Source organism: Paenibacillus ottowii, from assembly GCF_050516475.1.
Lineage (GTDB): Bacteria > Bacillota > Bacilli > Paenibacillales > Paenibacillaceae > Paenibacillus > Paenibacillus ottowii.
In genome coordinates this window covers 1,510,603-1,568,273 of sequence record NZ_CP191577.1, presented here as the reverse complement: position 1 = coordinate 1,568,273, position 57,671 = coordinate 1,510,603, and the positions used below count along the sequence as shown (strand labels likewise).

Sequence of the window (57,671 nt, the reverse complement as noted above, 5' to 3'; positions counted from 1 at the left end):
GCCCATTAGCATATGGATGGACACAGCTACCATACCCAAGAAGGACAGAGCGTCCCCGAGCAGGGCTTGTCCTGAGGCCTGAAAATCTCCCGCGCCGATGGCCAGTGAGCCGACAAAAGCCATACCCATTCCGAAGAGCATAGCGCGATTTGTGCCTGTCCGGAAAAACAAAAAAGAACCGAGCATGACAAGGATCGGTTCCAATGTCATAATAACAGTAGAGCTTGCAACGGTGGTGAGTCGTAGCGAGCCCATCCACAGCAAGAAATGCAGCCCTAGCGCGATACCGGACCAGAGGATCATCATCCACTGCTTGCGAGTGAGGCTGAATAGCTCGGTACGGTATTTCCAGACCAATGGTAGCATAAGCAGATTGGTCAGGTATAAACGGTACATAGCGATGACGGACACCTCGGCTTCAGACCATCTGACGAAGATCGAGGAGAACGAAATAGCGATAATACCTATGATGTACAATAATTCAAAGGAAAAAGACGGTTTGTGTGCTTGATTCATGTGGCAGCTCCATCCGTAGGTAAGAAAATAAATACGTAAATGTTCCTTCTAACGGTATCTCGAAAATGAGGTTTAATACAGCCCATTATACCGTACCTGGCATCCCCATGGTATTAGGATTTTGCAAAATCCTGAGAATATCATGAACGGGAGTAAGAGGAAGGTTTTAAATGAGACGCTGCATGGAACTTTTGCCACAAAAGCTCGTCTATCAAAGTGGAGGTGGATTTTATGAAAAAACATAACACATTTTCAATCTTACTACTGACTGTCGTGGCAGTGCTGGCTCTGTCAGCCTGTGGCACGAAACCGCAAACCAACAACAACACACCTCAAGGAGCTAACCAACCGCAAACGCAACAGCCGCAAGCCACACCAGAGCAGGTCGCTGAGCCGCAGGTTAAAAAAGGCACAGGTGTATACAACGGAGCTGCTGACCCGCATACGGTAGAGATTGAGATCAATGGCGAAGCCCAATCCTTCCAATTGGGGGAGGGACTGGATACGGTAATTGCTGGACTTAAGGAAGGCGATCCAGTAGCGTTTGAATATAACGAAAAAGCAGTAGAGGGCGACGCGACAGCGAAGCAACTAACTTTAACGAAAATTCAAAAGACAGAGGCTGCAACAGATGGCAATCCAAACGGAAGTTCTGGTCAACAAGTAGGCGGGGAACGCGCAAAAACTCAAACTTTTGAGCTTAACCTTGAAGGGAATAAGGAAAAGCAGACTGCCACTTTGGCAAAGGGAGCGGGCTATTCGCTGTATGTGTTTGATCCGATGTCTCTGTTTCCCGATCAAAACCGTGTCGCTTTGGCGGTAGATGATAACTACTATGCCGAAATTACGAAGCTGCCCTCCGACTTTAATCTGGATGAGCTTCAAAAAGAAGGCGAAAAGGACCTTGCTTCCATAGGCAAGGTGCAAAAGCTGGACAAAGCAGCCGTGCCTCAAGCGCTGACCAGTAGCCGCCTGTTCTTGCAAGCGAACAGCTCGAAAATCACACGACAATATATTGTTGTGGAAAATACTACGGGCGCTTTTAGCGTGAAAGTGAACATTCCACAAGGGGAACCTGCGGAAGGATTTGAGTCCTTCATTTATACATCGCTGGAGAGCCTGCAAGCTAATAAATAAGCCTGATTTCAAGTCAGACAGTCACTAGCTGATAATCATGAATTTAAGGCACTCAAACGACCGAGACTTGTTATTATAGGTACTAGGTTAGCACTCTGAAGGTCTAATCTGTAATTGCGAGACCTGCACTTTTGTGCTATAAAGGATGAGAGAATAAGATCATTCCGGCTTGCGAAGTCGTATGAAGCGATGAAGGAGTTGTTAGATTTACTATGTCCATCGAAATGAATACACAAGAAGTCATCAACGTGATTAAAAACAGCAAGAAAAAGACGCCTGTTAAAGTATATGTAAAAGGAGCTTTGGCTTCCGCATCTTTTGGCGAGAATGTTCAAGCTTTTATTTCCGGAGACAGCGGTGTGGTATTTGGTGATTGGGCTGATATCAAGCCGGTACTGGATACCGTAAACGCAAAAGAAGAAGATTATGTGGTGGAAAATGACCGCCGTAACTCCGCTGTTCCTATGCTGGATCTGAAAGGCATCAATGCACGCATTGAGCCAGGCGCCTATATTCGCGATATGGTGGGCATCGGTAACAACGCCGTCATTATGATGGGCGCAGTAATTAACATCGGCGTTACGATTGGTGAAGGCACCATGATTGATATGAATGCTGTACTTGGCGGTCGTGTTAAGGTAGGCAACATGTGCCACATCGGTGCAGGCGTTGTCCTTGCTGGTGTCATTGAGCCACCGTCCGCACAGCCTGTTATCGTAGAAGACGAAGTATTGATCGGTGCGAACTCAGTTGTACTGGAAGGCGTACGCATTGGTAAAGGTGCAGTTGTTGCAGCCGGAGCGGTTGTAACTGAAGATGTGCCTCCATACTCTGTAGTAGCTGGTACACCTGCACGTGTAATCAAGCAGGTCGATGACAAGACTAAATCCAAAACTGAGATTCTGAAAGAACTGCGCGTTCTGTAAGAAAGCAAAGTTTTTTATGTACCAAAGGTGAACGATTCCTTGTCAGGAGCATGATGCACTGACAGCATAACTTAGGGACGAAGCACAACGGACAAGGCTCGGCGGCTGCGCCGGGCTTTTGTCCTTTTGTTCTTTTGCCAGCTAAGAACGGATGAGCTATAAAAGGAGGCGTAGCAGCAAATGAGTACGGTCGATTATCGTTCTTTTGTTCAAATACGAAGAGATTTGCATCAAATTCCCGAACCTGGGTTTGAGGAATATAAAACACAACGATATTTGCTGGACTACTTGGAAACGCTCCCTCAGGAGCGAATGAAGATTCGTACATGGCGAACGGGGGTGCTAGTATTTATTCACGGAACGGCTCCTAAACGCCGCTATGGATATCGTTGTGATATGGATGGCCTACCGATTGAAGAAGAGACGGGATACGATTTTCGTTCGACTCATCCTGGCTACATGCATGCATGTGGACACGATTTACATATGACAATTGGTTTGGGAATTGTGACTCACTTTGCAAGCCATCCAATCAAGGATGATCTGATCGTGTTGTTTCAACCAGCTGAGGAAGGGCCTGGTGGAGCCCTGCCTATGCGGGACAGCATAGAACTGTCTGACTGGATACCGGATGAAATTGTCGCATTGCATGTTGCTCCTGAATATCCTGTGGGCACCATCGCCACTCGCCCGGGTATCTTATTTGCCAATACGTCGGAGCTTTTCATCGACCTCAAGGGTACGGGCGGGCATGCTGCTTACCCGCACAAGGCGAATGATATGGTGGTAGCTGCTTGTCAGCTGGTAGGGCAACTACAGACGGTTGTAGCTCGTAATGTGAATCCACTGGATGCAGCGGTCATTACGGTTGGCAAGGTTAGCGGCGGCACGAAGCAAAATATTATCGCGGAAACCGCTCGTTTGGAAGGTACGATCCGCACGTTGTCTGCTGATACGATGACACTGGTTAAATCGCGGATTGAAGCGCTGGTGCGCGGTGTGGAAGCTGGATTTGAATGTCAAGCAGAGATTCATTATGGCTCCAATTATTTGCAAGTGTACAATGAGGCCAAGGTGACTGAGGAATTCATGAACTGGGTCAGGAATCGGCAGGATGTGCAGCTTGTTGAATGTGGAGAGGCGATGACCGGAGAAGACTTCGGGTATTTTCTGGAACGAATTCCGGGCCTGATGTTCTGGCTTGGTGTGGATACGCCTTATGGCTTGCACCATGCCAAGCTGGAGCCTGCGGAGGAAGCGATCGAAGTAGCCATCCGTGTGCTGACAGACTATTTTACATGGAAGTCTCAAGGGTAAATGATACGCCCTGAGTAATTTTGTTTAATGAACAGAATGAATTGAATGAAGTCGAATTTTTGAAGGAGGGTGTTATGGGAGAGCAAACCATCATCCGATTTGAACGGGTGACCAAACAATATGACAACGATCCCCCGGTGCTGGCGGATGTCAGCTTTGAGATTGAGCGTGGTAAATTTTATACACTGCTAGGTCCTTCCGGCTGCGGTAAAACGACGATTCTGCGTATGATTGCGGGCTTTGCAGAGCCGACAGAGGGCTCAATTTATTTGAATGGAAAACTCATTAATCGTGTTCCAGCTAATGAGCGGCAGGTCAATACGGTTTTTCAGGATTATGCATTATTTCCACATCTGAATGTGTTTGAAAATGTAGCCTTTGGTCTGCGGATCAAAAAGATGAACAAAAAGGACATCCAAGAGAAGGTGACACAGGCGTTGTCCTTTGTCAATCTGGAAGGCTATGGTGAACGGGAAATTTCCGAGATGTCGGGGGGACAGCGTCAGCGTGTAGCCATTGCACGGGCTATCGTCAATGAGCCTGACGTTCTTTTATTGGATGAACCGCTGTCTGCACTGGATTTAAAGCTGCGGACAGAGATGCAGTATATTTTGCGTGAGATGCAGCAGCGTCTTGGAATCACTTTTATATTCGTTACGCATGATCAGGAGGAAGCGCTGGCCATGTCAGACGAAATTTTTGTCATGAACAAAGGCAAGATCGAGCAAAGTGGTACGCCAAATGATATCTATGATGAGCCGATTAATCGGTTTGTAGCTGATTTTATCGGCGAATCAAATATTGTTCCTGGACGTATGATCGCGGATTACCAAGTGGAGTTTAACGGTCGACAGTTTGAATGTGTCGACGGAGGGTTGCGTCCGAACGAACCGATTGAAATTGTGATCCGGCCAGAGGACTTGGAGATTACTAGTGTTGCTGAAGGCAAGCTGCGTGTTAAGGTGGATACCCAATTGTTCCGTGGAGTTCACTATGAAATAAGCTGCTATGATGATTCAGGACAGGAATGGCTGGTGCATTCTACCAAAAAGGCGGAACTTGGCAGTGAAATCGGTCTGAAATTTGACCCGGAAGCTATTCATGTCATGCGGTTTGGGGAAACAGAGGAAGAATTTGATCGGCGTCTGGAAGCCTATGAAGAGGTGGAGCAGCATGTCCGGTAATACAAGAGCAGCGTATCTGCTGCCTTACTATTTATGGATTGTGCTGTTCGTGGCAGCTCCAGTAGTCCTTGTATTTTACTATTCACTATTTGATGTGGATGGTCATTTCACATTCAGCAACTACGCTCAGTTTTTGACGCCTGTTTATTTAAGCATGACGCTTAGCTCATTTTGGTATGCATTTCTGATTACTGTATGTTCACTGCTGGTGGCCTATCCGGCGGCATATTTGCTCACTCGCACCAAGCATAAGCAGTTGTGGCTGCTGCTCATTATTTTGCCGACCTGGATTAACCTGCTGCTCAAAACGTATGCTTTTATCGGCATATTCGGAACTTATGGTCCGGTGAATGCGGTGTTAGGCATGGTTGGGTTGGGTGGTCAGCAAATTTTGTTTACCAGCTCCAGCTTTGTGTTTGTATCTGTGTATATATTTGTGCCTTTTATGATTTTGCCCATCTATAATGCGTTGGAGGGTTTGAATCCTTCGCTGCTGGATGCAGCCCGTGATTTGGGAGCCTCCAAATGGACTGCGTTTCGCAGGGTTGTTTTCCCGTTAACACTTTCAGGTGTGCGGTCCGGTTGTATGGCTGTGTTTATTCCGGCGTTGTCACTGTTTATGATTACCCGTCTGATTGCAGGTAACCGTGTGATTACGCTGGGGACGGCGATAGAGCAGCATTTTCTAGTTACGCAGGACTGGGGTATGGGCTCTACTGTTGCTGTGTTTCTGATTTTGGCGATGGCCATCATTATGCTGCTCACCTCGGGAACGAAACGGAGGGTGCGGCATGGTAAATAAAAACCGGTTTGGAAATGTTTATTTGGTGCTTGTTTTTCTCGTGTTGTATGCGCCTATTTTGTATTTGATGTACTATTCCTTCAACAGCGGTGGGACCATGCACGAGTTTGAAGGCTTTACATTTCAATATTACAAAGAGGTGTTTGAGGACACTCGCCTGATCATTATTGTTATTAACACCTTGGTCATTGCTTTGCTCTCATCTGCGTTGGCTACGATTATTGGTATCATGGGTGCGCTGGCTATTCATCAGATGCAGAACCGCCGAGTCAAAAATACGCTGCTGTCGCTCAACAATGTACTGATCGTGAACCCGGACGTTATTATCGGCGCTTCCTTCCTCATTTTGTTCACGATGGTTGGGATTAAGCTGGGTTTTTACTCTGTTTTGTTATCCCATATTGCGTTTAGTGTGCCGATTGCGGTCATTATGATTTTGCCGCGGCTTCAGGAAATGAGTCCATCTCTGGTCGATGCTGCACGTGATTTGGGTGCCAGCCGGCTGGACGTATTGACCAAGGTGATTTTACCCTTTATCAAGCCAGGAATTTATGCGGGCTTTTTTATGGCGTTAACGTACTCGCTGGATGATTTTGCGGTGACCTTTTTTGTGACAGGAAGTGGCTATTCGACCTTATCGGTGGAAATATACTCACGAGCCCGTCAAGGGGTTTCCTTGTCGATCAATGCGCTGTCCACGCTCATTTTCCTGTTTACTGTGCTGCTCGTGGTGGGTTACTACTTTATTATGCGCAAGGCGAATCGTAATGGTAAAAAAGAGCCTGCGGCGGAAATGGGGGTGCCTAGATGAAGTCGCTTGTGCGCGTGTTTCTGTCCATTTTCATTATCTCGTTCGGCCTGATGGGCGTGGCAGCGTGGCTGAATTCCAGCCAAGGCTACTCCGGTGGGAACACACTGACGGTGTACAACTGGGGAGACTACATTGATCCGGAGCTGCTGGCACGGTTTCAGAAGGAGACGGGAATTACCGTTATTTATCAGACTTTTGATTCTAATGAGGCGATGTTGACGAAAATCGAGCAGGGAGGAACTTCGTTTGATGTGGCGGTTCCCTCGGAATACGCTTTGGCTAAAATGAAGCAGGAACATCTGTTGCTCCCGCTGGACCACAGCAAGCTGCCGAATCTGAAGCATGTAGATTCTCATTATCTAAACCTTTCGTTTGACCCCAATAACCAATATTCGGTTCCTTATTTTTGGGGTACAGTCGGGATCGTGTATAACCCGGAGCTGACGAAAGGTATTGATTTTCATAGCTGGGATGGCCTGTGGGACCCGAAGCTGCGTAATAACCTGTTGCTGGTTGATGGTGCTAGGGAGATTATGGGCATGTCGCTGAACAGTCTCCACTATTCCTTGAATGATACAAACCAGGCGCATTTGCAGCAAGCTTTGACGAAGCTGGAGAAGCTAGCACCTAATGTCAAGGCTGTGGTTGGCGACGAGATTAAAATGCTGTTGGCCAACGAGGAAGCTGCTGCTGGGGTTGTATGGTCTGGTGATGCGTCCGAAATCATGGATCAGAACGATAAGCTGGATTATATCGTGCCAGATGAAGGGTCCAACCTGTGGTTTGACAATATAGTTATTCCAAAAACGGCTACTCATGTGGATGCGGCCCATAAGTTCATTAATTTCATGTTACAGCCCGATGTAGCCGCTCAGAATGCTGAATTTGTAGGTTACTCCACGCCAAACAAGGATGCAAAGAAATTGCTGCCTGAAGATATCTCTGGCGATGAGCGCTTCTATCCTCCATCTGAAATTACAGATAAGCTGGAAGTATACGATAACCTGGGCAAGCGAATGCTCGCTCACTATAACGAATTGTTCCTGCAATTCAAAATGCATTTAAAATAGGAGAGTGGCGTGTGGATCAGGTTCGCGCTTTAAAGGTCGCTGCGGAGGCGGATGGTGCTTACCATCGCTGTTAAATTCCGATTTTTATGATTACCGCATAAAGGTGAAAATCGGAATTTAAAGGCGACCGCTTCGCTTGTCCAGCACCATTCCGCCCCCTTCGCTGCGCCGTGCTTAAAGCAACATACCTATGAATCCCATGCCGACGGTGTGAGGGAGTAGGAAGATCGAACAGGCCCTAGAACCAACCGTGTGGTGGTTCTAGGGCCTGTTTTTTTACCCACCGGGTGATACGGTGGGTATTTTTTTACCCTGCGTCTCCCACATATGTTAGCGGAATGAGGGACTTTAAGGCGGGCAGTGAGCGAAGCAGGCCATTTGAATCTGGAGAAGCGGCAGCGTTCGGAAGATCAAATGGCCTGCGTAGCGCCTCTCCCACCTTAACTCCTCACCATTCCTCTAACAAACCTCTCTATTTTATCCAACCCTTGCTCTAGCACATCCTGTCCATAAGCGTAAGATAAGCGAATGTAACCTTCACCATAGGAAGAAAAGGCATCTCCCGGCACGACGGCCACGCCTTGCTCTTCCAGCAGCTTCAAGGTGAAGTCCATCGAGCTTAATCCAAAATGGGCGATGGAAGGGAAAAGATAGAAGGCTCCCTCAGGCTTCTCCAATGGAATTCCCATGTCCGTCAGCCTTCTGTGTACATAGTCGCGACGTTTGCGGTACTCCTCACCCATCGGAAGTGCATCATCCACCCCGACGGTCAGGGCTTCCAGTGCTGCATATTGGCTAATTGAGCTAGCGCAGGTCACGTTGTACTGATGCACTTTGACCATGTGCTGTGTAATCTCGGCTGGTGCAAGTGTAAAACCAATACGCCATCCCGTCATAGAATGTGATTTGGACAGGCCGTTAATAACGATGGTACGCTCCCGCATGCCTGGAAGAGTTGCAATAGATACGTGCGATGTATCGTAAATCAGTTCACTGTATATTTCATCCGAGATGATAAACAAATCGCGTTCCTTGAGCAAATCCGCAACTGCTTGCAGTTCTTTGCGGCTCATCACTCGTCCGGTTGGATTCGAAGGATACCCAAGAATGACTGCCTTTGTCCGCTCGGTCAGATACGGTTTCAGCACCTCTACCGTTAGCTTAAAGCCGCTGTTACGGGTGTCCGCCAACACAGGAATGCCGCCTGACAAACGGATTAATGGCTCATATCCTGGATAGATGGGTACAGGTAGAATAACCTCGTCTCCAGGTGACAAAATCGTGCGGAGAGTAATATCCAGGGCTTCACTGGCTCCGTTCGTCACGATAACCTCATCCAGTCCACGGTAATTCAGACCGTATTTACGGGCTACAAACGCTGCCGCAGCTTCTCGTAATTCCGGCAGTCCCGGATTAGGTGTATAAGTGGTCCGGCCTTCATCAATCGCCCGATGGGCTGCCTCCATAATATGCGCAGGGGTAGGGAAATCCGGCTGTCCGATCGTTAATGACAAAGTTCCGGGTAATGCGGCAACTTTATTGGCGATTTTGCGAATGCCGCTGATTTGAATATTTTTGACCTGGTCGTTAAGCAAATGCTCCATAGCGTGTGTGCCACCTTTTTCTGTATTAGAACAAGTTTACAATAATATGATCGGATTATGCTACGGCAAGAAGAATTCATTTTTACATAATTAAGGTACTAAATTGGCTAATTTGTGGTATCTTAAATATAGGATATGTTTGTAAGCGTAATCATAGCTAAATTGGGGAGGGGGACAGCTTCTATATCCAAGAGTGGATGACCAAGTGATTCAGGATGGAGAAACATTTGAGGCCATTTTGGCGTACAAGCCTATTCTTGGTGAGGCTAGGGGAAAGGTAAGGGTTGTTAGTTCAATTATAAATGTCAGATTGATTGACTTTATAAGATAGTTAAGTTATCTTTTGTGGGGAAGTCGTATGATAAAATAGAAGGAAGAGGTGAAGCATCGTGGGAGTAACCGCTAAACAAATCTTTGTGAATTTACCAGTTAAAAACTTGCAACGCTCCATTGATTTTTTCACTACAATTGGATTTGAATTCAACGATCAATTCACTGATGAACATGCAACCTGCATGGTTGTTAGTGAGCATATTTTTGTCATGCTATTGGTTGAAGAACGTTTTAAAGCGTTCACTACAAAGGGAATTTCAGATGCCACGAAAAGCACAGAAGCGATTGTTGCTCTTTCGGTCGAGAGCCGAGAAAAGGTGGACGAGATCGTTCACAAAGCTTTGGAAGCAGGTGGCAAGCCCTCAAATGAGCCTCAAGATCATGGTTTTATGTATGGATGGAGCTTTCAAGATTTGGACGGTCACCTGTGGGAATTCTTTTATATGGCTGAGCAGCAATAGAAGCAAGAGTGATAAAGTAAATGATGTTATCATGGAAAGTAAGCTATCCTACAAAAGATAGTTTATTTTCTTTCTTGCGTGTTTTTCATCTTATCGGGAGGAACTGCAATGTCTAATGAAATAAGAGTCTACCCTGTTCAAGTGATTAGCGAAAAACTGTCAGATTCACTTAGCCGGCTATTGATCGACGTGGTTGCTGATGGTGCATCTATAGGCTTCTTACCGCCACTGGGGTATCAGGAAGCAGCAGCATATTGGAACAGTGTGCTTGAGGACGGTGTAGTTCTGTGGATTGCCGAGAAGGACGAAGTACCTGTTGGGACGGTTCAGCTTCAATTAGCACAAAAAGCAAACGCTACACATCGTGCGGAAATTGCAAAACTTATGGTGCATCCGTCCGGACGCAGGCTTGGGATCGCACGCCAGTTGATGAAGGCAGCCGAAGAAGAGGCAATGCGTCGGAATAGAACCTTACTGGTGCTGGATACGCGGGTAGGAGATCCTTCTAATAGATTATACGAGTCGATCGGGTTTGTGGAAGCTGGTGTTATACCGGGCTATGCTCAATCAGCTGATGGTCAACTGCATGCCACTCGATATTATTATAAGCCATTAAATCCGTATTCCAGTCATAGCTGAGCATTTACCGAATAACCGTGGTATATACGGGTAATCATAACTTGTCAAAGAGTTACATAACCTTTTTCCGCGTTTATTCGACTGGTAAAGTACGGGAATCGGAACGTATAATGAAGAGGAGATCCGAAAAGGTCTTTTTATGTCATTTGACTGTACTGAATTGAAGAATGTAGCAAATACAGCGGAGGAATCAAAGAATATGAGGCTGGAGCATGATTTTTTAGGAACCAAGGAAGTGCCGTCAGATGCCTATTACGGTGTACAAACTTTAAGGGCAAAAGAGAATTTTCCAATCACAGGCCAACGATTGCATCCTGAGTTGATTAAAGCCATGGCAATCGTAAAAAAAGGAGCAGCGACGGTAAACATGGAACTAACCCGTTTGCATCGCTCCAAGGCAGAGGCCATTATTCAGGCTGCTGACGAGATCATTCAAGGACAGTTGCATGATCATTTTATCGTCGATCCGATCCAGGGCGGCGCAGGCACGTCCATTAATATGAATACAAATGAAGTGATTGCGAACCGGGCACTAGAACTGATCGGCAAGCAGCGAGGAGACTATCAGGAGATCAGTCCTAATAATCACGTTAATATGGCGCAATCAACAAACGATGCTTTTCCTACGGCCGTACACTTGGCTGTATTAAGTATGATTGACAAGCTGTTAGCCACCATGAGCGAGCTTCAGGAAGCATTTTCCCGCAAGGCCATTGAGTTTGATAGTGTGATTAAAATGGGTAGAACCCACTTGCAGGATGCAGTGCCAATCCGACTAGGACAGGAGTTTCAGGCTTATGCGCGCGTACTGGGCCGTGACATCGGACGCGTCCGTGCAACCAAAGATCACCTGCTAACCATTAATATGGGTGCAACTGCGGTGGGTACGGGCTTGAACGCAGACCGCCGTTATATTCAGCGTGTCGCTGAGGTACTGACAGAGGTTAGTGGCTTTCCTCTGGAAGCAGATGAACATCTCGTAGATGCCACACAAAATACGGATGCCTATACCGAAGTGTCTGCTGCCTTGAAAATATGCATGATGAATATGTCTAAGGTGGCCAATGACATCCGCTTGATGGCTTCAGGACCTCGCGCTGGTCTAGGAGAATTGAGTCTGCCTGCTCGTCAGCCAGGATCATCCATTATGCCGGGCAAGGTAAATCCGGTGATGTGTGAGGTCATTAACCAAATTGCCTTTCAGGTCATTGGTAATGACCATACGATTTGCCTGGCTTCGGAGGCGGGTCAACTGGAACTGAACGTGATGGAGCCTGTACTTGTCTACAATCTGCTGCAATCGCTGGAAATTATGAAGCAGGGCTTCAATGTCTTCCGCATTCATTGCGTGGAAGGAATTGAAGCAAATGTGGAGCGGTGCCGTGAATATGTGGAGAACAGTGTAGGTATTATTACAGCCCTCAATCCGCATCTCGGATATGAGGTCGTGTCACGCATTGCCCGCGAAGCAATTACGACTGGCAAATCGGTACGTGAGCTGTGTCTGCTGTATAATGTACTAACCGAGGAAGAATTGGATATTATATTGGACCCGTACCAGATGACTCAGCCTGGGATTGCCGGAGAATCTTTGCTGAATCGCGAATAATATTGCAGAGTTTAGAATGCTGGCAACTTTGAGATAAAATGAAGGCAGCCCCGTCGAATTCGGCGGGGTTACTTTTGTGTAAAACTGTATCTGTGTGATAGGTGGTAACGGTAACTCTACTAAGGAATACACCGTATGCACGCCTGCTGTAGAAAAGGGGAAGAAGAATGCTGCTGGAGCAAATATCGGCATATAAGGAATTAGGAATAGGACTCATTGTATTACTATTATTACTTGTGCTCATCATCAGGGGAATGATGCGTGGTCGCCGGAATCGGATTTTACGAGAGCTTGACCCACGCAAAATCGGAATTCAGGATATTGATCGTATGGAGGATGGCTCGGAATTTGAGCTTTACTTGCAGCGTTTGTTATCCGCACTTGGCTATAAGGACATTTATAAAACGACCAGCAGTCGGGATTTTGGAGCGGATCTGGTATTTACAGACCGTGAAGGCGCCAGAGTCGTGATTCAAGCCAAGCGTTACGCTGTACAACATCCGGTCGGATTGGGCGCAGTGCAGGAAATTTACACCTCTATGCGTTATTATGCGGCCGACAAGTCTGTTGTTATCACCTCCGGTCGTTATACGGAATCCTGTAAAACACTTGCAGCTGTCAACGGAGTTAAATTATTGGACCGCAGTGACCTGGAAGACATGATAGATTTGTTCAAATCAAAGCGCCGGGAGGAGGTTATGGATGTAATAGAAAGTAGGGCAGAGGTGGTTGCTTCCAAATGGAGTAGAAAATAATTATAAAAGGGACTGAACTACTGGGGGCGAGCTTGAAGGCCAGTAATCAGTCCCTTTTATTTTTGAATATGATGCTGCTCTTATACTGGCATCATCAGATGCCTGTCCAGACATCCTTGGCATAGCGTTGTTCCTGTTGGAGACGATCCAACCATTGCTGTGCTTCTTCTTTACTGGTATGATGTGCTTCCGCATAAGCTGCACATAGGGTGTTTTCTACATCAGGAGCCATGCGGCTGCCATCACCACATACATACAGGTGAGCCCCTTCATCAAGCAAGTGAATCAGAGTGTCTGCATCTTCCTTCATGACATGCTGTACGTATCTTTTGGGTTGATCCGGCAGACGTGAAAAGGCTGTATGAAGCGTCACGATTCCTTCCTGCTCCCAGGCTTGCAACTCTTGCTTGTACAGATAGTCAAGCTTTGGATTACGGCAACCAAAGTATAGATGAGCCTCGCCGAGCTGTTCTCCTCTCTCCTTAAGTACATGGCGTGTTTGGAGAAAGCCGCGGAATGGTGCCACCCCGGTACCCGGACCGACCATGATGACAGGCACGGTCGGGTCTTCCGGCAAACGGAAGCCCGACTGAGGCTTACGCACAAAAATAACAATGGGATCATCTGGTTGGAGCTGTGCCAAATAATTGGAGGCCATTCCTAGGTATTCACCCTGTCCGCTACGGGCTGGTCCACGCACGACGCCCACGGTTATACTCGCTGAATGCTCCGATTCAAGCGGAGAACTGGAGATGGAGTAGTATCTAGGCTTGAGTGGGGGTAACAGCGAGATAAAGTTTTCAAATGGCAGCTCGCAGGCTGGATACTTTTCCAGAATATTCAGCATTGTGACGCGCTTCTGTCGTATTTCTTGATCAAAGGCAGTATCCTCCAGCAAAGCTTCGATTTCTTTCTTGTGCGGTGGACACACTGTAAAGGATGCCAGCTGCCGTAGCTGGGCTCTTGTCGCCGGTTCTTGCAGTTCCACACTGAGAGTGAGCAAATCTTCTACGCTGACAGGTCGATCTAAGGGGAGATGTGCCGCATCCCGGTCACTGCCTCTCAATACGATGTAGTCTTGATCCTGTAAATGAAATCGTTGCATCACCCTATTCACCAGTGAAGCGGGATTACGCGGCAAAACACCAAGATGATCACCCTCGCGATAGGATAATTCGGTTGGTAGTTTGATCTCCAGATGTCGTGTACTGCGTTCACTTTCAGCAGCAAGCAGTTCACGATTCACTGTAACAACGGCAGTAGCTGCCTCATAATTGGCCGCCAGAGGAGCGCTAAGTACGCCGCTTACAAACTCTATGCTCAGACTGTTGGTGTCCTGTGGCTCTGTATCACTGTGCTCTATCCCGAAAGCATTCAGCAATTCCGGCCATAAGCCGTGGTTCCAGACTTCCCAGTCCTTCTCGAAGTCACCACTGGCATCGCCCTCACCCCGATCATACAGTCGCTTTGCCCCTTTGGCAGCCATTAGATCATCGATCTTTCTTGGAATGCGCTGATATGTGCTGGCCCAATTACGATCGCCGCAACCAAAGACAGCGTACCTTACGCCTGCCAATTGTCCCTCGCCCGCCTGCTCTAACCATTTTACAAAGGCATCCGCATTATCCGGCGGATGTCCGTTATAAGATGCGGTTGTAATAAGTACCACGCCTTCTTTTGGCAAATTCTCCACACAATCATTGAGAGTTGCTATGCTACTGTTAAAACCCCAATTCCGACCTGAATCGGCCAGTTCACCTGCAAGTCCCTCAGCTGTACCCAGATTCGAGCCGTACAAAGACAGCAAAGAGGTACCATGCTTTTCAGCATGAGGGGCTGCAACTTTTTGTTCTTCTTGTTCATGAAGTTCTTGAGCAGCTCCTGGCAGCATGATGGCAGTCTGTGGGCTGCGTGGACGTACTTGAATGGTGAAGCCTTCTGGCTTGAGCGTAAGCGTTTCTTTGACTTTCAACTCATAATGAGTATGATCAATCAGCTCAAAATGTTTTAGTACCATCCCCAGCACAAGGATGGCTTCCTGTAGGGCAAACTGTTGTCCAATACAGGCCCGTTGACCGTTGCCAAACGGTTTGTAGGCATCCTGCGGAATGGCGGATGGGTCCTCGAAGCGTTCCGGTCGAAAGTCCTCAACATCTTTGCCCCAAGCCTTGGTATCACGGTGCAGTTTCGGGATGAGTACATTGACGCTGTCCCCTTTTTTAAGTGGGTAGGTTCCGTCGAGCAGCGTGTCTTCTTTGGCATAGAGAGAGAAGGCGGGCGCTGTCGGCCACAGTCGCAAAGCTTCATTCAGTATCATCCTTATGTACTTGAGTTCACGAACCTGAGTATAGGAAGGCAACGAATCGGTGAGCACGCGATCTACTTCCTCATAAGCCTTGGTTAGCGTCCGCGGATTTTTAAGCAAATAGTAAATGGCAAAGGATAAAAGCCCACTGGTCGTTTCATGACCGGCGATGAGAAAGGTGATGATCTGATAACGGATATTTTCATCATCCAGCGTTTCACCGGTTTCCGGGTCCTTGCCCTCCAGCATACGTGCCAGTAAATCCTCTTCCCCTTGGTTGCCCGTGGTTTTGCGTTCTTGAATAATACTGTCCACCAGAGAGAACATCGTTTCGATGTCGTGTTTAAACTGCTTTTTCTTCGATAACATCAGCTTGTTTTGCAAATTGAGGCGTTGGAGCTGTCCCATCGCTTCATCCAGTGCGCGTGTCATACTGGTCACGAACGGATGGGGCTGATCACGGTAAAAGCTGTTAAAACGATAATTAAAGCCGCATAATCCGATGGTATCCAAAGTCAGCCGGGTCATATCTTCCGGTACCTCTACACTTTCATCGGGATTGAGTCGCGACCATTTTTGTACCAGCTGAACAGCAAGATCAAGCATCATATTGTGGTAACCCTTCATGGCCCGCTGACTGAAGCTTGGCAGCAATATTTGGTGGGCCTTGCGCCAGTTTGGTTCCTCAGTCCAGCTTGTGAATAGTCCGTCTCCGGCAAAAGCTCGTACTTTTTGTAATGGAGCCCACACTTGTTTGTCAAAACGGGACTCATCACAAGCATCTGCGACCAGCTTATGGCCGGAAATATAAATGTTCGTTCCTTCAGGCAGATCCATGCGAAAAATGGGACCGTACTCATTAGCAAGCTTAACCAAAGACTGGACAGGGGCATGTGTATCGATCAAGGGTAGATTACCTAAGGGACCATAAGTTTTAGGTTGTGGAATTAAATGGGTTGAAGTCATTTTAAATGTTGCTCCTTTCGAATAGAACTAGAGTGATAGTTTCGGTTTTAAAGTACCTAGGTTTTTCAATGGAAATTACACTTTAATCTTTCGAGATAAACGGAAATAAATGAATTTAGACAGTTCGTATAATAAAAACAGTGCAAAATGTATATTTTTTTACATAATATAAAAACCTCTCACTTATCACACTTCTATTAACAATGAATTTACAGAAACTCTTATGAAAAAATATGCTTTTATAACCGATATAAAGATGTTGGGAATTTCCAAATTAGGATGAGGTGATAAGTCATGAAAAAGCAAGTCGTATTATTAACTTTTAGGTGGATTCCCATGGCTATAATCTTTGCATTATTGCTAAGCGCATGTGGGCAATCGGCCGCACAAACCAAGTCCCAGCCCATTAAAGTGGGGATCGTACTGTCAGATATCGGTCTGGGTGACCAATCTTATAGTGACGCTGCTTTTCGAGGTTTGGTCAAGGCGCGGGATGAAGGGAAGATTGTTTTTGAATACCGGGAAATCACGGAGACCAAGACGTATGATGCAGCTTTTGAGCAGCTTGCCCAAGAAAAAGCTGATTTAATCATTGGACTGGGTTATATGGTGAAGGATAGTTTGGAATCTACTGCCAAAAAGTACCCGGATCGTAAATTTTTAATCGTGGATGAGAAGTCGGATTTACCGAATGTGGCCTCTATTTCATTTAAAGCAGAAGAGGGAAGTTTTATGGCTGGGGTCGTTGCCGGTTTGACGAGTCGCACCGAGCAGGTGGGTTTTCTCGGAGGAGCGGAATCGCCTCTATTAAAAAAGTTTGAAGTTGGGTATCGCGCAGGGGTGCAATCGGTCAAGCCGAATGCCAAAGTTACGGCAACGTATGCGGGAGATTTTGGCAAGCCGGAGCTGGGGACAAAAATTGCGGATGACATGATTAATCAGGATCAGATTGATGTCATTTTTGCAGCAGCAGGACTAACCGGTGTAGGTGCATTACAGGAAGCGCAGAAGCAGCAGAAATTCGCCATCGGAGTCGATAGCGATCAGTTTTTTATTGCCGAAAAAGCGGTAGTAACCTCGATGATTAAAAATGTAGACAGTGCAATTTATACAGTCGTCAAAGGTTTTGCAGAGCATCAAAGAACATTTACGGAGAAGGACATGGTGTTTGGGCTTGCGGAAAATGGTATAGGTTTGGCGCCTATTCGTATCGTGACACTGAAGCCAGAGCAGCAAAAGGTGATGGACGATTTAATGGAAAAAATCAAATCCGGCACACTTACTGTACCTACCCAATAAATGTTCGATAACGGAGGATGAATGCTGATGAAACTGCAAGGAAAACTGGTGCTAAACGCGATGATTTCCCTGATCGCTTGCCTGACTTTGGTAGCTTATATTATTTTTGAATTATTACGTATTAACGCTCAGAGCAGTAATCTTGTTCCAGCCATGTTGAATGTACAGCAGCTCAATGCCTATCTGATTCAGTCGGGGCAGGCGCTGCAAAATTATTCTACTTCGATGACAGAGAGCAACAAAGCCGATGTGCAAAATCAGCTGTCTCAGTCTGAAAAGACGATTGCTTTGCTTTCACAGGGCATGATGCAGACCGAAGCGCAGCAAAAACGATTGGATACGATTAAAACAAAATTCAGCCAATTGAAAGCAGCAACGGAAAAAGCGATGAGTGCTCAAAACAGCCCGGAATCCAAACGAGAGGCCATGCGTGCCCAGGGGATTCAGAACGATGTATTTATGCTGGATCTATTGACCAAGGCGCGTTACGACCAATACACAGAAGAGTTGACCAAGAGTATTCGTTTTACTTGGCAATTGGCCTTGGCAGGTGCAGTTCTACTTCTGGTGGCCGTTGGGCTATACAATACATATACCTCCAGGCAGCTTGCGCTGAGAACCCGCAAGTTAACGGAGGCAGCGAAGCAAATTGCTGAAGGAAATTTAACCGTCCAACTCGTTCAAACCAAGGGGCGCGATGAGCTGGACGAACTTAATGAATCGTTCCGTATTATGATCGGGAATTTGCGCAGCATTGTACTCTCCATTGATCAGGCGGGTAATCGTGTCGATCTGATGGCTCGGGATATTGATCAGCACAATGAGGCCATGAAGGAGATTGTGACACAAGTCAGCACATCAACAGAGGAACTTGCGATAGGTAGTCAGAAAATTGCTGAGGACCTTTCGTCCACGGTTGGCGTTGTAGATGAGATGCAGCAGAAGTTTGAATCCAATCTGCTGGAGACTACGCAATCCACCGCGTATAGTGAGGATGCTTTGCGTGTCATTGAGCAGGGGACGCGTGTCATGACGGACCAAATGCGAATTGTTGCGGAGAATCGTTCAGCAATGTCCGAAGTGGAGCAAACCGTTAGAGAGCTGGAATCTAATGCAGCCGAGATCACGACGATGACCGGTTATGTATCTGAAATTGCCAGCCAGACGTCGCTCTTGTCCTTGAATGCTTCGATTGAGGCTGCACGTGCAGGTGAAGCGGGAAAAGGCTTTGCTGTGGTTGCCAATGAAGTGAAAAAGCTGGCGAATCAATCTGAATCTGCTGTAAAGAAAATTTATACCGCTGTTGAGGGCATCACGCAGGCTATGGATAAGGTGAAGACCTCTGTGGCGCAAAGTCAGGAGCTGTTCCGCGAGCAGGAGAAGGCGACCTCCTCCACCGGAGAATCATTTAGAGAGATTAGTGGCAAAGTGGAGCAAATTGCCGGCCAAATCAGCAAGTTATCCTTGGACATGAATGTATCGAGAGAACTGAGTGTCCAAGTGCAGCAAGCTATCGAAAATATTAGCGCAATCACCCAGCAGTCCGCCGCAGGCAGTGAAGAGATTACGGCTTCCACGGTGGAGCAGAAGCGTTCCTTCGAGGAATCGGCTGAGAAGGTAAAGGAGCTTCGTCAGATTCGCGAGGAAATGCAGCGAGAGCTGGATCGTTTTCAGGTGGAAAAGACGAGCTAACACTGTAATATGGATATCTATGCTGCTGAACAATCAATATTAGTAGTACATAAAGAAGAAGTTTACCCTCTACAGGGAGACTTCTTCTTTTTTATTTGAATGATGTGACTTCTGTTAAGTTTGATGTATATAGGCAGGAAATTCCACTTCATGCGTCAAATAGATGTAAAAGTAATATCTCATCTGATGATGTGAGTTATAGGAGATGGATAGCGTAGACCGGAAGGATGAAGTTACAGGAATGCTGCGACTTAAGCTTCGATTGATACTGAAAAATAAGCAGACAAGACTGATTTTGCTGCTCACCCTGTGCGTGTCGCTCGTGATCAGCGTGATCGGCTTGCTATCGTATTCAAGATATCGTGAAGGTTTGGACACTGAGCTGAACACACCCAATATAGAATTGTTGCAAATCAATCTGGATGTGACCAATCGGGCTTTTCGTGAATCGGATAACAAGGCGCTGGATGCGGCTTATCATCCGGATGTAGAGACTTTTGTACGTGTCTCGAAGGATGGAAAGTCGTTATCCAACAACGCTACTGTCATAAGTCGGCTTCAGAAATATTTGAAAACCCTTTCTTCGCATGAAGAAATTCACTCGGTTGAAGTCATTTCTTTGGACAATCATGCTCTCATCTCCAGCAATTATGGTTATTTTTCCGATTGGAATCAAGCACCGGATACAACCTGGGTTTCCTGGATTCAGGACATCCAAAAAAAGCCATTGCTGATTAAGCGGAGATGGTATGGCACGGATCAACAGCATGGCACGATAGAGCTGCTCTCGCTGGCTAGGCCTATAGTTGAGAATGGACAGGTCATGGGTGCGGTGTTAATCAATCTGGATTACGATCGTTTTTTCTCCAAACTATATATTCATTTATCCAACTCGCAATACGTCTATGATCTGGAGGGAGAGTTGATCTATCCCAAACTGAGATCGTCCTTACCCCTAAATGATATGGGCAGGGTTTTGAAAGAGCTGGATGTGAATCCTTATGCTTATGTAGAAATTGGAGATATGGAATACATGGCGAACCAGACCTTCTCCGATGTCACGGGCTGGCGTCTAGTATCCCTCGTACCGATGGACAAGCTGCTGAAAAATGTGAAGCTGGCGCGCAATATGATGCTGTGGCTGGCCTTGATCTCTATTCTGGCTGGGTGCTCGGCAGTGTACTATTACAATTATGCAGCTTTTCGCCCCATGAAAAAAATTAATAGTCTCCTGAATTCAGGAAATAAGGGAACACGCCAGGGAGGATTGTATGATCTGGAACCCGTGATTAGCAAGTTGGTTGGAGAATTTCATCGCAAATCATTGGTGGTAGAGCGAAGCTTGCCGGAGCTGCGATCCAAATATATAGAAGATGTTTTCCAGCGTAGAATGGGTATACAGGAAATGCGTACGAAATGGGAGCAGTATTTTTCCGATTGGGATCGTAGTTCTTTGGTTGTTATGGTCGTGTCGATCGATCGGTATTCTATGTGGACCGCAAGCTTTCCAGAAGAGGACAAAATGCTGCTCAAATATGCGCTGAACAATATTTTACTGGAATTGCTTGAGCCTCAGTGGAAAGCAGTCAGCGCGCCGGAGGAGGAGAGTGGTCTGGTTGTCCTGCTGCAGCTCAGAGAGAGTATAAATGAAGTTGGAGCGGAGGGAGCAGCCAAAGAGAGAGCATGGCTTCGCAAGGGCGTTGACAGGCTAATTCAGGTGGTCGGTGAGTATCTTCCCATGACTATTTCGGTAGGGATCGGTCATAAGGTCACAGATATTCAAGAGGTACGGGCGTCTTTTATACAAGGAAAAGAGGCGCTTGATTTGCGTTTGTATGAGGGGTATGGACGCTCACATATGAATATGAGCAGCAACATAAGTGTGAAAAAGGATTGCATAGTGGATGCGCAGTCACAGGATCAGGCTCAGGATGCAAGATTACTGGACCATCGGCGTGTGAATCTGATTCGTGCTGTGGAGTCACAGGAGCCTGGTGCAAGTGCAAAGCTAGTCAGCCAGTGGGTAGAAGAACTTCGACACTATAGGACATCTCCAAACCAGGTCTACCTATTTGTTCATGAACTGCTGGAAGATTTGCTTAAATGGTGTACCACTCAGAGCGTGACACCACCTGATCAGCTTGCTGATTATCATTGGAATCAGATTTTGACGCTAGACCTTCAAGACATTGAGGCTCTGCTGGCCATCATGTTGACCGATATTGAAGAAAAGTGGCGCGGACGCCAACAGTCCAAAGATTTTGTACGTGTACAAGAGATGATCGAATATATGGAACATCATCTGCATCTGAACATCGGACTTCAGGAAATTGCGGCTCATGTTCACATGAGCGTGTCCTCAGTGAGCAGCATGTTCAAGGAGGAAACGGGAACTACCGTATACGACTATTTGACTGCATTACGTGTCAAAAAGGCATGCATATTGCTGTGTGAAACGCATTTGAAAATTAGTGAAATTGCAGAGCAGGTCGGGTATCGAAACGAGAACAGCTTTATTCGTGTATTCCGCAAGTATAAACAAGTGACCCCAGGGAAGTTCAGACAAATCAACAAATCTTCTAATGAATATGCAGATCGGTCAGAAAATCGATGCTTTGGTGAAATTGAAGATAAACACGAAAATTAGATGATGGATGTGGATCTCCACGTTGCGGTACATTGACTTCATGTAAGCGTGAACAATATGACCGAAAACGTTGGAGGTGACAACGGGCGCAAGATGATGGGCCCAGTTCAATTGTGGAGAAGAGGAAGCGTAATGAAGAAAAAGTCATGGCAAAAATATGTGCTGGTTGCGGCAGGAGTGGCTATGCTTTCTGCCTTGAGTATCAGTGAGTATGTGGATCACCGCACCCTTCAAGATCACAGCCGTGTATTTCCTGCGAAGCCAGTAACACTCGTCGTTCCTTATGCGGCGGGGGGTGGTACGGATATTACCGCAAGAGCGTTGGCAAAAGCCGCCGAAAAGCATCTCGGACAGCCGATCATCGTCGTTAATCGAACAGGCGGCGGCGGTTCTGTCGGGCTAATGGAGGGAGCTGAGGCGCAGGCGGACGGTTATACCGTAACGTATCTGGTCGCTGAACTGACTACATTGCCACATTTGGGGCTGCTGCCGATCACCTATGAGCGCTTTAAACCGCTGCTTCAAACGAATATGGACCCTTCTGCTATTACGGTCCGGGCGGATGCCCCGTGGAAGACAGCGGAGGCATTTCTGGAGGATGCTAGGACTTATCCAGGCAAGCTAAAAATGGGGAATGCAGGCACGGGAAGTATCTGGCACCTCGCTGCTGCGATGCTGGAGCAGAAAAGCGGAGTCCGCTTCACCCATATCCCTTATGAGGGAGCAGGTCCAGCCGTTTCTGCGTTAATGAGCGGATTCGTGGATGCTGTACCTGTCAGTCCCGCAGAAGTGAAGAAATACGTGGACGAAGGAAAACTTCGCATATTGGCGATCCAGGCAGACACCATTTCGGAAGCGTTTCCAAAGGTGCCAACCCTTCAGCAGGCGACTGGGCTGCGTGTCCATTTTATCGGCACCTGGAGAGGGCTGGCTGTACCCAAGGATACACCGAATGAAGTGGCTCAAACGCTGACGGATGCACTGATCAAGGGGACGAAAGACGAGCAATTCAGGAAGGAAATGCGAAAGCATGGGTTAGGGCTGCGTGTCCAGGATGCAGAGGCATTCGCACGTCAACTGAAGGATAGTCATGATACTTTCGCCAAATTAATTCCTGAACTCGGCTTAAGCCGCAAGTAAAACGGCCTTGTTTTTGCATAGGCAAAAACGAAAGGGTTGAATGAAGTTATGAGAATTAAACAAAACATCGATAAAATTCCAGGGGGCATCATGCTGGTGCCGCTGTTTATCGGCGCACTTTTTCATACGTTTATTCCATGGGCAGGCGACTATTTTGGATCTTTTACCAAAGGGTTGATGACCGGTACGGTGCCCATTTTGGCAGTGTGGTTTTTTTGTATGGGCGCTTCCATAGATGTGCGGGCGACAGGTACCGTATTGCGTAAATCGGGAACGCTCGTATTGACTAAAATCGCGGTCGCCTGGGTCGTGGCGATTATTGCGTCTAGATTGCTGCCTGTTGGCGGCGTAGAAAGTGGACTATTTGCAGGTTTATCGGTACTGGCGCTGATCTCGGCTATGGATATGACGAACGGCGGGCTCTACGCCTCCATTATGCAGCAGTATGGTTCCAAGGAAGAGGCAGGAGCATTCGTGCTGATGTCCCTGGAATCAGGTCCATTGGTGACCATGCTTATTCTGGGAAGTACGGGATTGGCCGTTTTTGAACCACAAACATTTGTTGGGGCCCTATTACCATTTTTGGTCGGCTTTACGCTGGGCAACCTGGATCATGATTTCCGCAAATATTTTGGGAACGCGACACAGGCTCTGATTCCATTTTTTGGTTTTGCACTGGGTTGTTCCATTGACCTGAGTGTTATTGTCCAGACAGGTGTGCTAGGTATTTTATTGGGTATTTCTGTAATTCTCATTACAGGTATTCCACTCATTTTGGCGGACAAATATATCGGTGGTGGTAACGGTACGGCAGGGATTGCTGCCTCCAGCACAGCAGGTGCAGCAGTAGCGAATCCAGTCATTGTTGCCAACATCAAGCCTGAATTTTTGCCTGTTGCGCAATCTGCAACGGCATTAGTAGCCGCTTCGGTCATAGTGACCTCCATTTTGGTTCCTATTTTGACGGCATACTGGGCCAATTATATGAAGCGCAAGGAGGATTCTAAGAAAGCCGGGCCTATAACTCCAGGGACGAATATACCTAAATAAAAGTTTGAATGATGAAGGCTCAATGGATCGACATTACCATTACCCGGGAAATGCTGTCCTAGTTACAGTTACACCTTATATCCTCCTGACATGATAAAACTTGTCCTAAAACGCTTCTGCCAACATACATATGTAAGCAGAGGAGCGTGATGGAATTGGAAAATAAAGTGCGTCGCTATTACCAGTTAAAGCAAAAGCAAAAAGAAATCGAAGGTGAACTGGCTGATTTACGTAATGACATTACGGCTCATTGTGCAGAGCAGGAAGTATCCGATTGGGAAATTGGCAACTACCGGGTCAGGATTGTACAGCAGCAGCGCAAGGAATACGATCATGCAAAATTGTATGATTCATTGCCCGATCCTCAACTATGGCGCTTGTTTTCAAAACCGGATTCTTCAAAAATTGCCAGCTTGCTAAAGCTTAAAGTCATCGCTGACGAGCAAATAAAAGATGCTGTTTCACATAAAACGGTGACGTTGTTGCAAGTGGATAAAAAATAAATAAAAAGAGCTGTCCCCATTTTGGGAGCCAGCTCTTTTTATTGTCTGTGGTTAGAAGTCTTCAATCTTCATGTCTATTAAGCTATTGATCAGACAAACCTTTTCCCATGCCTTTGAGAAAATGAATACCGAACCCCATTGCCCGGTTTATATCCGGGTCATTCATGGCCTTCATAAGATCGCGCAGTCGCGTCTTTTTATTCTGCTTTAGATGCTCTTCGGCTTCATTCAGACCTGTAGTGACACTGCTTGCCAGTTTTTTCATCAGCTCGGGATCTACCTCGGACAGCATCCCCGCTGCTCCCATCAGATTATTAATGATGTTCGTCACAGGCTTACGCGTTGCTTGTCCCACAGCGATTTTGGCGATGCTTTCTTTGGCTTTTAGCATAGATTGAGCTGCTTCGAGCAGACCGCTGTCGTGCAGCTCGCGTACAATCTCAAGTGTCTTCTGCAACGCCGCCCCATTGTCTGCTAGCTCCGCAGTGAGCTGATCTAGCGATTGTTTTTGCCTTTCTTCTGCGGTCAAAATACGTTTTCTCACAATTGAAATAGGCTTAGCCATCGTTTGACCTCCTTATTTTTGATCTACCAAATCGATGTAACCCGGACGATTCCACTTACGATCCACCTCAACCCCATTTTGCGGATGCCGCTTTTTATAACGTGGATTGATAGCTGGGAGCGGATTTTGACCATCGAACTCCAAAACTTGCATCCGTACTTTGGTTTGTTTATAGGCCGGTGTACGGGTAATCACATCGAATGCTCCACCTGTTAATAGATTGACAGCTCCCTCATGGCTGGTAGAGTGCATCGGCACATAAATTTCTGTTCCTTGCACCCGGTCCGTCACCAGAACATGCAGCTTTACCGCACCATAGGGAGATTCCAGTCGAACCAGCGATCCGTCTGTGACTCCGCGTTCTTCAGCCAATTCAGGGGACACCTCCACAAATACTTTTGGCAGTTTGAGCTGGATGCCTGCTGATTTGGTCGTCATATTTCCTTCATGAAACTGTTCGAGCAGTCGACCATTATTTAAGGTCAGATCGAATTCAGCAGGGTACTCTTTTGGTGGTACATATTCGAAGAGTCCCAAGCGTGCTTTTTTATCTGGAAAGTTGAAGCCGTTGGTATGCAGGAGCGGTGTGTTGCTGCCGTCCGGTGATCCCCAATGGAAGCTGTTCCAGCCTTCCAATACGTCGTAATTACATTGGGAGAAAAATGGGGTGAGCGCCGCCATTTCCTCAAAAATTTCGCTCGGATGACTGTAATCCCAATCAAATCCCATGTATTTGGCAAATTGGCTGAAAATCCACCAATCCGGTCTGCTGTCTCCCACAGGGCGAAGTGCTTCATATAAACGCTGTACACGACGTTCGGTGTTCGTGAAAGTGCCGTCTTTTTCGAGTGAAGGTACGGCTGGCAAAATAACATCAGCGAATTCAGCTGTCTTGCTCAAAAATACATCCTGAACGACAAGGAAATCCAAATTCGCCAGCATTTCTTGGGTATGGTTGGAGTCTGCATCCACCCAAGCCATCTCTTCGCCAGCGATATACATCGCTTTGAGCTTACCTGTTTCAATGGCTTCCAGCATTTGAATGTTATCCAGTCCGCGTTGACTTGGAATTTGTACACCGTAGGCCGCTTCGAACTTGGCACGAATGGCGTCGTTTGTTACAGGCTGATAGCCAGGGAAAATATCCGGCATTGTCCCCATATCGGCAGCACCCTGAACATTGTTATGTCCGCGCAGCGGATATGCGCCTGCGCCTGGACGCATAAAGTTGCCAGTCACCAGCAGCAGGTTGGCAATTGCAATCGAAGTGTAGGAGCCCGCGATGTTCTGCGTCACACCCATGCCCCAGCAAATGGCCGTGCCATCCGCTTCGTGAATCATGGTTGCTACCTGAATCAGCGTCTCTTTGGAAAGGCCAGTCTCCTGTTCAGCGAATTCCAGGGTGAACCGCTCCAGCAATTTCAAATATTCAGGATAGAAATTTACATGTTCCTCAATGAATTTAGCATCATGCCAGTTTTGCTCAATGATGTATTTGGCTACAGCAGATAACCATACATAATCAGTACCTTGCTTCGGACGCATGAACAGATCCGCGCGTTCTGCCATTTCATGCTTGCGCAGATCGACGGAGATTAGCTTTTGACCATGCAGCTTATGCGCACGTTTGATACGGGTAGCCAGCACTGGATGTCCTTCTCCCGGCGCACAGCCGACCAGTATGACCAAACCTGCTGAGGCAATGTCTTTGATCGTACCGCTGTCCCCACCGATGCCTCCGGTGTATTGCAGCCCCCATGATGCAGGAGATTGGCAATATCGTGAGCAGTTATCAACGTTATTCGTTTGAAATACCTGACGAGCCAGCTTTTGCATCAGATAATTTTCTTCATTGGTAAATTTGGAGGAAGAAATAAAACCGAGTGCCTCGCCGCCGTAGGTTTCTTTAATCGCTCCCATTTTACTGGCCATCAGGCTCAAGGCTTCTTCCCAGGTTGCTTCCACGAATTCGTCTCCTTGACGAATTAACGGCGAGGTCAAACGCTGATCGCTGTTCACGAAATCCCAGCCGAATTTCCCCTTAACGCAGGTCGAGATGCCGTTAACAGGCCCCTTAGAGGTAGGCTGTACCTTCAAAATTTTGCGACCTTTGGTCCAAACCTCAAAGCTACAACCTACACCGCAAAACGTACAGACGGTTTTTGTTTTTTTCGTGCGGGTTTCGCGCATGGCTGCTTCGGCTTCCGAAATTGCAAAAATCCCGCTGTAGCCTGGTTCCACTTCCTTAATTAAATCCACCATGGGATTTAACAAGTCCTTATTTATGCCGCTCATGAAGCCAGCTTCCCCCAGCATGGATTTTTCCATTAAGGCGTTGCATGGGCAGACCGTTACACACTGACCGCAGCTGACGCAGGAGGAATCGTTAATGGCAACTCCATCGTCCCAGATCACGCGAGGGCGTTCGGATTCCCAATCGAGGGACAATGTTTCATTGACCTGAAGATTCTGACATACCTCTACACATTGGCCGCATGCAATACATTGATTGGGATCATAGCGGTAAAAAGGGTGGGACATATCCACTTCTGTGGGGTCAACCTTCGGTCGATACGGATATTTTTGATGTTCAATTTCCATAAGCTCTGCAGTATTATGCAAGGTGCAGTTACCGTTGTTGTTATCACATACTGTACAGTAGAGAAGGTGATTTTCCAGCAAACGATCCATAGCCTCGGTTTGGGCCGCTTTTGCGCGATCCGAATGCAAATGAATATCCATTCCATCTGTAGCAAGGGTTGAACAGGAGCGCATAAGTTTTCCGTCTACTTCCACGATACATGTGTCACAGGTGCGGATCGGATCCACTTCGGGAACGTAACACAGTTGGGGATGGGCAATATTATTTTCGTTGATCACTTCAAGAATGGTTGCACTGCTTTTGGTTCTCAGTTCCTGTCCGTTTAATGTAATTTTGATTGCATTATCCGTCACGGTTCAGGCTCCTTTCAGATTTTGAATTTTAAAATTGGGAATAAAAAAACTCCACCATAAACACAAGTGCTCGTGTTTAAGCACTTGTGTTTATGGTGGAGTAGTGACCAAGCTCTACGTCCTGGAGGCCAATCCGCCATAGGAATATGTATTAATATCAAACAGTACGCACCGTTTGTATATCAATAAATCAGATATGTCATTTTCTGCATGTCATCTGGTGTAACTATAGCGTAAAATTTAAGATAGTTCAACGGTGCTTTATTAAAAATTTTAACTGATAATGATTATCGATTGAGAAAGCGAAAAATCATTGACAAACGTTCCAGGATTGCTAACAATAGGAATGTAATCTATTTGAGAGCATTCGTGAATGGAGTGTACGTGGGAATCGCGTATATTTTATTTGGCGCAGCGCTTGTTAGTTTGATTTTTCTATATCACATGATCTGAGGATTCGTAAAATCCTGATGTAGATAAATTAACCGGCATTTAGCAGATTCTTCGGTATTCATAAGCGAAGAAGTTGTTGTGATGCCGGTTTTTTGGTTCAGTCCAGAGTTTGAAGAGGTTTATTAATGAAGACGGATTGAGGTGAACGGGATGGCAAACCGCAGCGACGATCAATGGAATCGTCCGTTACGGGACTTGAGAATATCCGTCATAGACCGATGTAATTTTCGGTGCCGATATTGTATGCCTGAAGAAATATTTGGCCATGACTATCCGTTTTTGCCAAAAGAAAAAATATTGACCTTTGCGGAAATTACCCGCCTCTCTCGTATCTTTGTCTCGCTGGGCGTTACAAAGCTGCGTATTACTGGGGGTGAGCCGTTGCTGAGAAAAGATTTGTCCGCGCTCATTCATTCGCTAACTCAACTCGACGGGGTGGAAGATGTTGCCATGACGACGAACGGTGTATTTTTGCCTAAGTATGCGGCGTCACTGCGAGAGGCGGGGCTGAAAAGAGTAACGGTTAGTCTGGATTCGCTTAATGATGATCGATTCCGCCGGATGAACGGGGGGAGAAGCAGCGTAAAGGCGGTGCTGGAAGGTATTGAGGCTGCTGCTCAAGCAGGCATGCAGGTGAAAATAAATATGGTCGTGCAAAAGGGCTTTAACGATCAGGATATCGTGCCTATGGCCGACTATTTCCAAAAGAAAAAGCATATTTTGCGTTTTGTTGAGTTTATGGATGTAGGGAACACCAATGGCTGGAAATTGGATCAGGTTGTGTCCAAGCAGCAAATCATCGAAACCATCCATAAGCACATGCCGTTAGAACCTGTTCCACCCCAGTACAAAGGTGAGGTAGCGACGCGCTATAGGTATCTTGACAGAGATGGGGAAATCGGCATCATTTCATCTGTTACGGACGCTTTCTGCTCCACATGTACACGGGCGAGAATTTCTGCGGAGGGCTCCTTGTACACATGCCTGTTTGCGTCCAAAGGGTACAAGCTACGCGCAATGCTGCGCTCCGAGCAGTCCGATGAGGAGATTAGGTCCTACATTGAGCGTGTTTGGAGAGGACGTACCGACCGCTATTCAGAGGAACGGTTAACTCATACAAAGCAAGCATCGTCCAAAATTGAAATGTCACATATTGGCGGGTGAACCGAAGAGCCAGCCTGTCAGAAACAAGGGAGTTGAGCACATGGAAAAGCCAGCTGAGGTAAAACGCGAGATTCTACGTTATCGGGACGGTCAGATTAAGCGTTTTGAAGACACAGTGGTGACGGAGTATCCGGTAACCATTAAAATCAATCAGCAGGAATTTGCCACCATGGTTTGTACACCAGAGTATGTAGAGGATATGGTAGTGGGCTTTTTGGCCTCTGAAGGCGTCATTCAACGGTATGATGATATCGAAGATATTTGGGTTCAGGAAAAAGAAGGTTATGTTCATATTAAAACCCGTCGGATGAATGAGTTTTATCAAAACTTTCATTCCAAGCGATATATTACCTCCTGTTGCGGAAAAAGTAGACAGGGATTTTACTTTATAAATGATGCCAAAGTGGCAAAAAGAATGAATGATACCCATGTTACGGTGTCTTTTAGCGACTGTTTCCGGCTGATGAATTTGATGCAGACCTCGGCGCATACGTTTCAGGAGACTGGTGGCGTTCACAATGCAGCGCTGTGTGACAAAGACGGAATAATCTTGTCCAGAATGGATATTGGCCGACACAATGCACTGGATAAAATCTATGGGTACTGCCTAAAGCATGATATTATATTACAAGATAAAATCATCGTATTCAGTGGGCGCATCTCGTCTGAAATTTTATTGAAGGTTGCAAAGATTGGTTGCGAGGTTGTTTTGTCCAAGTCAGCTCCTACAGAGCTTGCACTTGAATTGGCAGAGGATCTGGGGATTACTACCATCGGCTTTATACGAAGTCGTTCTTTGAACGTATATACGCACACGGAGCGGATTGATGAACTGGTTGAATCTAAAATATAATATAAAAAATGGACAATGTAGACCATCATCGTTAACCAGCATGGAATAAAACCTTTCGAGGTATTAGTTCATGTTGGTTTTTCTTGGTGTATATGCGATGATTAGTCCTTGTACCTGAAAGGGGGGAACCTACTTAATGAACTATCATATTCAAGTATTTGCCGGACTTGCAGAACTGATGGGAAGTCCTATGATTACGGTGCCTGCTGATCAGGAAACGATGACCGTCAACGCATTAAAAGATTTGCTGTCCCAGTATTTCCCTGAAGCGGCCGCCCAGTTGCAGGGGGCTTTTGTTGCCAGAAATCAGGCCTACGCTGCTCCTGAGGATCTGGTTAGTATACATGATGAAATTGCGATTATTCCTCCGGTTTCAGGAGGGTAAGCTTCAGTAACAGGCTAGGTGAAATCGATAGATAGCGTGTATTAAAGGGGGTCAGAGGCATAATGCGATACCATATTCAATTATTCGCAGGTGCGGCGGAACAATTTAGTGACGTGCTCACCGTGGAGCTTTCACAGGAAACGGTGACCATTGCAGACATTAGAACAAGGTTAAATGAACTGTACCCGGAGATAACTTCACAACTGCCTGGTTCTTTTTTTACCCATCATAAAAGACTTGCTTCTCCAGATGAACTTGTGCTTCCATCAGACGCAATTGCTCTTCATCAGTCAGCACCCGGAATGGAAACCGTTGTTTCAAAATGCGGCTTATACGCTATTACATACGACCTGATTGATGCCGATGAGGTAACCTCTAAGGTACACGACCCTTCGCATGGGGCTTCACTGACCTTTAATGGTACGACTCGGGAATTTACAAAAGGTCAGCGAACGGTGCTGCTTGAATATGAAGCGTATGTCCCGATGGCCATGAACATGATGAAGCAGATTGGCGACGAAATTGCTGACCGCTGGCCGTCAACGCGCACTGCCATTACACACCGGCTTGGTACGGTAAGGATTGGAGAGACCAGTGTCGTGATTGCTGTTTCTGCTGCGCACCGTGATGCCTGCTACGAGGCAAGTCGCCATGCCATTGAACGCTTGAAGCAAATCGTACCGATTTGGAAAAAGGAAGTGTGGGAGGATGGCTCAGAGTGGAAGGGACACCAGCTAGGTGGCTGGAATCCTCATAACACCCCATAACTTTCGAGTTAGGTGGGGACATCTGGACTTTTATCTTGTCTGATCAGCTTGCAGCAATTAAAGGATAAGAAGTATGGGGGCGTAAATTACGATGTCTGAAATGAAAAAGGACCCAAAAACGGATGCTGATGCAGAAGCACACACGCAGGCCTCACACGCCCGATACTCAAGGCAAGAGCTATTTGGAAAAATCGGGCCGGCAGGACAAAAAAATATCCGCAGCAAGCATGTGTTAATGGTAGGTGCTGGAGCACTGGGGACGGCCAACGCGGACATGCTGGTGCGAGCGGGTATCGGACGGTTGACGTTGGTTGACCGGGATTATGTAGATTGGAGCAACCTGCAACGCCAGCAGCTCTATGACGAAGCGGATGCCCGTGAACAGATACCCAAGGCAGTGGCTGCCCAGAGGCGGTTGCAGCAAATCAATTCGGACGTGGACATCCGTGCGCTCGTCCAAGATGTATCACTGGAGGAAATCGGCGATATTGCGGCAGGGGTGGACCTTATTGTAGATGCCACAGATAATTTCGATACACGTCTGCTGTTGAACGATTACGCCGTCAAGCACCGAATCCCTTGGATTTACGGAGCGTGTGTAGGCAGTTACGGAACAACCTTTACGATTGTTCCAGGACAGACACCCTGTCTGCATTGTCTGCTGGGAACTGTACCGCTCGGCGGTGCGACCTGTGATACGGTCGGGGTGATCAGCCCGGCTGTACAAATGGTAGCAGCTTACCAGAGTGCCGAAGCATTGAAGTTGCTCACTGGGGACAATTCAGCCTTGCAGGGCAAGCTGATTTCCTTTGATCTATGGAATAATCAACATCAGGCGATCCAAATCAGCGCTATGAAAAAAACGGATTGCCCGACGTGTGGGGAGCATCCAGTGTATCCATTTTTACAATCAGAGCACCAGACTAAAACGGCTGTACTGTGCGGACGTGATACGGTTCAGATCCGACCGATCATGGGCGCTGCACGCGATCTGAACGAAGTGGCCCGTCTGCTGTCCCGCCAGGGGGGCAAAGTGGAGCATAATCCTTATCTAGTGTCCGTAGTCATTGGAGCGCATCGGCTGGTCCTTTTTCAGGATGGACGTGTTTTGATCCATGGCACCAAGGATATCGCCGAGGCGAGGTCTATTTATCACAAATATTTGGGTTGACCAAATAGATTCAGACCGTAATGAGATGCACACTGTCACCTCATTACGGAATTTAGAGGACAGGGGAAGAAAAAGTTGAAAAAGAAATTCGGGTACATATTCACATTCGTTGGATTGTTGGCATGGGTTTTGGCTGGATGCTCGTCTCAACCTGCTGTACAGTCGACAGCGTCTGCGCCTAAAACAGAGTTGATCGTATCTGCCGCTGCGAGTCTTCAAGATAGTCTGAATACGCTCAAGGCACAGTATGAACAGCAGCACCCAGATACCAAGCTTACCTTTAACTATGCTTCATCCGGTACTTTACAAAAACAAATTGAGCAGGGTGCACCCGCTGACGTATTTATATCGGCAGGTATGAAGCAAATGAAGGCTCTAACTGATGCATCATTAGTGGAAAAAGATAGCGTTCTGCTCCAAAATAAACTGGTTGTGGTTGTTCCGCAAGATAAGGCAAAGAGTACAGATAACAAGAGTATGACACTCAATGATCTGACAAGTCCTTCTTTCATGAAGCTTGCGGTTGGGGAGCCTTCTACCGTTCCTGCCGGACAATATTCCAAAGAGTCGTTGACAAAGGCCGGATTATGGGACAAGCTGGAACCGAAGATGGTATTCGCCAAAGACGTAAGACAAGTATTAAACTATGTTGAAACAGGCAATGCCGATGCTGGACTCGTTTATTTGACGGATGCCAAATCATCCGATAAAACAGTCGTAGCACTAGAAGTACCTGAGGAATTGCATGCACCTATCCTGTATCCGGAAGGTATTGTAAAAGCAACCAAACACAGCAAGGAAGCAGGCGAGTTTGTCGATTTTCTGCGTACAGATAAAGCCATGAGCGTATTCAGTAAAGATGGATTCTCAGCTCCAACAGAAAAGAAATAGAATTCACAGATAAAGGAGGGGGATTCCGTTGGATTGGTCGGCTTTTCTTCCTCCGGTTATCGTATCTGTCAAAGTTGCTGTCGTTGCCAGCATCATTGTCTTTTTATTAGCTACTGTGGTAGCCCGAATGATGGCGAACTGCAAGCTGCGGAGAGGAACTAGCGTGATTGAGACCGTCCTACTTCTTCCGCTCGTTTTGCCACCCACTGTTGTCGGCTTTATTTTACTCATCTTGCTGGGAAGGAAAAGCTGGATTGGCACTGCATTTGAAAGCCTGTTCCAGCAGACGATTGTATTTACGTGGGGAGCCGCCGTGGTGGCGGCCGTAGTTGTTGCTTTTCCACTGGCTTACCGGACGATCAAAGCAGGCTTTGAAGCTGTAGATCCTGAGATAGAGCAAGCTGCACGCGCGCAAGGTGCCAACGAATGGCAAGTGTTTCGCCATATTACAATGCCCCTTGCTTACCGACCACTTATTTCAGGGTACATTCTCGGATTTGCCCGAGGGTTAGGGGAATTTGGTGCTACGCTGATGCTTGCGGGCAATATTCCGGAGCAAACTCAAACTCTGCCTACAGCGATTTACACCGCGTCCGAGGTAGGAAATATGACACTCTCCTGGAGCTGGGTGGCCGTTATCATTTTATTCTCTTTTATGATGTTGATGCTATCGAATCGATTGGTGAAGGATTAATCTGTTTGCATTTAGTAATATACACAGTCTGTCCGATCGGGCGGGCTGTGTTTTCTTTTCTATGAAGTCCCATGGTAAGTATGTTCCAAGAATCACTTTCGCTTCATCACTGTTTTATATGATAGGAATCGGTTATGATGGAAATAGTAACAAGGATTTTAGTAGATTTAGGAGAGCGGTGCGATATGAGAAAGGAAACGGGTTTTAACGAAATTATTCGCAAAGTACGTAAAGAGCTATTTGGAAAAGGCCCGGAACGCATACATACAACCTTTGTAGATAATATGGCCATCACAATGCTATACGGTAATTTAACTCCATCGGAGAAGTTTCTTGCGCAAGAGGATGCAGGAAGAGAGATGGTGCATGCAGCTCGAACCAAAATGGTACAAAAAATCTATCCTGTACAGTTCAATAAAGAACTGGAGGATTATATGGATTCCCGCTTACTGCATCTCTTTTCAGATATTAAAGTGGAAGAAGATATAGCCATCTCCGTATTTGTATTTGAGGACAATATTACTGTGAAATAAAAAGAAATCTGGAGTTTACAGCCTAACATTCGGGAAATAGATGCTGTGAAAAGTAAAGGAGTTACATAGTTTATGAAAAAAGATGATTTTGGAAATAGAATGAAGGGATATGAAAATGCTTATAGGTTAAGTCTGCCTCGCCGTTTACCCGTAGTTATCAGAATCGATGGTGCTCATTTTCATACCTATACCCGTGGGATGACGAAACCTTTTGATGAGAAGCTAATCTTTGCATTGTGGGAGACGTGCAAATATTTGGCCTATAATATTATGGGCTGTAAATTGGTGTACCATCAGAGTGATGAAATTTCCCTACTTCTTACAAATTATGACAAATTAACAACACAATCTTGGTTTGAAAATAATCTTCAAAAGATGGTGTCTATATCTGCCTCTCTGGCTACTGCCAAATTTAACGAAGAAATCCGGAAAGTTTATCCGGATCAACCTCTAGCTACTTTTGATGCAAGAGCATGGGTTTTGCCTCACGATGAGGTTGCAAATTACTTTCTATGGAGACAACAAGATGCTACTAAAAACAGCATTTCTATGGTAGCTCAAGCTCATTTCAGGCATTCAGAACTACAAGGATTGAACGGAAGCCAGCTCCAAGACAAGCTTTTTGTGGAAAAAGGACTGAACTGGAACGACCTGCCGGTCTGGCAAAAGCGGGGAATCTGCATTACCAAACAACAGTATAACAAAGGAGAAGCTGTCAGAAGTAAGTGGGATGTTGATCATGAGACGCCGATCTTTTCACAAAATAGAGATTATATTAACCAATATGTATACTTGGACAAGGATGTGTGAGTTTTGGAGTGTGTCATTTTTATAGGAATTCAGGCTTCGGGCAAGTCGACTTTTTATAAAGAACGATTCTTCAAAACACATATGCGGATAAATCTTGATATGCTTAAAACACGAAATAGGGAAAATATATACCTTCAGGCCTCCATCGAAACGATGCAGCGTTTTGTAGTGGACAATACAAATCCCACAGTCGAAGAACGAAAGAAATATATAGATGCTTGTAAAAACAAGGGATTTAAAATCATTGGCTACTACTTTGAACCCGATTATGCTGAATCTATTAAGCGTAATGAGCAGCGCACAGGCAAAGAGCATATTCCTGAAATCGGTATTAAAAGTGTAATAAGTAAACTAGAGGTCCCAAGTTACGAAGAAGGATTTGATGAACTCTATAGCGTGATTTCCAATGAAGGAACATTTCAGATCAGAAGACTGCCGGAAAACCATACAATATAGGGGGAGTACCATGAACATACCTGAGAAATTTATCAAACGTTTTCCAGCATACGAGGACGTATTTGCCAGCGATCTTGAACATCACCGCAAGCACTTTCTGCCAATCTGCTCGATTAATCTCCAATTTTTATTTCCAGAGCAGGACGAGTGGCTTCATTTTGTTTCCGTAAAAGAAATCCACGAAGGCTGTGTGGGTGAAAATACTCAGCAATTTCATACCTTATATACCAAGGAAGATATGCTGGGATTCGATGTAATTGACGGCAAATACAAATTCGAAGCAGACTGGAATTATTTTAGTCTTCATCAGAAAGAGCAATTGGAAGACACCTATGAGGCGCTGAAATCTACCGGAGATAAAGCGTACCTACTTATGAAGAGAGAAGTCATGGCGTTGGGCGGACTGGAACAGGTGTACATAGCTAATGAACAAGACTACGAAGCTCGCAAAGCATTTTTCTTAGAAAATAATAAAATCTATCCTTATTCCTCCTTTGGAGAGGCCAAAAAGTTTGTGGAAGAGCTCACCCACGATTTCGAGGAAAAGCAATCAAGCGGTTGGGGGCTAAGCTTTCCCGAAATCAACGGTATTCTGGATGATATCGCATTTCAGTCTGATGAGGCCCAAAGCTACATCAAGGAATATGACGAATCCTTGGAAGAGATGCTTAAGTTCGAGCAAACTAACTTGCTTCATGTGCCTAGACGTGCCGATGGTGAGACGTTTACCTATATCGGTTCTTTCACCGGATATTATTTTCAGGCGTTTGGAGCCGATACGGTTTACTTATTTTATGATCGAGAATTAAGAAAAGCGGTAATTTGTTTCGAGTATTCCTAGGATATAGAAAAAGCTCCCCAGACGGGAGCTTTAAAAGTTTATTTCTTATTGATCTTCACGTCGTGCTCTTTGGCAAGTGTGTTAACCTGTTCACCAAAATCTCTGAATAGCTTTTTACCCTCGCTTAGCTTGGTGTTACCCTCATTAATTAAGTTCAGATCCCCTTTTTTTGTATATTTATGGATGATTGGATGTGTTTATAGGCTAAAAAAACTGCCGTTATCCATTCGAGCATAAATCCTACCCAAGCGACCAGCAGAAAAATGTGATCCAAGTGAAAAGCTTATCGTCTTTTTCTTATCGGAATAAATAGTTGCGATTATTATAACGTAATGGTGGGGGAATAGATAGCTGAAGAAATGGTTTATTTGATCACTACTATAGACCTATTACCAAAGACATGGTAGAGTTTTGGTATATATTAGGCAAAGGGGTCAGTTTATGAAAAAGATATTTTTATGGTTATGTGTAGCAGGAATCGTTCTATCGGGGTGTACTACTTCCAAGAGCGATACCACGAGTACAGAGAGTGCTACAAGCTCAAATGTATCAGGAGGCTCTGCCAGTTCATCTGTACATGAGACGGTAACGACTGAAAATAGTGGATATCAAGGTAAAATTTCATTTCGTAACGTAGGCTGGGGGATGAGTAAAGAACAGGTAAAGGCATCTGAAGATATGGAAGTTGAAGAGGAAGATCATGAGTCAGTGGCCTATTACTCCAAGATATTGGGACTGGAAAGCGGACTTATGTACTTTTTTGTGGATGATCAATTGGCTCGTGCAGGTTATGTAGTGACCGAAAAACATACGAATAAAAATGAGTATATTGAGAATTATAATGACTTAAAAAAGAGCCTAACGGAGAAATACGGTAAGCCTAGCAGTGATGATACCCTTTGGAAGGGAGATTTATACAAAGGCACGCCAAGCCAATGGGGAATGGCTGTAGCGACAGGCGAATTGCATTATCAGGCAGCATGGGAGACAGAAGATACAGAAATTTTGCTTGATTTACAAGGTGATAATTTCGAGCCCCGCCTGAGTCTAGTGTATGACAGCAAGGAACTACAGCATTTGAGTGAGCAGCAAAAGGATCAGGAATTGAAAAAGAATATATAACAGTATAAGACATGGGTTTCATAGGCTTTCAGTGCGAACCCCTAGCGCACATGAAACCCCCGGAACATTCGCACCCCGCGCCAGGCGTGGGATTGAATGATTTTGGGGTAAGGATTTTAACATTTATTGGTGAGTTGAAAAGAGATTCGCGAAAAAATGTTTACAAAGTCTTGCTGATAAGGCTTTGTAATGCATGCTGTCGCTCCTTATGTAGGAGTGTGGATTGAAATCCAACCATCGGTAATCTGCCACGTAATCCCGCGAGGTCGCTCCTTATGTAGGAGCATGGAATGAAATTGCAGAAACTCAGTTGAAAACGATCCGCTAAAACCGTTGCTCCTTATGCAGAAGTGTGGATTGAAATCGTAATACAATAGTTGGGACGATTCTTTAGCGGAGTTGCTCCCTATATTGAAATGTGAATTTTACTCAGCTTGTGGCGTCATACATCATACCCGTATTCGCTAGTTCGTCGCTTCTTACAGGGCGATGTATGGTAAAATAATTAGACCTATAATTTGGTGCGAACCCTAAGTGCACATGAAATCCCCGGAACATTCGCACCCCGTGCTAGACAAGGGATTTAGCGATTTTGGGGTGTGATTTTTAATATTTATTGGTGAGTTGAAAGAGATTCGCGAAAAAGCGTTTACAAAGTCTTGCTGGGTAAGTCTTTGTAACGCGTGCTGTCGCTCCTTATGTAGGAGCGTGGATTGAAATTCCAGTTATTAGCTTATTGACGAATTGCCTTGAAGTCGCTCCTTATGTAGGAGCGTGGATTGAAATAACCACGAAAACCCTATGCTTAACATCGGCAGTAGTCGCTCCTTATGTAGGAGCGTGGATTGAAATCGCGATTTATAGTCGGCAACGCTTTTTTACCGACGTCGCTCCTTATGTAGGAGCGTGGATTGAAATAATTCTGCAAAAGGTGTCATGGTACTGTACGCCTCCGTCGCTCCTTATGTAGGAGCGTGGATTGAAATTAACTCTCGCAACAGCTTATCATCACCAGGGTCAGTCGCTCCTTATGTAGGAGCGTGGATTGAAATAAGCTGGTTCTACGTGATGCCAATTCGGATCAAAGTCGCTCCTTATGTAGGAGCGTGGATTGAAACTAAAATGAGATATCGTGGGCCTAGCTTTTTATTGGTCGCTCCTTATGTAGGGGCATACATTGAAGCCAGCCATAGATGAGGCCCGCCACTCTCTGGACGTGAGAGGTACAACAACCAATAATTGTACTTTGATCTTGTAAAAAATGAAATAACCCAAAAGCACCGAAGGTTCTCCTGAAATGGGGACTTGGGTGCTTTTTGGCTTTTTGTATTTTAGGTTAGTGAAATTCTCCATAGTGATAGAGAACGTATGTGAAAAGAATGTAGAATCATGGAAAATAATCCTGTAAAAATTTCCATCGTAGAGTATAATGTTCTATAAAAGAGATACTTTTAGCCTATTTATAGTCGTTTTACCTTGGGAAATAGTTCGTTGAAACTATGTAATTAGTCATGATGTGAGGTGATTTTATGGACTACAAAAATCGCATTTTACCGCCTAAACTGAAGGATGTAAAAGAAAATTTAATAAGTGGCAGAAAGCAATCAAAAGAAAAGAAGCCCTACGAGATCAAGATTGTCACCCCCATGTTCGGAGGCGGCAACGAACCGGGGGAATTGGATGAAACATTTCCTGTCCGGAGTTCTTCGATCCGGGGACATTTGCGCTTTTGGTGGCGTGCGACACGAGGAGCAGCATTTCAGGATGTGAAAGAGTTGCGCAGGCATGAGGTCGCAATTTTCGGTGATACCCATTCGCCCAGCAGGGTGAAAATTTGGGTGGAAAGCAGACATAAACCCGAAATTACGGATGCAAGGGAAATAGATAAAAATAAACAGGTCCGGCCTGGGAAGGAACCTGCTTATCGTTTTAAAAACTTTCTCCCGCTCTATGCTGTTTTTCCATACACCAGCAACAACAAAGTAAGAACTTTGAGGAAGCTTACCTTTACTCTGTATGTTCAATATAGCGACTACATTCCTACAGCTAAAGATAAAGTTCAAGACAATCTGTTTCCAGATATAGAAGCATTAAAAAAAGAAGTTGAAGCGGCTTTGTGGGCATGGATTAACTTTGGTGGAATCGGGAATCGAACACGCCGAGGCTGTGGGAGCCTGTTTAGTGAGAGCTTTTCCCCAAAGCTGGGTGAGAAATACGCTAGCTATACCGATTGGTATGAAAAAAAGCAATTAGAATATGGATTAAAGCTCCTTTCTTGCGAAGAAATAGGAGGATTAGGACAAGGTTGGCCTACGTTGCCTAAAGAAATTCACATCCAAACATATGATAGAGATTTGACTCTCGCCTGGAAAAAGGTCATTGAGATTTACAAAAATTTCAGAGCATTCAAAGCTGGATATAAGCGAAGTATGTGGCCAGAAGCAGATTCATTGCGACTCATAACCGGAATGGCAGAAGGTCGACATAAAGATCCGCTGCCCGAAGATAAAGGCAAATGTATTGCTTTTCCACGGGCCGAAATGGGCTTGCCTATTATTTTTGAATTTAAACAGGATTTTAAATTAAAGGGCATGTTTTCAGACAAACGAGAGCCTTATAAGACTCAGCTAATACCGAAGGGGAAAAATCGGCTTGCCTCGCCACTAATTACAAAGGCGTTAGCCATCAGTGAGTGCAGGGGAGTCGGTGTCATTGTCAGATTAAATCATCCTAAGCTGGACAAGCTTGAGTTGCAAATGGTTCCAGAAAAAATGGGCAGGTTGTCAAAACATGAAGAAGAAATAAAGAAGTGCCATGAACGGAAAGTAAAGGATCGTATTAAGCAATACGACATTACCCAAAAGGACATTTATAAAGAACTTACGTATTCTGACAGCCCTGTGAATATGGGGAATAAAGAGAAGCCTTTCACTTCTGCAATAGATGCTTTTTTAAACGGGAAGGAGGTCGAAAAATGGAAGATTCATCGAGAATCAGAAAAGAAACCGTACATGGGCAACCGCAACGGACAGAACAAATCTTACAACGGTCGCAACAATTACAACAACCGACGCAATACTTAATGCTCTTCTCTATCGGTCCTGTGCAGGAATTTATTGCTCAGGCTCGTAAAACTCGCGACTTGTGGTTCGGGTCCTATGTGTTGTCCGAGATTAGCAAGAAGGCAGCTAGGGAGTTGTCAGAGGTACATAAGGCAAAGATGATTTTCCCTTATCTGGACCAGAACATGACCAAGGTTGAGCTGGATTATCTCAGAGTTGCCAACAAGGTACAGGCTATAGTGACCACAGATAACCCGCGACAGGTGGCACTGGATGTGAAGCGTGCAGTGACGTTCAAATGGCTGGATTATGCCAATAAAGCGAAAAAAAGACTGGGTGACAGCATCATCGGACCGATGTGGGAACGTCAAGTGAAGGATCTGATTGAATTTTTTGCTGTATGGTCTGTGTTGGAGGGCAAATACGAGGATGTGCTTAAGCAGACGGAGCAGCTTATGGCTTCCCGAAAAACCCTGCGTGATTATCGTCCTAATGAACCTGCCAATCTCTTTGGTGATGCCAAGTCAAGTCTGGATGGCGGAAGAGAATCTGTGTTGAAAACAGGGAAATACGCCTTTTATGCCGGGTTTGGTATCAAACCGAAGGAAGAGCTTGATGCGATTTCGCTTGTGAAGCGTTTGTCACGTTTTATTGGGCATGAGAGAGAATTTAAATCAGTGTGCGATGTAGCCTTTCGCCAATTCGAGGATGAGGTCAGGAAACCGAAAAATCTAAAGATCAAAGACAAAGTAGATTCTTTTTACCGAGATATAAGAGAAAACTTAAAAGAACATGTGGACGTATCCAAATTGGCAGGCGGTAAAGCGGACACTTACGACTCTCGTATGTTTTATTCCAACAGGATAGAAGAGGCGATCACGGAACTGATGACGGAGCAACAGGCATCTACTCTGCTAATCGAGAAATGGCCGGAGAAAATGACACAGTCAATTACCAGGAAATTGGATGCTTTATATAATGAGATAAAAAGAAGACCGACCTCCTATTATGCTTTGATTGTAGGGGACGGGGATCATATGGGGAACTGCTTGCGTGGCATGAGTACAGTGGAGGAGCATCAGAAATTCACGAAGCAGCTTTCCAGGTTTGCGTCACAAGTCGATAGCATTGTCACTCAGCATGCAGGCCAGATGATATATAGCGGCGGTGATGATGTCATGGCGTTGCTCCCGCTTCATCATTGTTTGGATGCTGCCGGAGAAATACAAGAGGAATTCATCCATATTATGAAGCAAGCAGTTCCTGAAGGGACGAGCTTGCCTACGTTTTCGGTGGGGATTGCCATTGTACATATGATGGAGCCATTGGAAGAGTCGCTGCAACTGGCACGGGCAACCGAGGCCTTGGCGAAGGTACGTCGTGATTCATTGGCTATTTATTTTCAAAAGAGAAGTGGTAGTGAGGAAATGAAGGTGAGCCTCCCCTTTGGCGATCAGCCAGTGGAGACGATCAACAAGATGAAGTCGCTATATAAGTCAGGTCATATTTCATCCGGTTTTGCCTACGCGTTAAGACAACTGCATGTGGAGTATGAAAATTTACAAGCTCATAAGACTGTGCCACAAGAAGGTTTGGGTGAATTGCTGCTACAGGAAGTACGGCGACTGATCATAAGGAAGAAACCCGCACATATATCTACAGACAATATGGTGGGAGAAGTGTTACCCATCTTTGCTGGATTGCAGGAGCTAGGGGAGAAATCCCACTCCGATTCGCTGGCGCTGCTGCATCGGCTGGCAGAGCAATGCGTGATTGCAATAACTTTGGAGAAAGTGGGTGGAACCGATGGAACGCAGTATACAGATTCAGCCTCTTGAGCCGCTGATGATTCGGGACGGAAGACCGTTTGGAGCTACGCCTGGTGCCCGGGCACATAGCTTGAATACCGTCACACCAGGGGTGATAGCCGGAACCTTGCGTACGTTGATGCGCCAACAATGTTCACAATATTCCACTTTGGCAAAGGTAGATGTGCGTGGCCCAATATATATGTTGGAAAACAGGCTTTTTTACCCCATGCCACATGATCTGGATCTATATGAACCAGAAACGGATCATGAGACAGGCGAGGATAAAAAAGGTAGCATTAGTGTCCATGTGCGAAGACCTTGCCGGCCTCCGAAAGAACAAGAACAGGTCAAGCAGGGCTTCCTTGGAACGGGCAACACTGGATTGCATGAGGACAAGCTATGGCCGATTCGGATGCCAGAGATTATTAAAAAAAACTTGAAATTCGCGCCCGCCTATGTCTCGGAGGAATGGATGATTCGGTGGCTCTGCGATGAGGTTCCACCACAGGAATGGGCTGATGCCATAGGGCAATGGCGGTATCAGCAGACAGAGAAGAAGAAAAAAACGTCCTCCCCAGAACATTTCATGGCACCCTTTGCCCGTGAGGTACGCACGCATACGGCGATCCAGCCAAATACGTATACAGCCATGGATAAGGCTTTATTTTCTACGGAATCGCTGGTGCTTCCACCCGACCTGTCGCTTGTCGCCCATGTGAAGATACCGGAGGAATTGAACTGGACAGGCAAAATCAACGGTCTTCATTCCTTGGGAGGGAAACGGAGGCTGGCACATTTTCAGGAAATTGAGCATTCGCAAAAGCAAAGTGATATCTGGACATGTCCGGAAAAGGTATTGCAAGCAGTAGCCGCTCATCCCAAATATGTGCGTATGGTGTTGACCACTCCCGCATACTTCTCCAAAGGCTGGTTACCAGGCTGGTTAAATGAGGAATTAGAATCGACCGAAAAGCTCGACCATAAACTGCCCATCAAGCTCAAGCTGCGCTGGGCATGTGTCCCCCGCTGGCAGGCCGTTTCGGGCTGGAGCTACGGTAAGAATAAAGCTAAAGCCGTACGTCGTATGGCTCCGGCAGGCAGTGTATACTTTTTTGAAGTCATCGAGGGTGATCCGGTAGAACTGGTTCGCAGCAAATGGCTTGCGTCCATGTCTGATGAAGATCGTCGACATGCATCTTTTGACAAGCAAGATGGTTATGGACTCGCAACATGGGGGATATGGAATCCACTGAATTCAATGAGGGGGATGGAAAATGGCAACTGACAGTCGAATGTATATGGTGCATTGTATGACTCCTGTGCATGTGGGTGCAGGACAGGGTGTAGGTATCGTTGATATGCCGATGATGAGAGAAAAAGTAACGGAATGGCCCTATTTGCCAGGCTCCAGCATAAAGGGAGTACATCGGGATTTTTTCAGCAATGGAAACCACAAGCAGCCGGGTAAATGGCTGGATGTTGCTTTTGGTAAGGGAAGTAGTCGGAGCGAAGAAGATACTGAGGGCTCAGATGAGAGGAATGCGGGAGCGTTGGTAATGACGGATGCCAGAATTTTGGCTTTTCCAGTCGCCAGTCACTATGGTACTTTTGCTTATGTCACTTGTCCACTCGTACTGAAACGGTTCAAACGGGATGTAGAAGCAGCCAATATAGCCATGCCAGAATTGAATGTATCCAAGTTGTCGGAGCTGGTGCAGTCAGATCTGGATCAGGATTGTTCAGTAGTTCATTCCCTGAGCCAACTGAGGAAGCGTGATCATGCAACGAGGAAAGACAAACTGTTTATCGACGAATTTGTCAATGAAGCAGTAGAGGACCCTATTTTCACCGATTGGGTAAATTGGCTGGCAAAGCAGTTATTTGCCGATGATCCTATTTCTCAGTCCATGCTAACCGAGCGGATTGCGGTTGTTGCCGATGAAGCCTTTCAGTATTTTGTAACGATGTGCAGTGAGATTGTACCTCGTATTCGTATTGACCAAAATGTAAAAACCGTTGCAGAAGGTGCGTTGTGGAATGAGGAGTATTTACCGACAGAGTCCATTTTGTATGGATTGATCTGGTCCGATCCGGTTCTCGGTCAACAGCATAACACGAACGGACGCAGGCTATTGGACGAATTGCCGCCGAAGACGTACCTGCAAATTGGAGGAAACTCCACTGTAGGCAAGGGGAGAATTCAGTGCAGCTATGTCAAAGGGGGAGCGCTATGAAATCTGTAGCCCATACATATGCCGAAAAAGCACTCCATAGTATCCGGCAGATTGAATCCAGTAGTAGCGCCAAAGAGTATGGTCGGCTATGTCAGTTATTTCCTTCTATGCTGCTGGTGAACGGACTGCGATTGACGGTTGCCTTTTTTCGAAGTAAAGCAAGCAATGACTCGCCTTCTAATCATGATCGATACCTTAGCGATATGGGAGCTGCATTGGGAATCTCCAATTGGGAAAATGAGCTTTCTTCTCACGGAATGACCATGACGGAGTACCGTAATTTGTCCCAAAGGGCCCTTAATGCAGCCGTCTGGTTTAAACGATATGCAGAGGCTATTCTCCGAGTAGAAGCGTCGGATAGTATGGATGCATGATGAAAGGGGGGAAGAAGGATGTTGAATGCATATCTTGCGATTACCAAACAGGCCACAACGGATTCAAGCACACACAAGATAACACTCTGTCAGGCTATACAGGATCCCCCGGACAGAGAGAAAGATAAAGGGGCACTGTACAAACAGGTTATCCAAGAGCATAAATCTGCCTGGCAATTAAAAGGACAACAGGAATGGTATCAAGCGCGTTTTGACCAGTATAAGCAAGCACTGGCAGCAAATTTAAGTCTGTCCCGCATAAATGAATTTGTGCTGGAAAATGTCTCACCGCTGCTGATTGGTCATGGAGGAATTTCGGCATTGGAGACTTCGCTTACGCTACACCGAATCTATGGGGTTCCCTATATTCCCGGCAGTGCAATCAAAGGGCTGGCAGCACATTATTGCCACCATGTATTAGGAAAGGAAAATTCCGATTTCCTCGCAGACCATACTTATTACACAGCACTGTTCGGCTCTCAGGATCAGGCGGGCTATATTTGTTTTCACGATGCGTGGGTATCTCCCCATATGGTCAGTAATGCACTCATGCAGGATGTAATGACACCGCATCATCAAGCCTATAACGCCATTCAGCTACAGAAACTTGATCCAAAGACGAGTGCTGCACCGCGCGATGACGACGACCCTAATCCGCTTCCATTTTTGGCGGTAGCTTCTTCTCACTTCCGTTTCATGCTTACCTGTGCTATAGACGGATTGGATGAGGTGCAAACCAAACAGTGGCTCGACATCGCAGAGGAAATTGTAGTGCATGCGCTGGAACATGAAGGGATTGGCGGTAAAACGAATGCTGGCTATGGACGTATGGTCAGGGTAACAGGGGAGTGAACCGAATGTCGAGAAAGAAATGTTCTCATAAAACAATCAAGCAGGAGATCAAAGAGGACGCAGTCAAAGCGATCCAGCAGATTTCCCAAAACTATATTCATTTGGAAAAAAGCATTACTAGTCAGCTTAACATGGCGGTAGAAAGACATCATGTGACCAGTGGAACCTTTCGTGAAGATATTTGGAAATCGCTGTTCGAGCAAATTATTCCTCGTAAGTTTTCCATTGAACAATCGGTATTTCTTATTGACTCACACGGGCATGTCTCGAAAGAGGTGGATCTGGCCATTTTTGATGAACAGTATACCCCTTATATTTTCAGACATGGCCGTATTAAATATATTCCGATTGAAGCGGTTGCTGTGGTTGTGCAATGCAAGAGCAAGAATGTGATGAAAAAAGATATGAAGGTTCTCACGGATTGGTCACGAAGCATTACAAAGCTGAATACTTCACTGAAGTCGATTACGCGTATGTTTAATGGTATCGCTATGGGAGAATATTCATACGAATCAGATGCTAAAGGTAAGCTGCTGTTACCTATGACGAAGGGGAATGAACCTAAACCGGATGAGAGAAAAAAACTGACGCAAACATCTACGCGTCCGATCCAGATATTATGTCATACCCTGAGTAAGAGTTCGACTCGATATATTGAACCTTTTGATATAAATATTCATCCCGAGGGTGAGCGGCTTAAGGTGAGGCTGTCATCTCGTTTGCAGGATCTTGCTTCGTGGAGCGACGCATTAAATCATAAAGAAAACATCAACTACGATGACATAAAAGCAAAATTCAAGGCGGAAAAATCATCTTCTGAGTTGCAGAGAGCTTTACAAATGGATAGCTACCGTGTGTATGAGGATCAAGGAAAGCAACAAGAAATTGCCTTGCTTTCTCTTACCTTCCAATTGAATCAATTGTTGATGCTCATTAACAATCCCATTTTATTTCCACATATGGCCTATGTAAATATGTTTAACAATAACGGTAAATAGGGGTTAATTCGTGCGAACCCTAAGTGCAGATGAATTCCCCGGAACATTCGCACCCCGCGCCAGACAAGGGATTCAATGGTTTTGGGGTAAGGTTTTTACATTTATTGGTGAGTTGAAAAGAGATTCGCAAAAAAACGTTTACAAAGTCTTGCTGGATAAGGCTTTGTAACGCGTGCTGTCGCTCCTTATGTAGGAGCGTGGATTGAAAGTAATGCACGTCCGCTGCCGGCACAAAAATCAGCAAGTCGCTCCTTATGTAGGAGCGTGGATTGAAAGGTCCCCTGACGAGTATTTTTGAATCCAAACTTCGCCGTCGCTCCTTATGTAGGAGCGTGGATTGAAACCCGCAAATGCCCAAAAGCTCTAATGATATCCGTCAAGGTCGCTCCCTATATGGGAGTGTGGATTGTAACTCTTTTCCTGTCTGCTTATTAATGATTCTGATATTGTTGCTCCCTGTATTGAAGTATGAAATTTAAACTCAGCTCGCTATACCCGCATCCGTAAGTTCGTTGCTTCTCACAGGGTGATGTACAGTTTAGACCTTTAATTTGGTGCGAACCCCAAGTGCACATAAAATCCCCCGAACATTCGCACCCCGCGTCAGACAAGGGATACAGCGATTTTGGGGTGAGATTTTTAACATTTATTGATGAGTTGAAAAGAGATTCGTGAAAAAGCGTTTACAAATTCTTGCTGGATAAGGCTTTGTAATGTGTGCTGTCGCTCCCTATGTAGGAGTGTGGATTGAAACTTTTGTCATGGGTTGATCATCCTCACTAATAATATTGTCGCTCCTTATGTAGGAGCGTGAATTGAAAGTATGTATTTCTCATACCGCACATATAGCACAGCTATGACGTTCCTCATTTTTCATTAATATACACAAAAAGGTTTGCCCTAGTACTAGGCAAGCCTTCTTGTGTGCTGGTTGTAAAACGGAAATAGGTTCATAATGAACTAACATTTTTTATATACCTGGAACTGTTCGGAACACCATTTTAAAAAGTGGAACAGGAAAAAGAAGCCCGTTTTGAAAACAGACTCCTTAATGTGTACTCCCACGTTAACATGCACAAACCACGTTATTCTGTTTCTTCAAACTGCATTAACACGGAAATGTCTTTGATCTCCAGAGCATGAGCGATCTTTTCAAGCATAAGCAAGTTTACTTCTTGTCTCCCATTTTTACAAAGCTGTGAAATTCTTGCTTGATTAACACCTGATTTTTCCGAAAGTTGCATTTGCGTCATATTGCGCTCTTTTAACACTTCTTTAAGCCTTATATTTAATTTTAGCAAGAAAAAGAAACCTCCTAAAAACTCATTGACATTATTCATTTATGCGAATAATATAATGCATATACAATTTATTCGCTAATGCGAATATGATATCTACCCAAAGGGATGTATCCAGCATACCCTTAGCTTTGCTATTGCCATTTTACCAGAATTTCAATGGAGGATGGTACCTATGACTGAAAAACTGAAAGCGAATGTGCAAGCGATCAAGGATATTGTACGCATGAATCCGGTGTGGGAGCAGGAAAAGGGAGCGCAGGAAACAGCGGAGCTGCACTACTATCATATTGTGGATGCGCTCAATCGAAAATGGCAGACCATCGGTGTCGATGTTTCGGACGCGATTCAGGTTTTTGAAAGAGGGCATAACGATGCATGGACACGGATTATTGCACTGGCCCCCTGGAACTCGAATCTAACCACTAATGATTTAATTCACCTGCTCAAAGTCAGTCCAGAAGCTGTACAGATTCGTCATGCTATGCAAATCATACTGAATCCGTTGAAAGACGCAATGAGTTCATCCGTCGTATCATTAATGTGAATGATCAGGCAATCCAGAATCTGCTCTACCTAATGAAAGGCGAATACCTACGTTATGAGCAACTCTCGAATGAAACCTTTATGGCTATGTATGCTATAAATCCAGTCGAAGCCTTATCTGTATATTTTCTGGAATCCGTAGATGTCCATATGTACTGGGAATGGTGTGATGCTGGCGGTACAGGCGAGCAGGCCATTCAGTATAAGCAGGAAGATCCTTTTATGACGCTGATTCAAGCGATTGAAAGAGTAGAAAAGGAAATGTATGCCCGTACATAACAATCCATAGGTGTAGTTGCTACGCAGACGACAAAATGGCTTGGGTGGACAGTTGGCTAGTCTCCTGCAAAGGGTGTGAGGGCTGTGGAGGTTAAAGATGCTTTGACATTAATGATGATGTTCGGTACGCTGCTGGTTACGCTGATCGCATTAATTTTCACCATCGTAATTGCATTGAACCAACACAACAGAAAGTAGATGGCCCGCATATAGCGAATTTCAAACCCGTTTGTTACCATTCAAATGGATATGGACCATATATCATAAAGGAAGACATGTATACAAGATGGACATTCAACAAAAGGAAGAAGAGTTGAGAGAAGGGAGGTTCATTTTCATACCTATACACCAAAAGGATCAGGCAATATAGGGGGTAGCTATGAGTATACCTGAGATGTTCATAAGCGTTTCCAGCATATGAGGACGTATTTATTTCGATCTTGAACATTATCGGAAGCATTTTTACCGATTTGCTCGATCAATCTCAATTTTTATTCTCAGAGCACGACGAGCACTGCACTATATTTCTGTCAAGGAAATTCATGAGGGCAATACAATCTACTCCCCTTTTTTGTGCATGTTTACGGGTAATTCGATGTGCTTTATAGTCAAAAAAGAACTATATATAAGTTTATTATATCGTAAAATAAGAGAGTTGTAGTTTTTTTGTGGTAGAATAGTATCTAAATAAAAAGTTGATTGACCTGCTCTTCAAAAATGGAGTGACCATAGGAAAGATGATTCCGTGCGAACCCCAAGCGCACTTAAAAATCCCGGTTCCTTCGCACCTCGAAAATTGTCGAAAAGTATCGAATCGGCTATCTATCCGCAAAAGTCAATAGCTGATTCAAGCTTATTAGGCATCAGTTTTTGCGACAAGTGTGAAATTGATATCGTTAGGGTATGAATTACTACATTTTCGCTGTCGCACTCTATATGAGTGCGTGGATTGAAAGTCTTTCAGGGACTTTTTACCATTAAATTAAACATTGTCGCACTCTATATGAGTGCGTGGATTGAAAGAGCATGCTTAGGCCAGGATCTTTTCCAGACGGATTGTCGCACTCTATATGAGTGCGTGGATTGAAAGATCTAATTGCAAGTCTTGAAGAATTTCATTTGGAGTCGCACTCTATATGAGTGCGTGGATTAAAAGCTTTACCCAACTTAAGTCTGCATAGGCGTATGTAGTCGCACTCTATATGAGTACGTGGATTGAAAGGTCACATAAAAACAATATAGATCTAAATCCTTCTGTCGCACTCTATAGGAGCGCGTGGATTGAAAGATTCCACCACCAGCTATTTTTTTGCTGATTTAACCGTCGCACTCTGTATGAGTGCGACGCATTAAAATCGCGAGCAATTGCAGATTTTATGACTACTTTACGTAGTTACTCTTTTTAAGGGAGTATGACGTATTCTCGCAAAGTATCGATACAAATCTTATTTAACCTGGCTCCCTTTTAAATCAGGAGAGCCTTTTTTAAAACGAGTTTGATATGGCGACAGGTGATATTAATTCCAATCCAATAGATGTTTCCAACTGCGGGATTTATGTTAACAATTATGAGCAAGGAACTACTTCTCTTCCAGAAAACATAGGAGCTCGCAACTCGACCAGAGCTGAAAAGGCATAGGCGCTTGTAGTTCATGCCAAGAAGGGCCTGATATCAAGTCACAGTACCCGCTAGCCGTAATAATGATACATTAAATGTGAAGCTAGGAAGCACAAGTCAGTATTCAGCCGTGTTTATTTACCAAGGATAAGAAAATGGTCTTATTTTCACAGATTACAAATAGAAAATCTTTTGCATAATATATTCCAATAGAATCAAAGATGATTTATGATAGAGCCATACAGCCTAGAAATCGCCCTGGTTTATCCGGGGATAGCGGGAATTCCTTAAACCATTTGAGAGGGGATTTCAGTATGAAGAGGTTCAGAAAGGCTATTTCAGTTATGCTAAGCTTGATGCTACTGTTTGCTTTTGGGATGACTGCAAACGCGAGTCAAGGCACAGAGATGAACAAGGAAAAACAAGCTGTTGAAGCTGATTCCAGTTTTCAGCTAACAACGAATAAAGAAGATGTTATTGAGCATCTAACCAGGGTGGACAAGCCTGAAGGTATTACATCCTCCGTTTATAACATGCAGGAAAATATCAATTTCAATGCACCAGAGACATTCTCTTTGAAAAGGGAGACCCTTCCTTCGCTGAAAGCAAGTCCAACGGTAGCTACAGCTTCCTCTGCTACGTACTCCGGTACGATTACAGAAGAGGGAGGTACACAGTTTTTATACCCGATCTATGTGAAGCCAGGTGAATTGTTGCAGGCACAGTTGGATGGTCCATTTTCAGAACAGCTTGACTATGACTTATATTTGTACGAGTTTGATATGACGACAGGGGATATTAACCCCAATGCTATTGATGCCTCCACCTATGGAACCTATTTTAACAAGTATGAACGTGGGTCTGCATCACTTCCTGAAAACGTAGGAAGCCGCAATGCTACCGGATCTGAGAAAGCTTACGCAATTGCAGTTCATTCCAAAAAGGGATCAAGCATAAATGATCCTTTCTATTTAACCGTGGATGTAAACTCCCAATATGATGCCTATGAACCGGATGAGAGTGCTTTTCATGCCTACAACTTTACATTTAGTACAGGGGGCTCTACCCTTAATTCACGCTCCATTCATTCAGGGATTGACAACGATTGGTATCAAATCACAATTCCTGCGAATCGCAATTATGATGCTCTGAATGTCAAATTAGACAGCACTTCGGAAAGCTACGGTTACAAAGCGGAAGTTTATGGGGCTCTTAGTGGCAACCAAATGGTGCTTTTACCGCAAACCAATCATAATGTTTCCTTGAATACGGGAACCTATTATGTTCGAGTGTACACCACAAATCAGTTTTCAGCTGATCACTTATACGCACTGACACTTAAACCAGTACTTCGGGCTGGAAAAATTGTAATTAACGGTTACGACTCTAAAAACGGTCCGAATGATTATCCATCCTACTCTTACGGTCGTCATTATCGGGTTAATGGAAACACCAACCTGACTGTAAAGGGTATCGTTACTACAACGGATAATTACCCAGTAGCAAATACGCCAGTTAATGTGACATGGTTAAACCAGAACTGGACTGAAAGCAGCGGGAATCGAACTCGTACAGGCACTGGTTATACGGATCAAAATGGAGCCTTTAGTGTGACCCTTTCCCTGCCGCATTCTACGGGAAGTATTGCGGAATACTTGTCGGGACCTATAAGTTTTACACATTACTATGATCTTTCAGGTGTAGCTGCCCAGGTGTCAGGTACTTCGCTTACAGCCACAGATATTGTATATCACTTTGCTTATAGCATTTATGGCGGCTGATGTACTGTTCTATAAAGCAATGACAGCATCAGCTCGTTTGTTTTAACAATTTACATTCACAGAGTCAGGAGCTCGCTACAAAAATTGTTCATTTTTAGGACAAAGCATATATTCATTCCATATATGCTTTGTCCGATATATATAGCAACAGGGTTACATTACAATTATACATACGCCTTAGATTGCCTGTTACAAACATGACAGGAGGAAATAGGATGAATTTTGAACCTCTTAGAGCGCAACAAGCGGTTCTTAGCTCTGGTAGCTTAAGGATAGACCCGGCAAGCAAGCAAGTTCCGTCCCCCCAGCTCCATGAAGAAAAAATCTCCAGGTTCGTCGTTCAGGACACCGTGGAGATCAGTGAAGCCGGTAGAAAGCTGGCTGAAGGGGATATCGTGTCACATGCTGCCAAGTATTTTGGTACAACACAGATCAATGATGCATTAAACCGGGTTTTGGAGGGGCAGCCGGAAGAAGTGTCCAATGCAGTGTACAACATGATTCAATCCAATTTTATTGTCGACGGAACTGTAACGGATGAGAAGCAGCGAGCGGTGTTGCTGGAAATGGGAGTTTCCCAATCCAAGTATATTGCAGATCATTACATGGAAGGCGATAAAGCCAAGGAATTTAAGGAAACCATGAATCAGATAGCTGGGATTGCTCTGACACGAACCATAGATTCAGAGACCGGAGATATTAGCTACACGACTCCAGCAGATCGTCCGATAGGTGCTCCTGAGGACTATGTCAAACTGTCTGAAGTGATGAAACAGGTTGATCCTCAGAAATATACTGCGTACATGAATGACATTAAGGGTGGAGGAAATGGATTAAGCCAGCTGCTAAGTTTTGCGCAAAAGGTTCCTCAAAACCCCGATTGGATTAATAAATACAAGGAACGTACAGGACAGACTGAAGAGCTGTTAAATAAACCACAGTTAACGAAGCGGTTTGACAAAGCGGATACATCCTCAGCTTCCGCGTTTATGAATAGTATGCATGATCTTCTTAAGGAATCTTCTCCTGCTCAGGATGCTTATACGCAGAATATGCGGGGATTTTTTCGGAACTTGGGTGTTCAGGTTGATTAAAACTCCAAAACGATCGCTGAGATGAGAAATTCGAGAATTTATCACAGCTCATTTTGCTGTTCTGTTTACATCCTGCTTGGAACGAAGTATAATAGCTTCAAAACATACTCGTGAACTTGAGGAAGCACCTCAAACTTAGGCATTATTGCCTTCGTTTGAGGTGCTTTTTCTATTTTAGCCCAAGCGAGTACGTAAACTATTGAAAATAAAATAAAGAAAGGAGAAGTGTATGTATCGAAAAAATAAACGAAAGGTTAGAAAGCACGGCAAATGGGTGTATGGAGTTCTGGCTTTACTCCTCTTATTGATGACCATTCCCATATTCCCGCAAAGGGTATCAGCTGCTACCCAAGAAATCATGGGAGGTCCTTTTTGCCAAAACAATTTGCCGGGTGGGGGCGACAGTTGGGGCTCTTGGTCAGGAAGTGGGATAGGAGCAACGGAAGTATACACTGGCACGGGTTCGGCAAGGTATAAATGTGATGGGACTACACAGCCGACAAATCGTTTTATTGATATTGGAAGATCTATTAAGGCTTCGGATTACAGGATTTTTGTTTACATTGAAGGGTCTTATCATACCGATATATATACATCTAACGCTGCTGCAGGTGACAGTTGGAGACCTAACGGTACGAATTTATATACATGGACTAATGTAACGAAGTTCTATGCCAATAGCGATTACCAGGGAAAATGGATAGATATCACCGACTCAATTACATTAAGGGATGTTCGCTATTTCAGAGCGTTGGGAACTAACCAACAGACAAGTAATGAAATATCCAGGTTTGGAATCCGCATTATTCCCAAATTAGACTTGATGCCTAAACCACCCCAGATTCATGCAGGTGCAGAGGGGCAGACGGTTACAGGGTGGACCAGAGAGCCTGTAACCGTGTGGATCAATGGGGATGTAGCTCCCGAAGGGCTAAAGTATTATGAATATAGCCTGAATGGAGGAGCATTTCAGCAATATACCGGGTCCTTCACTGTCTATGATCATGGTATAAATACAATTTATGCCCGAACAGCGGACGTGAATAATCAGTATAGTGGTCTTTCTTCCGCGAATGTACGGATCGACAGGATGCCACCCACTCCCCCCAACATAGACGCAATAGGAAACAGTAATGAATATACCATTTCATTACAACCGGGTGCAGACGATTATTCTGGACTAGCCCATACTCAATTTCGGTTGACTGGCGTTGTAAATCAGGATTGGCGGGAATACGGTGGAGTGTTTCATGTGAACCAGGATGGCAAAAGCACGATTTATGCTCGTTCCATCGATAGCGTCGGTAATGTGAGCCGAGAGGTAAGGAAGGAAGTCACGATTGATAAAAAGGGGCCGACGGCTCCTGTTATACAGGCTAGCGAAACGGGCCCAACGAACCGTGATGTGAATATTTCCATTGAGTCAGGAAGTGACTCTACAAATGGAATTAAGATGACGCAGTATCGTTTGAGTCCAACAGGGGAGTGGCTGACATACAATGGCACTTTTACATTAAATGCAGAAGGGAGTTATGAACTATCAGCGCGGACGATCAATAATTTTGAGGTGTCTAGTCCCGTTGTGACTCAATCAATCATGATTGATCGTACCAAACCAACCCCTCCGAAAGTTACGTTTTCTGAGGTAACGAATCCTACCCGATATATCAATAAACCAGTACAATTTACGCTCTCAGGTGCAACGGATACTACAGCCGTACATTATGAATATCAATTGGGTTCTGACGCTTATGTGCTGGGTTCATCGGGAATATTAAATAGTTCGGGGATTGTAGAAGTAACTGCTCAAGCTGTAGATGCAGCTGGAAATCGAAGCGTTCCGGTGACTGCAAAAACTTATATCGATTTGGAACGGCCGAGCATCCAACTGACACCTAACTCGCGTGAATGGAAAGATACCCATATTGACGTGAGGATACGATACGCCGACCAGCACTCGGGGATTGAACCATCGACAATGCAGTATAAAATTACGAACAGCCCTGATTCACCCGAAAACTGGGAGGCTGCAGCCGGACCAATAGTCGAGCTGGATCTTTCAAATGAAGGTGAATGGTATGTCCATGCGAAGGTGAAAGACCAGGCAGGAAACATGTATGAAACGGTCAGCAGTGTACTTCGTATTCAAAAGCAACCGCAGTCGGTTGTTTTGTCGGCGATTGCTGTACGCAATACAGAGGTTGATTTGCAATGGACTCTACCCTCCGGTCTTAACGATGGTTATGTCTATACAGTTCGGAATCTAACAACAAATGAGGTTTGGGATGTTAACCATCCGACAAACTCTTTTACAGATACAGGGCTACAAGGAGGTCGGGAATATGAGTATGAACTGCGTTGCAGTAATCATGTAGGAGGCAATGCATATTCTAATCGAATCCGTGTATTAACGTTACCTGATGCCCCTGATCAGGTCCAGTTACGACCTGTCTCTCGTTATTCAGCAGAACTCATGGCCGACTTTACGCCAGTTTTTTCAGCTAATAAATATAGCATTACAGCAGCGGACGCAAGCACGGGAGAAATCATATATAAGGATACGGTTACACAGGATGTGTATAACTCAATTAAGGGCATGAAGCCTGGTAAGTATTACGAAGTTTCTGTATCCGCTATAAACGACACGGGAGAGGGGGCAGCAAAACATGTATCTTTTTTAAGTCTACCAGACAGTCCAAGCGGATTCCGAAATGTAACCGTAAAAGAAAATGGAATCGACTTGAAGTGGAATTCTGTAATCACTGCCACCTACTACGCCCTAGAGCGAGACGAGGTTTCGGTTTATAACGATGTGTATACAGAATTCACCGATACTGAGCTTCAGGCGGGAACGGATTATAACTATCGTATATCTGCCGAAAATACAACAGGATTTGGAGATTATGCTCATCTCGGCGTTATAACATTACCAGCTCAGGTAACTACACTTTCAAGTGTAACAAAGGATGTATATTCTGTTGGTGTTGTCTGGCAAGATGTGCCGGGGGCTGAAGGGTACATCTTGAATGTTAACGATGAACCAAACATGCAGATTCCGCGGGGTATCCATTTTTACACTTTTGAAGGCTTGCCAGCAGGCAGGTCTGCCAATATTAAAATTAGAGCTTATAATCGAAGTGGTACGGGTCATGATACATCTATCAACGTATTAACGCTACCTGATTTGGCTGTACAACTTGCAGCTGTAGATGTTCGCGAGCATGATGCCACATTGATATGGACCCCAGCTGATGGGGCAACTCACTATAAGGTAACAATCAACGGTCAAAATTATTAT

At 45.2% G+C, this 57,671-nt stretch carries 48 protein-coding genes and 2 CRISPR repeat arrays (2 of these 50 only partly in view); of the genes, 42 read left to right on the top strand and 6 right to left on the bottom strand.

Translation table 11 applies throughout. The features are described 5' to 3' along the window. Window positions 1–516: the 5' portion of a DMT family transporter gene (locus ACQQ6X_RS07305; protein ID WP_305164777.1), read on the bottom strand. It extends 429 nt beyond the left edge of the window; only the first 516 of its 945 coding nucleotides appear in the window; the start codon lies at window positions 514–516; the stop codon falls past the left edge of the window. A 231-nt stretch (window positions 517–747) separates the two neighbouring features. On the opposite strand from ACQQ6X_RS07305, the gene ACQQ6X_RS07300 reads away from it, so the two are divergent. The 7 genes from ACQQ6X_RS07300 to ACQQ6X_RS07270 all read left to right on the top strand — a co-directional run bounded on the left by ACQQ6X_RS07300 (window position 748) and on the right by ACQQ6X_RS07270 (window position 7,763). Next, the gene (locus tag ACQQ6X_RS07300; RefSeq protein WP_305164776.1) at window positions 748–1,653 is read left to right on the top strand and encodes a hypothetical protein; all 906 of its coding nucleotides are present in this window, start codon (window positions 748–750) and stop codon (window positions 1,651–1,653) included. Between the two features lie 212 nt (window positions 1,654–1,865). Beyond that, window positions 1,866–2,579 carry a 2,3,4,5-tetrahydropyridine-2,6-dicarboxylate N-acetyltransferase gene (dapD, locus tag ACQQ6X_RS07295; RefSeq protein WP_305164775.1) on the top strand — a complete coding sequence of 238 codons (714 nt, stop codon included), beginning with the start codon at window positions 1,866–1,868 and terminating at the stop codon, window positions 2,577–2,579. 180 nt (window positions 2,580–2,759) lie between these two features. Next, a complete protein-coding gene (locus tag ACQQ6X_RS07290) occupies window positions 2,760–3,896 on the top strand; it encodes an N-acetyldiaminopimelate deacetylase (protein ID WP_305164774.1) in 1,137 nt (378 codons plus the stop codon). 74 nt (window positions 3,897–3,970) lie between these two features. After that, a complete protein-coding gene (locus tag ACQQ6X_RS07285; protein ID WP_142613900.1) occupies window positions 3,971–5,080 on the top strand; it encodes an ABC transporter ATP-binding protein in 1,110 nt (369 codons plus the stop codon). Continuing rightward, the gene (locus ACQQ6X_RS07280; RefSeq protein ID WP_305164773.1) at window positions 5,070–5,882 is read left to right on the top strand and encodes an ABC transporter permease; all 813 of its coding nucleotides are present in this window, start codon (window positions 5,070–5,072) and stop codon (window positions 5,880–5,882) included. The genes ACQQ6X_RS07285 and ACQQ6X_RS07280 overlap by 11 nt, the downstream gene beginning before the upstream one ends. Next, window positions 5,872–6,693, top strand: coding sequence for an ABC transporter permease (locus ACQQ6X_RS07275; RefSeq protein ID WP_305164772.1), 822 nt, complete (start codon window positions 5,872–5,874; stop codon window positions 6,691–6,693). Before ACQQ6X_RS07280 ends, ACQQ6X_RS07275 begins: the two co-directional genes overlap by 11 nt. Beyond that, the gene (locus ACQQ6X_RS07270; protein WP_305164771.1) at window positions 6,690–7,763 is read left to right on the top strand and encodes an ABC transporter substrate-binding protein; all 1,074 of its coding nucleotides are present in this window, start codon (window positions 6,690–6,692) and stop codon (window positions 7,761–7,763) included. Before ACQQ6X_RS07275 ends, ACQQ6X_RS07270 begins: the two co-directional genes overlap by 4 nt. Window positions 7,764–8,203: 440 nt before the next feature. Here ACQQ6X_RS07270 and ACQQ6X_RS07265 read toward each other — a convergent pair whose 3' ends face one another. Then, complete coding sequence (locus ACQQ6X_RS07265) at window positions 8,204–9,367, bottom strand: aminotransferase A (protein WP_305164770.1); 1,164 nt, start codon at window positions 9,365–9,367, stop codon at window positions 8,204–8,206. A 389-nt stretch (window positions 9,368–9,756) separates the two neighbouring features. Between ACQQ6X_RS07265 and ACQQ6X_RS07260 the strand changes: the two genes are divergently transcribed. From ACQQ6X_RS07260 to ACQQ6X_RS07245, 4 genes are all read left to right on the top strand, one after another. Next, window positions 9,757–10,161, top strand: coding sequence for a VOC family protein (locus ACQQ6X_RS07260; RefSeq protein ID WP_305164769.1), 405 nt, complete (start codon window positions 9,757–9,759; stop codon window positions 10,159–10,161). 108 nt (window positions 10,162–10,269) lie between these two features. Further along, window positions 10,270–10,800 (top strand): GNAT family N-acetyltransferase, encoded by a 531-nt coding sequence (locus ACQQ6X_RS07255; protein WP_305164768.1) that lies wholly within the window; start codon window positions 10,270–10,272, stop codon window positions 10,798–10,800. A 199-nt stretch (window positions 10,801–10,999) separates the two neighbouring features. Then, on the top strand, window positions 11,000–12,409 hold the full coding sequence (gene aspA, locus ACQQ6X_RS07250; protein WP_305164767.1) for an aspartate ammonia-lyase: 1,410 nt from the start codon (window positions 11,000–11,002) through the stop codon (window positions 12,407–12,409). A gap of 167 nt (window positions 12,410–12,576) precedes the next feature. Then, window positions 12,577–13,164 (top strand): restriction endonuclease, encoded by a 588-nt coding sequence (locus ACQQ6X_RS07245; protein WP_305164766.1) that lies wholly within the window; start codon window positions 12,577–12,579, stop codon window positions 13,162–13,164. Window positions 13,165–13,258: 94 nt separating this feature from the next. Here ACQQ6X_RS07245 and ACQQ6X_RS07240 read toward each other — a convergent pair whose 3' ends face one another. After that, window positions 13,259–16,435: a bifunctional cytochrome P450/NADPH--P450 reductase gene (locus ACQQ6X_RS07240; RefSeq protein ID WP_305164765.1), complete on the bottom strand. Its 3,177-nt coding sequence runs from the start codon at window positions 16,433–16,435 to the stop codon at window positions 13,259–13,261. 294 nt (window positions 16,436–16,729) lie between these two features. Between ACQQ6X_RS07240 and ACQQ6X_RS07235 the strand changes: the two genes are divergently transcribed. The 6 genes from ACQQ6X_RS07235 to ACQQ6X_RS07210 all read left to right on the top strand — a co-directional run bounded on the left by ACQQ6X_RS07235 (window position 16,730) and on the right by ACQQ6X_RS07210 (window position 24,766). Beyond that, entirely contained in the window at window positions 16,730–17,734 is a 1,005-nt protein-coding gene (locus ACQQ6X_RS07235) for a BMP family lipoprotein (RefSeq protein WP_305164764.1), read from the top strand. Window positions 17,735–17,761: 27 nt separating this feature from the next. Next, window positions 17,762–19,426, top strand: a complete 1,665-nt coding sequence (locus ACQQ6X_RS07230) for a methyl-accepting chemotaxis protein (protein WP_305164763.1) — start codon at window positions 17,762–17,764, stop codon at window positions 19,424–19,426. Window positions 19,427–19,631: 205 nt separating this feature from the next. Next, complete coding sequence (locus ACQQ6X_RS07225) at window positions 19,632–22,073, top strand: AraC family transcriptional regulator (protein ID WP_305164762.1); 2,442 nt, start codon at window positions 19,632–19,634, stop codon at window positions 22,071–22,073. A gap of 132 nt (window positions 22,074–22,205) precedes the next feature. Beyond that, complete coding sequence (locus tag ACQQ6X_RS07220; protein ID WP_305164761.1) at window positions 22,206–23,213, top strand: tripartite tricarboxylate transporter substrate binding protein; 1,008 nt, start codon at window positions 22,206–22,208, stop codon at window positions 23,211–23,213. Window positions 23,214–23,261: 48 nt separating this feature from the next. Next, the gene (kdgT, locus tag ACQQ6X_RS07215; RefSeq protein WP_305164760.1) at window positions 23,262–24,263 is read left to right on the top strand and encodes a 2-keto-3-deoxygluconate transporter; all 1,002 of its coding nucleotides are present in this window, start codon (window positions 23,262–23,264) and stop codon (window positions 24,261–24,263) included. Between the two features lie 149 nt (window positions 24,264–24,412). Then, the gene (locus ACQQ6X_RS07210) at window positions 24,413–24,766 is read left to right on the top strand and encodes a hypothetical protein (protein ID WP_305164759.1); all 354 of its coding nucleotides are present in this window, start codon (window positions 24,413–24,415) and stop codon (window positions 24,764–24,766) included. 82 nt (window positions 24,767–24,848) lie between these two features. On the opposite strand, the gene ACQQ6X_RS07205 is transcribed toward ACQQ6X_RS07210, so the two are convergent. Both ACQQ6X_RS07205 and fdhF read right to left on the bottom strand, forming a co-directional pair. Next, complete coding sequence (locus ACQQ6X_RS07205) at window positions 24,849–25,331, bottom strand: DUF1641 domain-containing protein (protein ID WP_305164758.1); 483 nt, start codon at window positions 25,329–25,331, stop codon at window positions 24,849–24,851. 12 nt (window positions 25,332–25,343) lie between these two features. After that, a complete protein-coding gene (fdhF, locus tag ACQQ6X_RS07200) occupies window positions 25,344–28,286 on the bottom strand; it encodes a formate dehydrogenase subunit alpha (protein ID WP_305164757.1) in 2,943 nt (980 codons plus the stop codon). A 603-nt stretch (window positions 28,287–28,889) separates the two neighbouring features. On the opposite strand from fdhF, the gene moaA reads away from it, so the two are divergent. From moaA to ACQQ6X_RS07105, 19 genes are all read left to right on the top strand, one after another. Next, entirely contained in the window at window positions 28,890–29,903 is a 1,014-nt protein-coding gene (gene moaA, locus ACQQ6X_RS07195; RefSeq protein WP_305164756.1) for a GTP 3',8-cyclase MoaA, read from the top strand. A 40-nt stretch (window positions 29,904–29,943) separates the two neighbouring features. Further along, complete coding sequence (gene fdhD / locus ACQQ6X_RS07190) at window positions 29,944–30,756, top strand: formate dehydrogenase accessory sulfurtransferase FdhD (RefSeq protein ID WP_305164755.1); 813 nt, start codon at window positions 29,944–29,946, stop codon at window positions 30,754–30,756. 136 nt (window positions 30,757–30,892) lie between these two features. Beyond that, entirely contained in the window at window positions 30,893–31,141 is a 249-nt protein-coding gene (locus ACQQ6X_RS07185; protein WP_063210014.1) for a MoaD/ThiS family protein, read from the top strand. Window positions 31,142–31,203: 62 nt separating this feature from the next. Next, complete coding sequence (locus ACQQ6X_RS07180; protein WP_305164754.1) at window positions 31,204–31,908, top strand: molybdenum cofactor biosynthesis protein; 705 nt, start codon at window positions 31,204–31,206, stop codon at window positions 31,906–31,908. A gap of 91 nt (window positions 31,909–31,999) precedes the next feature. After that, window positions 32,000–33,079, top strand: a complete 1,080-nt coding sequence (locus ACQQ6X_RS07175; protein ID WP_305164753.1) for a thiazole biosynthesis adenylyltransferase ThiF — start codon at window positions 32,000–32,002, stop codon at window positions 33,077–33,079. A 75-nt stretch (window positions 33,080–33,154) separates the two neighbouring features. Then, window positions 33,155–33,970: a molybdate ABC transporter substrate-binding protein gene (gene modA, locus ACQQ6X_RS07170; RefSeq protein ID WP_305164752.1), complete on the top strand. Its 816-nt coding sequence runs from the start codon at window positions 33,155–33,157 to the stop codon at window positions 33,968–33,970. A gap of 28 nt (window positions 33,971–33,998) precedes the next feature. After that, window positions 33,999–34,664: a molybdate ABC transporter permease subunit gene (gene modB / locus ACQQ6X_RS07165; protein ID WP_305164751.1), complete on the top strand. Its 666-nt coding sequence runs from the start codon at window positions 33,999–34,001 to the stop codon at window positions 34,662–34,664. Between the two features lie 185 nt (window positions 34,665–34,849). Beyond that, window positions 34,850–35,197, top strand: a complete 348-nt coding sequence (locus tag ACQQ6X_RS07160) for a DUF2294 domain-containing protein (RefSeq protein ID WP_063210018.1) — start codon at window positions 34,850–34,852, stop codon at window positions 35,195–35,197. A 72-nt stretch (window positions 35,198–35,269) separates the two neighbouring features. Next, window positions 35,270–36,007: a tRNA(His) guanylyltransferase Thg1 family protein gene (locus ACQQ6X_RS07155; RefSeq protein ID WP_305164750.1), complete on the top strand. Its 738-nt coding sequence runs from the start codon at window positions 35,270–35,272 to the stop codon at window positions 36,005–36,007. Window positions 36,008–36,010: 3 nt separating this feature from the next. Beyond that, on the top strand, window positions 36,011–36,463 hold the full coding sequence (locus ACQQ6X_RS07150) for an AAA family ATPase (protein WP_305164749.1): 453 nt from the start codon (window positions 36,011–36,013) through the stop codon (window positions 36,461–36,463). A gap of 10 nt (window positions 36,464–36,473) precedes the next feature. Beyond that, a complete protein-coding gene (locus tag ACQQ6X_RS07145) occupies window positions 36,474–37,304 on the top strand; it encodes a siderophore biosynthesis protein (protein WP_305164748.1) in 831 nt (276 codons plus the stop codon). A gap of 441 nt (window positions 37,305–37,745) precedes the next feature. Continuing rightward, window positions 37,746–38,426: a hypothetical protein gene (locus tag ACQQ6X_RS07140; protein WP_305164747.1), complete on the top strand. Its 681-nt coding sequence runs from the start codon at window positions 37,746–37,748 to the stop codon at window positions 38,424–38,426. Window positions 38,427–39,114: 688 nt separating this feature from the next. Next, a CRISPR array of direct repeats spans window positions 39,115–39,610; the repeat unit is 32 nt; unit sequence GTCGCTCCTTATGTAGGAGCGTGGATTGAAAT. Between the two features lie 345 nt (window positions 39,611–39,955). Continuing rightward, a complete protein-coding gene (gene cmr1 / locus ACQQ6X_RS07135) occupies window positions 39,956–41,509 on the top strand; it encodes a type III-B CRISPR module RAMP protein Cmr1 (protein WP_305164746.1) in 1,554 nt (517 codons plus the stop codon). Further along, window positions 41,401–43,326, top strand: a complete 1,926-nt coding sequence (gene cas10 / locus ACQQ6X_RS07130) for a type III-B CRISPR-associated protein Cas10/Cmr2 (protein ID WP_305164745.1) — start codon at window positions 41,401–41,403, stop codon at window positions 43,324–43,326. The genes cmr1 and cas10 overlap by 109 nt, the downstream gene beginning before the upstream one ends. Further along, window positions 43,295–44,584 carry a type III-B CRISPR module-associated protein Cmr3 gene (gene cmr3 / locus ACQQ6X_RS07125; protein WP_305164744.1) on the top strand — a complete coding sequence of 430 codons (1,290 nt, stop codon included), beginning with the start codon at window positions 43,295–43,297 and terminating at the stop codon, window positions 44,582–44,584. The genes cas10 and cmr3 overlap by 32 nt, the downstream gene beginning before the upstream one ends. Beyond that, window positions 44,574–45,533, top strand: a complete 960-nt coding sequence (gene cmr4 / locus ACQQ6X_RS07120) for a type III-B CRISPR module RAMP protein Cmr4 (protein WP_305164743.1) — start codon at window positions 44,574–44,576, stop codon at window positions 45,531–45,533. Before cmr3 ends, cmr4 begins: the two co-directional genes overlap by 11 nt. Beyond that, window positions 45,530–45,907 carry a type III-B CRISPR module-associated protein Cmr5 gene (gene cmr5, locus ACQQ6X_RS07115; RefSeq protein ID WP_305164742.1) on the top strand — a complete coding sequence of 126 codons (378 nt, stop codon included), beginning with the start codon at window positions 45,530–45,532 and terminating at the stop codon, window positions 45,905–45,907. The genes cmr4 and cmr5 overlap by 4 nt, the downstream gene beginning before the upstream one ends. Before the next feature lie 18 nt (window positions 45,908–45,925). Next, window positions 45,926–46,759: a type III-B CRISPR module RAMP protein Cmr6 gene (cmr6, locus tag ACQQ6X_RS07110; RefSeq protein WP_305164741.1), complete on the top strand. Its 834-nt coding sequence runs from the start codon at window positions 45,926–45,928 to the stop codon at window positions 46,757–46,759. A 5-nt stretch (window positions 46,760–46,764) separates the two neighbouring features. Then, window positions 46,765–47,757: a DUF6602 domain-containing protein gene (locus ACQQ6X_RS07105; RefSeq protein ID WP_305164740.1), complete on the top strand. Its 993-nt coding sequence runs from the start codon at window positions 46,765–46,767 to the stop codon at window positions 47,755–47,757. A 1,085-nt stretch (window positions 47,758–48,842) separates the two neighbouring features. Here ACQQ6X_RS07105 and ACQQ6X_RS07100 read toward each other — a convergent pair. Continuing rightward, on the bottom strand, window positions 48,843–49,058 hold the full coding sequence (locus ACQQ6X_RS07100) for a helix-turn-helix domain-containing protein (protein WP_014282582.1): 216 nt from the start codon (window positions 49,056–49,058) through the stop codon (window positions 48,843–48,845). Window positions 49,059–49,230: 172 nt separating this feature from the next. Between ACQQ6X_RS07100 and ACQQ6X_RS07095 the strand changes: the two genes are divergently transcribed. From ACQQ6X_RS07095 to ACQQ6X_RS07070, 6 genes are all read left to right on the top strand, one after another. Further along, window positions 49,231–49,602: a hypothetical protein gene (locus ACQQ6X_RS07095; RefSeq protein ID WP_305164739.1), complete on the top strand. Its 372-nt coding sequence runs from the start codon at window positions 49,231–49,233 to the stop codon at window positions 49,600–49,602. A gap of 32 nt (window positions 49,603–49,634) precedes the next feature. Continuing rightward, window positions 49,635–49,880, top strand: coding sequence for a hypothetical protein (locus tag ACQQ6X_RS07090; RefSeq protein ID WP_305164738.1), 246 nt, complete (start codon window positions 49,635–49,637; stop codon window positions 49,878–49,880). 84 nt (window positions 49,881–49,964) lie between these two features. Further along, window positions 49,965–50,078: a putative holin-like toxin gene (locus ACQQ6X_RS07085; protein WP_017428207.1), complete on the top strand. Its 114-nt coding sequence runs from the start codon at window positions 49,965–49,967 to the stop codon at window positions 50,076–50,078. A gap of 725 nt (window positions 50,079–50,803) precedes the next feature. After that, window positions 50,804–51,168: direct repeats of the CRISPR family, unit length 33 nt; unit sequence TGTCGCACTCTATATGAGTGCGTGGATTGAAAG. A gap of 644 nt (window positions 51,169–51,812) precedes the next feature. Beyond that, complete coding sequence (locus ACQQ6X_RS07080; RefSeq protein WP_305164737.1) at window positions 51,813–53,279, top strand: Ig-like domain-containing protein; 1,467 nt, start codon at window positions 51,813–51,815, stop codon at window positions 53,277–53,279. A gap of 215 nt (window positions 53,280–53,494) precedes the next feature. After that, window positions 53,495–54,373 (top strand): hypothetical protein, encoded by an 879-nt coding sequence (locus tag ACQQ6X_RS07075; protein WP_305164736.1) that lies wholly within the window; start codon window positions 53,495–53,497, stop codon window positions 54,371–54,373. 229 nt (window positions 54,374–54,602) lie between these two features. After that, window positions 54,603–57,671, top strand: the 5' portion of a protein-coding gene (locus tag ACQQ6X_RS07070; protein WP_305164735.1) for a fibronectin type III domain-containing protein. 1,524 nt of this gene lie beyond the right edge of the window; 3,069 of the gene's 4,593 nt are visible here — the first part of the coding sequence; the start codon lies at window positions 54,603–54,605; its stop codon lies off the right edge, out of view.

Coding starts and splice junctions, on each gene's coding strand:
- ACQQ6X_RS07230 (WP_305164763.1), top strand. CDS start 17,762: ATGAAACTGCAAGGAAAACTGGTGCTAAACGCGATGATTTCCCTGATC.
- ACQQ6X_RS07205 (WP_305164758.1), bottom strand. CDS start 25,331: ATGGCTAAGCCTATTTCAATTGTGAGAAAACGTATTTTGACCGCAGAA.
- ACQQ6X_RS07175 (WP_305164753.1), top strand. CDS start 32,000: ATGTCTGAAATGAAAAAGGACCCAAAAACGGATGCTGATGCAGAAGCA.
- dapD (WP_305164775.1), top strand. CDS start 1,866: ATGTCCATCGAAATGAATACACAAGAAGTCATCAACGTGATTAAAAAC.
- cmr4 (WP_305164743.1), top strand. CDS start 44,574: ATGGCAACTGACAGTCGAATGTATATGGTGCATTGTATGACTCCTGTG.
- ACQQ6X_RS07285 (WP_142613900.1), top strand. CDS start 3,971: ATGGGAGAGCAAACCATCATCCGATTTGAACGGGTGACCAAACAATAT.
- ACQQ6X_RS07155 (WP_305164750.1), top strand. CDS start 35,270: ATGAAAAAAGATGATTTTGGAAATAGAATGAAGGGATATGAAAATGCT.
- aspA (WP_305164767.1), top strand. CDS start 11,000: ATGAGGCTGGAGCATGATTTTTTAGGAACCAAGGAAGTGCCGTCAGAT.
- ACQQ6X_RS07270 (WP_305164771.1), top strand. CDS start 6,690: ATGAAGTCGCTTGTGCGCGTGTTTCTGTCCATTTTCATTATCTCGTTC.
- ACQQ6X_RS07220 (WP_305164761.1), top strand. CDS start 22,206: ATGAAGAAAAAGTCATGGCAAAAATATGTGCTGGTTGCGGCAGGAGTG.
- ACQQ6X_RS07275 (WP_305164772.1), top strand. CDS start 5,872: ATGGTAAATAAAAACCGGTTTGGAAATGTTTATTTGGTGCTTGTTTTT.
- ACQQ6X_RS07075 (WP_305164736.1), top strand. CDS start 53,495: ATGAATTTTGAACCTCTTAGAGCGCAACAAGCGGTTCTTAGCTCTGGT.
- ACQQ6X_RS07160 (WP_063210018.1), top strand. CDS start 34,850: ATGAGAAAGGAAACGGGTTTTAACGAAATTATTCGCAAAGTACGTAAA.
- ACQQ6X_RS07265 (WP_305164770.1), bottom strand. CDS start 9,367: ATGGAGCATTTGCTTAACGACCAGGTCAAAAATATTCAAATCAGCGGC.
- moaA (WP_305164756.1), top strand. CDS start 28,890: ATGGCAAACCGCAGCGACGATCAATGGAATCGTCCGTTACGGGACTTG.
- cmr1 (WP_305164746.1), top strand. CDS start 39,956: ATGGACTACAAAAATCGCATTTTACCGCCTAAACTGAAGGATGTAAAA.
- ACQQ6X_RS07105 (WP_305164740.1), top strand. CDS start 46,765: ATGTCGAGAAAGAAATGTTCTCATAAAACAATCAAGCAGGAGATCAAA.
- cmr6 (WP_305164741.1), top strand. CDS start 45,926: ATGTTGAATGCATATCTTGCGATTACCAAACAGGCCACAACGGATTCA.
- ACQQ6X_RS07300 (WP_305164776.1), top strand. CDS start 748: ATGAAAAAACATAACACATTTTCAATCTTACTACTGACTGTCGTGGCA.
- ACQQ6X_RS07145 (WP_305164748.1), top strand. CDS start 36,474: ATGAACATACCTGAGAAATTTATCAAACGTTTTCCAGCATACGAGGAC.
- ACQQ6X_RS07090 (WP_305164738.1), top strand. CDS start 49,635: ATGAAAGGCGAATACCTACGTTATGAGCAACTCTCGAATGAAACCTTT.
- ACQQ6X_RS07235 (WP_305164764.1), top strand. CDS start 16,730: ATGAAAAAGCAAGTCGTATTATTAACTTTTAGGTGGATTCCCATGGCT.
- kdgT (WP_305164760.1), top strand. CDS start 23,262: ATGAGAATTAAACAAAACATCGATAAAATTCCAGGGGGCATCATGCTG.
- ACQQ6X_RS07240 (WP_305164765.1), bottom strand. CDS start 16,435: ATGACTTCAACCCATTTAATTCCACAACCTAAAACTTATGGTCCCTTA.
- ACQQ6X_RS07255 (WP_305164768.1), top strand. CDS start 10,270: ATGTCTAATGAAATAAGAGTCTACCCTGTTCAAGTGATTAGCGAAAAA.
- ACQQ6X_RS07290 (WP_305164774.1), top strand. CDS start 2,760: ATGAGTACGGTCGATTATCGTTCTTTTGTTCAAATACGAAGAGATTTG.
- ACQQ6X_RS07180 (WP_305164754.1), top strand. CDS start 31,204: ATGCGATACCATATTCAATTATTCGCAGGTGCGGCGGAACAATTTAGT.
- ACQQ6X_RS07225 (WP_305164762.1), top strand. CDS start 19,632: ATGGATAGCGTAGACCGGAAGGATGAAGTTACAGGAATGCTGCGACTT.
- ACQQ6X_RS07095 (WP_305164739.1), top strand. CDS start 49,231: ATGACTGAAAAACTGAAAGCGAATGTGCAAGCGATCAAGGATATTGTA.
- fdhD (WP_305164755.1), top strand. CDS start 29,944: ATGGAAAAGCCAGCTGAGGTAAAACGCGAGATTCTACGTTATCGGGAC.
- cmr5 (WP_305164742.1), top strand. CDS start 45,530: ATGAAATCTGTAGCCCATACATATGCCGAAAAAGCACTCCATAGTATC.
- ACQQ6X_RS07140 (WP_305164747.1), top strand. CDS start 37,746: ATGAAAAAGATATTTTTATGGTTATGTGTAGCAGGAATCGTTCTATCG.
- cmr3 (WP_305164744.1), top strand. CDS start 43,295: ATGGAACGCAGTATACAGATTCAGCCTCTTGAGCCGCTGATGATTCGG.
- ACQQ6X_RS07280 (WP_305164773.1), top strand. CDS start 5,070: ATGTCCGGTAATACAAGAGCAGCGTATCTGCTGCCTTACTATTTATGG.
- ACQQ6X_RS07080 (WP_305164737.1), top strand. CDS start 51,813: ATGAAGAGGTTCAGAAAGGCTATTTCAGTTATGCTAAGCTTGATGCTA.
- ACQQ6X_RS07245 (WP_305164766.1), top strand. CDS start 12,577: ATGCTGCTGGAGCAAATATCGGCATATAAGGAATTAGGAATAGGACTC.
- ACQQ6X_RS07210 (WP_305164759.1), top strand. CDS start 24,413: ATGGAATTGGAAAATAAAGTGCGTCGCTATTACCAGTTAAAGCAAAAG.
- ACQQ6X_RS07185 (WP_063210014.1), top strand. CDS start 30,893: ATGAACTATCATATTCAAGTATTTGCCGGACTTGCAGAACTGATGGGA.
- cas10 (WP_305164745.1), top strand. CDS start 41,401: ATGGAAGATTCATCGAGAATCAGAAAAGAAACCGTACATGGGCAACCG.